The organism is Sorangium sp. So ce295 (assembly GCF_051527405.1).
In the GTDB taxonomy this organism is placed as follows: Bacteria; Myxococcota_A; Polyangia; order Polyangiales; family Polyangiaceae; genus Sorangium; species Sorangium cellulosum_B.
Genome location: NZ_CP150324.1, coordinates 2,473,859 through 2,531,529, shown reverse-complemented (window position 1 = coordinate 2,531,529; position 57,671 = coordinate 2,473,859). Strand labels below are relative to the sequence as shown.

Genomic DNA, 57,671 nt, shown 5'->3' with positions numbered 1-57,671 from the left:
GAGCTCGCGCGAGATGAGCAGCCCCGGGTGTACCCGGTGCAGCGGCGGCGGCGGCTCGCGCCCGTGCTTCTCTGCGATGGCCGGGTACGGGCCTTGAAAGGGGACACGGCCCGCGAGCATCTCGTAGAGCACGATGCCCAGGGAGTAGACGTCGGCGGCGGACGCCGCCGGCGCGCCCTGCGCCTGCTCGGGCGCCATGTACTCCGGCGTCCCCACGACCCGGGGGAGCAGCGCGCCTTCGGCGCCCTGGCCCTGGATGAACGAGAAGCCGAAGTCGAGCAGCTTGACGATCTCGCGCCCGTCGGCCGCGTGCACGAGGAACACGTTCTCCGGCTTCACGTCGCGGTGGATCACCCCGGCGCGGTGGGCGGCGTCGACGCCCGAGGCGAGGTCGGCGGCGATCCGGACCGCGCGAGACGGGACGAGCGCTCGGGTGAACGTCAGCGTGTCGGCGAGATCGAGCCCGACGAGCAGCTCCATCGCGAAGCACGGCGCGTCGCCGGCGCGCTCGAGCGCTTCGACGCAGAGGACGTTGGGATGACGAACGCGCGACGCCGCGCCGGCCTCTCGCTCGAACCGCGCGACGAGCAGCGGATCGTCGCGAAGCTCTGCCCGGAGGACCTTGACCGCGACGCGCGACGTCGCGGCCTCACGCGGCCTGCCAACGCGATCCGCGAGGTAGACGTGCCCGACCCCGCCGCTGCCGAGCAGCTGCACGACGCGGTACTTGTCGCAGAGGAGCTTGCCCACGAGCGCTTCAGCGGCGACGCGAGCGGGAGGCATGGGATCGATCGTAGCGCAGTCGCGCCTGCCGAAGGGCACGGAGGGCACACGGACGCGACGGCGGCGCAGAAGAGCGCGCTGGCCAGCTGCGCGCAGCCAGGAGAAGTTCGCGCCCGTACCATCAGGCGGCCACATCGCGCGCCCCCGCTGCAGCGCAGCGCTCCGGCCGCGACCGTTTCCACCGACCGGGCCAACGCCACAGGAGAACCGTGGCGCAGCGAGATGACGCGCAAAGTCATCGGTGTGCGCGCAGACCTTGTCGAGCCTGCAGCGGACGTGGTCGAGGGTCCCGGGGCCAGACGAGCAGCACACCGCCACCGCAGGGTCGCGCGCCGCCCAGCAGCGCGGCGTGCGCTTCCAGAGCGCGGCTCGCTGCCCGCCCTGAACGCAGGCGCGCGTGGATCGCTTGAGCCGCGACGAGGAGGCGGCCACGCTAGGCGCCGCATGACCGACGACCGTCGATCCTCCACCCCGAGCACGCTCGACCTCGACGCCGAGCTGGCGCCTGCGGCGACGAGCTCCGCAGAGCCGAGCGCAGCAGCCGCTTCACACCCGCCCCCGCTGCGATGGCAGAAGAACCTCGCGCTCTTCTGCCTGACGGTCGTCTCGGTGTTCGTCGCCGGCACCCTCTGGACCCCGATCACGCCGGACGACGACAGCGCGCTCTCGTTCGTGAAGGCGCTGCCGCAGACGTGGCCGTTCGCAGTGCCGTTCCTGTCGATCCTGCTGGCGCACGAGTTCGGGCACTACTTCGCGGCGCGCGCGCATGGAGTGGAGGCGTCGCTCCCCTACTTCATCCCGCTCCCTGTGGTCAGCCCGCTCGGCACGATGGGCGCGGTGATCTCGATGAAGGGCAGGATCAAGTCGCGGAACGCGCTGCTCGACATCGGCGCCTCCGGCCCGCTGGCCGGCCTCGCGGTGGCGCTCCCCGTCCTCTTCGTGGGCCTCATGCACTCGGACGTGCACGCGAGCTCCGGACCTGCGCTGCAGGAGGGGCGCAGCCTCCTGTATCTCCTGCTGAGGCGGCTCGCGGTCGGCCCGATCCCCGAGACCCATGACGTCTTCCTCGGCCCCACGGCGATGGCGGGGTGGGCCGGGCTGCTCATCACGGCGTTCAACCTCTTCCCCGTCGGCCAGCTCGACGGAGGGCACGTCGCGTACGCGTTGTTCGGCAAAGATCAGGACCGCTACAGCCGCGCCGCGCACTGGCTGATGCTCGCGCTCTTCGTAGGCAACGTCGCCTATTTCACGCGGCACTTCATCGCGGAGGGGCTGTCCGACGCGCTCCTCTCCGCGGTCGCGAACGGGATGCCGTGGCTCACGTGGTTCGGCCTGGTCCACCTGATGTTGCACGTGGGTGGGCGGGAGCACCCTCCCACGGAGGCCGGCGAGCTGTCGCCGGCGCGCAAGGTGATCGCGGTGGTGACGCTGCTCCTGTTCGTGCTGCTGCTAATGCCGACCCCGTTCGGCACCTACTGAGCGCGCGGGCGCTCAGGGTTTCGCGGCGCCGAACTTCGCCCGGAGCGCGTCGCAGACGGCGGCGGGCGCGTAGTGGCTGACATCGCCGCCGTGGCTCGCGATCTCGCGCACGAGCGACGCGGAGACGAAGCCGTAGTGGGTGCGCGTCGGCAAGAAGACGGTATCGACGCCGGGGAGCATGTCCGCGTTCGCGTGGGCGATCTGCAGCTCGTACTCGAAGTCGGTCGCCGCGCGCAGGCCGCGGACGATCACCCGCGCGCCGACGCGCTGGCAGTACTGGATCAGGAGCCCCTCGAACGAGTCGATCCGCGCGTTCGTCACCTCGCTCGTGGTCTGGCGCAGCAGCTCCAGCCGCTCCGAGTACGTGAACAGCGGGTGCTTCGTCGGATGCCGGCCGACGGCGATGATCACCTCACCGAACAGCTTGGACGCCCGCTGGATCAGGTCGAGATGACCGAACGTGATCGGATCGAAGCTCCCCGCGTAAACTGCCAACAGATCCTTGGACATCACGCTCACTGGTCCGGCGTCCGCTTGGGAGCGCCCGCGGGCGGCGCCGACTTCGGAGCGGCCGCAGGCGGAGCCGACTTCGGAGCGGCCGCGGGGGGGGTCAGCGGCGGCTGGAGTGCGGGCCCCTGGGGCGCAGGTGAGCCGGGCGCGCCTGCTGGACCGGCGCCCTCTGCTGGCGGCGCGGCGGGAGCCTGCCCTTCGTTGACGGGCGCCGGCGCGCTGCCCCGGAGCACCTTGTTCACCGCGGTGTCGTCCTCGATCCACATGAGCCGACCGCCGTCGCCGAAGGTGACACGGAAGTAGGCGAGCAGCCCCGCCCCGATCACGCCGTCCAGATCGAGCTGGAGCTGCTTCTCGACCGCGTGGAGCGGCGCCCCGTACACGCCCGGGACCTTGGGGATCTCCAGCGCGCCCAGCCGCAGCATCGGCACGACGCCCTGCTTCAGCTTCTGCTCCGGATCCTGCTCGACCCGCTTCAGCCCATCGGCCTCGAAGCCGGCCTTCTTCCAGCCTTCCTTGTCGAGCGCGATCGGGAACGTCATCGACGTGTCGATGAGCAGCGGCCCCTGCACCGACTTGTCGGGGCCGAGGCTGCTCCGCAGCACCATGCCGCCGCCCTTGATGAAGGCGACGTCGACGCGCGTCGCGTCGGGCGGCGCCGGCGGGGAGAAGCTGCGCACGACGAACTGCCAGCCGCTGTAGTCGATGGTCGCGTTGAGGCGGCGGAGCAGGTTCACCCCGAGCAGCGCCTTGACCGGCGCGCCGATCTGCTTCGAGACGCCCGACAGGTCCTGCGTGAGGGCGGGCACGTCGTTGATCTCGAGCTTCTTGCCGAAGCGGAGGGACACCCAGCTCGGCTCCTTGCGCGTGCTGCTGTCGAGGACCACCTCGCCCGTGCCGGTCGACACCATCGCGAGCGCCGACTCGCCGTCGATCTCGAGCGGGACGACGAAGAACGGGGCCGCGGGGCTGACGTGCTGCATCTCGATCGCCGCGAGGAGCGCGCCCGAGACAGTGAACGGCGCGCGCCCCGCGCCGCGCCGCGCCAGCTTGGCGATCGACTTCGCCCACTCGTCGACGACATCGGGATCGTCGAGCATCGCCTCGAGCTCGTCGGCGGCGGCGTCGAGATCGCCCTTGTACCAGAGCGCGCGCCCGCGGAGCCCCGCGGCCTCGGAGCCGGCGACGCCCTTGAGGAGGCGCAGCGACTCGGCGTAATCGAGCCGGGCCAGCGCGATGCGCCCCGCGAGCAGCCGGGCCTCGGTGTCGGTCGGGACGATCGTCAGCGCCCTCGAGACCGCATCGCGCGCGTTCTCGACGTCCGCGGACTGGAACTCCTGTCGAGCGCGGGCGAGCCATTTCTCGGCCGCCGGCGGGCGGGCGGACTCCGGGCCGATCATGCTCGAGCACGAGGCGAGGAAGGTCGCGGTCAGGAGGCCGCCGAGGCGGACGGCGAGGGAGCTTCTCGTCGGCGAGGTTCGGTTCGAGTGGATTCGCACGTGGATCTCAGGCCCTTTGCGGCACACCGTCCGGCCCGAGCTCTCCCGGCGAAATCGGCTCGATCGCCAGGATGCGATCGGCCCGTAGCTCGCGACGGCTGCGCGACGGGAGCAGATAGCCGAGAACCCGGGGTGGGTCGAGGTCCGTTCGCACCCCCGTTACGCACACGACGAGCTCCTCCGGCCCCCGGCGCGCCGGACGGTACCTCACGCGCACGATGGCGGCATGCTCGGCCGCGCGCACCGCCGCTGCCACCAGCGCCGGGCGGGCGTGGCGCTCGCCGATCCGGACGTGCCACAGGTCGCGCGGCGTCCGCGGCGCGAGGACCTCCACGATCTTGCGGAACACGGCGCGCAGGGCATGGACGTCGTCTTCGGCGCGGTGAGCGCGCTCGCGGTGCACGCCGAGCTCCCTGCAGAGGGAGGCGAGGCTGTGGCTCGGCAGGGCGAAGGCCCGGCGGGAGAGGACGAGCGTGTCGAGGTAGTACGGGAGGCGCCTCGCCCTGCCCGCCCGCGCAAACTCGGCCTCGAGGAACGCCACGTCCCATGCGGCCGCGTGCGCGACGAGCACCGCGCCCTCCGTGACCTGGTCGATGCGATCGCAGAGCTCGGCGAACGTGGGCGCGCCCGCGAGCTCCCGCGGATCGATGCCGTGCACGTGCGCGTTGCCGAACACGCCCGGCTCGGGCCGCACGAGCGACGTGATCGCGTCCTCGCACGCATCCCCCCGCGTCCGCTCGGCGCAGACCTCGATCACGCGATCGCTCTCGGGGCGGAGGCCCGTCATCTCGAGATCGAGGAACACGAGCGGCGCGCTCTCGATCGGATCATCCCAGGGCGAGCCGGCAAGGGGCTCCGCGCCGGTCGCCCGCTCGGGCCCCACCCCTTCGCGCTGCTCCGTCATCCGACCTGCTTCCCCACCACGGCGGCTCGACCCAGGAGACGACCGTCCCTCGACATGGACGCGTCTTAGCGAATACGGCGCCCGATCGAAAGCGCTCCGCGCGGAGCGTCGAGCGCGGCGCGCCCGGCCCGTGACGTCCGGGCTCCGGCGCGCAGCCCGAGCTTCGACAGGGCGGGCGCGGGGGGTCCGAGGCGATGCCCTGACGGCGCAGGGCGCGGCGTCGCGCCGGATCCGCCGCACGGCAATGGCAGAGATCCAGCAGAAACGCCGCCGTGCAGCGCCGGATGTTCACCGGAGCTTTCGTTGCTACACTGCCCAGCGTGCCGGACGGGGTAGCTACAGTCCCGGGGGGCTCTCCTCACGAAGAGCTCGATCTCGGCGACGGTTTCTCGGGGTTCCGCTGCGAGCGTAGGACCGAGCCGCTCGATCTCCCGGTCCTCGTGGTGAACCGCTTCTTCCAACCTGTGCAGATCACGACCGCGCGTCGCGCTTTCCTGCTGCTCTTCGGCGGGGCCGCCCTCGCCGTCGACGAGGTCGGCGATCTCCACGATTTCTCGGCGTGGCGGAGCTTGCCGGTGCGCGAGAAGGACGACGGCCTCCCCGTGGTCGGCGGCTCGCTCCGCGTGCCGCGCGTCCTCCACCTCCGCCGGTACGACCGCATGCGGCGCCCGACGATCCGGCTGACGCGGAAGAACGTGATGCTCCGCGACACGCACCAGTGCCAATATTGTGCCCGCCGCCCGCCCGTCCGTGATCTCAACATCGACCACGTGCTCCCCCGGTCGCGCGGCGGCGAGGACACCTGGGAGAACCTCGTGACCGCGTGCCGCACGTGCAACCTCCGCAAGGGCTGGCGCACGCCGGACGAGGCCAGCATGCGGCTCATCCGCCAGCCTCTGCCGCCGCGGTGGTCCGCGACGATGCAGATCCTGATCGGCTTGCCGCATTCGTTCGACGAGTGGAGCCCCTTCCTCAGGGCCGGCTGACGGGCTCCCCGTAGGTCTCTCCTCGGCGCCGAAGGCAGGCGCCGGCGAGCCGATCGTTCACGGCGCCACGGTCACTCGCCCTTGGTCGTCGCAGTAGGCGATCGCTCTCCACCCCTCCTCGGTGCAGAGGAAGAAGTCGATGCAGCCGGTCCAGCACGCGGTATCCACGCAGGTCTCCGCGGCATCCGCCGGGCAGTCCGGCTGCTGCAGGGCGGGCGAGCAGCCCGCGGCCTCGCCGCTGCGATCGAGCGTCACGACCTCGCACGCGTCGGGGCCGCCACCCGCGCCCGCATCCCTGTCCCCGGCAGGCTCACCGGCGGAATCGCAGCGCGTGGCCTCCGTCCAGACCCCCTCGAGGCAGTCGTAGAGCGCACGACACGCGGCATCGTCGCAGGTGCCCCCCCGGCCGACCGGGCACCCTCCCTGGGGGATCTGGCCGCACAGCTGCGGCTCCGCGATGGGATCGCAGCCTGCCGGCGCGAGGGCGGCGACGGCGGCGGCCGCGATGAGGCACAGCGGGATCTTCAAGACGGCCGTCTGAGGAGAGCTCGGATTGCCGGTGCGAGGGGAGAAAAACGCAAGGCGCCTCGCCTCCGCTCAGCCGAACCGTTTAGTATGCGCGCCATGCGTCCCTGCGCCACCGCCAGCGCCGTGTTCACCGGAGTCCTCCTCGCCGCGGCCCTGTTCGCGGCCTGCTCGAGCGGCGCCGCGCCGCCGCCTTCGCCGCCTGACAGCGCGCCGCTGCCTTCGCTGCCGCCTTCACCGCCGCCTGCCTCGCAGCCGACGTCCCCTGGCGTCGCGGACCCGGGCGCCACGGCCGCTGGTGCCGCGGACCCGGGCGCCGCCGCGCCCGCGCAGCCGGACCGGCCAGCGAGCCGCAAGAAGGCCCCCGAGACCGTCGAGGACTGCAAGGTCATCGCCTCCGAGATCACGAACGATCCGCCGGACGGCGGGGTCGTGATGAACAACGCGACGACCTCCGCCGACGCCGGATCGAGCGATCGCCTGCAGCCGCTCGTCGACGCGATCAAGGCGAGGCGCGACGGCTTCCGCTGCTGCTTCGATCTCTACGCCCGCAAGCACCCGGGCGCGCAGGGCAGGATCACGTGGCAGCTCAAGCTGAAGCCCGACGGGACGTTCGAGGAGGCGAGCATCGTGCGCGACAAGAGCGACGTAACGGCGCCGCAGGTCGAGTCCTGCATGGAGGAGCTCGCGAGGTCGATCACCTGGGCGCGCTCGCCGAGCGGCAAGGAGACCGTGCTGACCTACCCCTTCGACTTCAAGCGACGCAACTACTAGCAGCGCGCCGCCTGCGAGGAGCACGTCAGTGTCGAGCGACGCTTCGGGGATCCTGCGCGGCTCGGGCCACCCCGGCCGCAACGCCTACGCCGAGCTGCTCCGCGACACGCGCGGCCTGAGGCGGGAGCAGCAGCAAGCGCGCGAGGCGTGGTTCGCGCGCCTCGCGGCCGACAAGAAGGACGAGACGCTCTTCGAGCTCGAGATCCTCCTGAAGGGCGTCGCCTGCTTCGCGAACCCGCGGAACCACCCGGGCGCCGGGCGGCGCCAAACGATCGTCAGCCACGATTTCCGCGAGCACCTCCAGCACGCCCGCGACGGCATGGCGCGCGTGGTCCAGCTGACGCGCACCATGCTCGGCGATCGTGATCGCGCCTTCGTCTTCCAGCGCTACCTGGAGACGGTGCTCCCGGAGGACACGGCGCGCACGCGCCTCCTCCACGCGACGATGGCGCAGGAGTCGCCGGAGTCGAGCCTCTTCGTGCTTCGGCACGGCTTCACGAACCTCATCGAGGTCGCGGGCGGGCTGCTCCGGCTGCCGAGGGTCAGCTTCAGGCTCTTCTACGCCCACCTCGCGACGGCGATGCGCGAGATCGCCCAGAGCACGTTCTTCAACCCGCTCCACGCGCTCGAGTTTCGCCCGGAGTTCGATCGCATCCCGTCGACGCAGGTGCTCGAGCTCATCCACCGCGTGCCCGGCGAGCAGGCGCACCGGCTCGTGGCGCTCACGTTCCTCGCGCTGTTCAGGATGCTCAGGTACCTCCGCCTGCTCGACGCCATCGCGCTCGATCACTCGGATCACCGCGTGGCGGGGCGCGGGTACCTCGTGCTCGCGGTCCTGCGCAGCGACGCTCGCGCGCTCTCGAACTACCTCCGGCGCCGGGCGGGCGCGCTGCTCGCGGACAGCTTCGAGCGCGATCTGCTGCGCGTGCCCGCGAGCGACATCGTCGCGCGCCACGACGAGCTCGCCGCCGAGGGGCACCGCCTCCTCTCCACGAAGGCCGCGCTGACCGGGCTCGCCGCGAACCTGCGGCTCGAGATGCGCCGCGCCTTCGAGCACGACCTCCCGCCCGCCGACGCGCTGGTGAGCGAGTCCGAGTATCGGGTCCGCCTCCGCGCCGTCTCGCACGGCCTCCGCCCCGCGCTGCAGAACGCGATCCTGTTCCTCGGCAGGTCGCTCGGCGCGAAGCTCGAGGAGGGCCGCGTCTTCGACGATCAGGCTGCGCGGCGCGCGACGAGCGATCGCCTCCGACGCGACGTGTGGATGTTCGCCCAGATCGCGCGGGCGTTCGCGAGCAAGGCGCGCCACACCGGCCCGGCGCCCGATCGATGGACCGGCATCGCGAGCTTCGCGTTCGTGCGCGAGTTTCTCTCGTATTTCCGGGCGATGGGCTACCCGCTGCTCCGGGTGGGCGACTACCCCCACGTCGACGCGTTCGTCTCCGCGATGACGGCGCTCGAGGAGAGCGACCTCCTCGATCCGCAGCGGCTCGACGCCGCCATCCGCGAGTGCGAGGCGTTCTTCGAGTTCCTGATGAAGTTGTTCGAGCAGATCTCGAAGCGCGAGGACCTCGCTGGCGTCCCGTTCGATCGCAAGGGCGCCGCGCGCGCTCTCCGGCTCTACCTCGGCGAGCGCACCTGAGCGCCCCTCGCGGGCCGCGCCGCCGCATCCTCAGAGCGCGCCGGGGGCACGAGCGCCACTCGCAGATCCTGGAAGCCCCCCTCCCAGTCCGCCGTCGCTGAGCGGGGCGCACGCGCCCCACCCGCCGCTCAGGCACCCCGGTAAACGGGCGCAGAGCGCCGCACGTCGATGCCGGCCACCTCGGCCGCAGGCGACGGCACCGCCGCGGGGACATCGTCCACCCGCACGCGCCTCCGGCCTGGACCCACGCGTCCGGATCCGCGGCGTCCTCACCCCCCGATGGTCTTGTAAGGCGGATTATCTGGTCGCAACCGGCGGGTCGGCTCGCTGCGCCTCGTTCTGTTGGAAGAACCGAGGCGCTCCCGTGTCGCCTTATTCCGACTCGTCGGACGGGCCGGTGCTCGCAGGAGCAGGAGCCGGCGTGCTCTTGCGCGCGCCGCGGGTGCTCGCGCCCTTGGCCGGCGCGCGCTTGGCGGCGGCGCGTCCTCGAGGAGCGGCCGCCTTCTTCGGCGCAGCCGCCCGCTTGCCGGCGGCCTTCGCCTTGCGCTTCGGAGCGGCCTTCTTCGCGGCCGGCTTCTTGGCGGCGGCGCGCTTCGGGGTCTTCTTGGCGGCGGCGCGCTTCGGGGCGGCCTTCTTCGCTGCCTTCCGCGCCGGCTTCTTCGCGACCTTACCGGCCTTCGCGGCGGCCGGCTTCTTGGCCGACTTCGTCACCTTCTTCGCAGGCTTCTTCGCGGTCTTCTTAGCAGCCATTGGAAATCCTCCTGCATTCGCCCCGGCACGGCACGGCGGACATCGCAGAACGTCCTCTCCGCTACAGTTTCCTTACCGAGGCAACAGATGTTGCACGACGTATATTGCCACGCATGGTGATGGTCAAGGAAAATCTTGCGGGCCCTAAACTGATGTATCCCGTGTGTTCCAGGCAAACTGGTCCGCAAGCGTTGCGAGGGTAAACGTCGGAGCAGGCCGTGGTGAAAGCAACCAGACCGAACCGTACGACTGATTTTTCTTGACAGCTGGCAGAATGTCTGTCTTGGCCCTTTGCGCTCCTTCCTGGCGATCGCGCGCCTGCACGGCGCCGCAAACGGCGCCGGAGCGCTCATGGTCGCACGGAGCTCCAGCGTTGCGCAGGCTCTAGAGAGCCTTGTGCGGCGCCATTCGCCTCGCTACGGTCGCGCCGCCTGCGCGGCGCCCCTCATGGCCGAGCGCCGCGCTGCTCTAGGCTGCTCTAGGAGGAAAGGTATGTTGGTTCGTCGCTCGACGTCGTGGTTGTTGCTTGGCGCAACGCTCCTTGCGGGCTCGGGGGCGCTCGGGTGCGGCTACTCGGAGGAGGAGATGCAGGCGAAGATCCGCGAGATCGAGGGCCTGAAGACCCAGCTGAGCGCCGAGCAGGCGCAGAACAAGAAGGCCAAGAGCGAGCTCGACGAGGCGGCGGCCCGAATCGAGCAGCTCAAGTCCCAGCTCAAGGCAGCAGGCGTGGACATCTCCAACCTGAACGCGAACCTCGAGCAGCAGGCGCGCGCGCTCGAGGACTTCCGCCGCCGTGCCCAGCAGCTCGAGGACATCAAGAAGCGCTTCGAGGTCCTGCGGGACAAGCTCCAGGCCCTCACCAAGCTCGGGCTCAGCGTGACCGTCCGCAACAACCGGATGGTCATCCAGCTGCCCGGCGACGTCCTCTTCGACTCGGGACGGGAGACGCTCAAGAAGGAGGGTCAGGAGATCCTGCTCAAGGTGGCCGAGGTCATCCGCAACGACTCCGGCCTGTCGGCGCGCTCCTTCCAGGTCGCCGGGCATACGGACAACGCGCCGCTCGCCGGCGGCCGCTTCAAGGACAACTGGGGGCTCAGCGTGATGCGCGCCCGCGAGGTGCTGGCGTTCCTGCTCCAGCCCGAGGACAAGGCCGGCGGCGGCCTCAAGCCCGAGCGGTGGAGCGCCTCCGGCTACGGTGACACCGACCCGGTGAAGCCCAACGACACCCCGGAGAACAAGCAGGCCAACCGGCGCTGCGAGCTCGTGGTGCTGCCGAACGTCGAGGAGATGCTCGACCTGAAGACGCTCACCCAGTAAGGCTCGGGGCATGAGCGTCGCGGCCATCGACATCGGCACGAACTCGGTCCTCCTGCTCGTCGCCGAGCGCCGCGGGGGTGAGCTCGTCGCGCTCGTCGAGCGCGCGACCATCACCCGGCTCGGCCAGGGGGTCGACGCGGCGCGCGCGCTCGCGCCCGAGGCCGTGGAGCGCACGCTCGCCTGCCTCGCCAGCTACGGGGAGGAGCTCCGGTCCCGGGGGGTCGAGCGTGTGGACGCCGTCGGCACCAGCGCGATGCGCGACGCCGCCGGCGGCGAGGCGTTCATCGCCCGCGCCCGCGAGCTCATCGGCGTCGCGCCGCGCGTGATCTCCGGGCCGGAGGAGGCGGAGCTCACGTACGCCGGCGCGCTGACGGGGCTCGACCTGCCGGCCCGCGGTCCCACGATCGTGGTCGACGTGGGCGGCGGCAGCACGGAAATCATCGTCGGCAGCGCCGGCGGCGCGGTGGAGCAGGCGGTGAGCCTCGACGTGGGGAGCGTCCGCCTGACCGAGCGTCACGTGCGCACGGATCCGCCGGCCGCCGCGGACCTCGAGGCTGTCCGCGCCGACGTCCGGGCGGCGCTGGCGACGCTTCCAGCCGTGCCCCAGCTCGCGGCGCCCACCCTGGTCGGCGTCGCGGGCACGGTGACGACCCTCGCCGCGCTCGTGCGCGACGTGTCCCCCTACGACGGCGCCCGCGTGCATGGCGCGCGGGTATCCGGGGCAGAGATCGTGGACGTCACGTCCCGCCTCGCTTCCCTGCCGCTCGCCGCGCGCAGGCAGCTGCGCGCGCTGGATCCAGCGCGCGCGGACGTCATCGTGGCGGGCAGCGTGCTCATCGAGGAGATCCTCGCGTGGGCCTCGCGGCTCGCCGGAGCTCCTGTCGATCTCGTCGCTTCGGATCGCGGCGTCCGCTGGGGGCTCGCCGAACGCCTCAGCGCCGCCTGAGCACCCCGGCTCGTTTGAAGGCCGGACGGACGCAATGCCCGAGGTCCGTCGCGTCCGTCACATTTTCGAGTCATCTCACCCACGTCAGGTCCGCCACCTCTCCCGGAGAGGCCCGCTCTGCCCTAAACTAGGCGGGTGAGCTGGCGCGCCCCCACGCCGATGCATCCATCGGCATACACTGTCACCCCGCCCGACCCCAAGGAAAAACCAGAGTGATCACGCCACGATGGCGCACCCACGGGGATTTTCGTTGACCTATCTCGGCCGGCTCACTAGAGTGCGCGCGCCTGGCGCAAACCGGCCCTTTTTCAAGAGGGCCGTTCCCCCAACCTCAATCCCTTCCGCCCGCAACCGTCCGCTTCCACCGCCGCTTGTCAAGATTCCGCCGTGCACGCCAGAGCACCGACCTCTCGCGGGTCATGGAGGGTGCTCGCGTTCCTGCTTCTCGCACAGCGGTCTCGAGCGGCGGCTCATGGCTCTTTTCTCGGAATTTTTCTCGGAATGCGCGACGGTGTGTGTCGGTTCTGCGGGTCCAGGTTCAACCGCATGTGCAGCGTACGCCCCTCGAAGGGATTTCGGGAGGCAGACGAAAAACTAAAAGGACGGCGGGGTGGAAGGCAAAGGAGACGATATGCAGGCTCGTTCGGAGATCCAGTTCAAGGTGGGCGACAAAGCCGTCTACCCGGCCCAAGGCGTGGCCGAGGTGGTCAACATCGAGGAGAAGGACATCGCTGGCAACCGTCAGCGATTCTATGTTCTCCGCATCTTGGACACGGATCGAAAGATCATGGTTCCAGTCAGCAACGCGAGCGCGGTCGGCCTTCGCCAGGTCATCTCTGAACAGGAAATTCGGGAAATTTTCGACATCCTCCGCGAGCGTACCATCGCGTTCGACAACCAGACCTGGAACCGTCGGTACCGCGGCTTCATGGACAAGATCAAGACGGGTTCTATTTACGATGTCGCCGAGGTGCTACGCGACCTCTATCGCTTGAAGACGGACAAGCAGCTCTCGTTCGGTGAGCGCCGCATGCTCGACACCGCCCGGACGCTGATCGTGAAGGAGATCGCGATCGCCCGAGGTCAGACGGAAGAGCAGGTGAAGACCGAGATCGAGGCGATCTTTCTCGCCAACTAAGGCGTTACCTGATGGTTAGCGGCCTTGCGGCCGCTGCCGATGGAGGCCGGCACTGCCGGCCTCCGGGCTTTTGTGGGCCGGAAATTCCGTGCGCCATCGGTCCGGGCGCGTTCAGAGATCGCTGCCCGGTCGCTTCTGCACGGGCGGGAGCGGGGGCAGCGCCACATCGACGCGCCACCCCGCGTCCTCGTAGACGCAGGGCACCTGGACGCGCTCTCCCGGGAGCAGGCCGGCGATGTCCACGAGGGCGTGGGCGCCGGCGATCTGGGCGGTGTAGCGCTGCGGCTCGAAGCGCAAGAGGAAGCGGGACGGCGTGATCATCGCCTCGGGCGCGATCGCCTTTCCGGTCGCGGCGCTGTAGCGCTGCGCGCGCGACGCGAGGTTGTCTCGAGCGCGGCGCGACAGGAGCTCGAAGGCGGCCTTGGCGTCAGCCGGGTCGCCGTGCAGCTGGCGCAGGCGAGCGACCAGCTCCCGGACGGCGCCGTCGGGCGTGCCGCTCGGAGGCCGCCTGCTGCATCCGGCGGAGGCGAGCGCCACGACCGAGAGCGCGACCGCCACGCCGGCCCCGACGAGGCGCGCGGCCGGCCGTCGGGCGCCCTGTCGTGCGGGTTGCCGGTGCATGACCATGCGGCCCTCTCTTTAGAACGACGCGTCGCCGACGTCCACGGCGCGCGGCCGCCGGCCCCTGGGTGACGCCGCGGCGGAGCGCGCTCTTGCCGGAGGTTGCGCGCGCCTACGCGCACGCGCCGTCACCCCGGAGCGGCGCTGGCGAGCGCGCCCACTTGGCGGAGCGCCTCGTACAGGACGATGGAGACCGCGTTGGCGAGGTTGAGGGAGCGCACGGGACCCAGCGTGGGAATGCCGAAGACGTCGTCCGGCATCCGTGCGAGGAGCTCGGGGTCGAGGCCCACGCTCTCCTTGCCGAACACCAGCGCGTCGCCTGGCCGGAAGTCCGCGTCGAGGTAGCTCCGCGGAGCCACCGCGCTGAAGAGGCGGAGCCGAGCGTTCGGGTGATGGTGGCGAAAGTGGGCGATGTCGAGCTGCTGCTCGAGCGTGACCAGGTGCCAGTAGTCAAGCCCCGCGCGGCGGACACTCCGCTCGTCGATGCGGAACCCCAGCCTCCCGAGCAGATGCAAGGGGCTCTGCGTCGCAGCGGCGAGCCGCGCGATGTTGCCTGTGTTCTGCGGGATCTCCGGCTCCACCAGCACGATCCGGAACGGCGGATCGAGCGGCGCCGCACGGAGCCGGGGGCGACCATCGTTGAGCACGCCCTCTCTTTCCGCGACGCGACCGCGCGCCGCAACCCCCGAGCGGGGGATCGCGCGCGCGGCCTGCCTGGCTCGCCAGCGCCGCCTCGACAGATAGCCGGCCCACGCGGTCGCGCGGAAAACGCGAACCGAACGGACGGAGGCCCCTCTGTTCGCTTGACGGCTGTACGAGCGGACACGTAGCCTCCCGCCTCGGAGACACGGAATGCGCGCATCGTGCTGGATCGCTTCGGCTATTGCCCTCGCAGGAGTGGCGTCGTCCTCGCTCGCGGCCGCCGACGCCATGGATCCGGCGCTCGCGCGGCTCGTGCGCGACCCGGAGCCGAGCCTCGGCGGCGCCGCCGTGCCCTGCCGCATCACAGGGCCGGAGGGTGGCCTCTACTACAACCCCGCTTCCCGTTATCAACGCTGCCTGACCGACGACGCTGCGTTCGCCAAGCTCATCGCGCAGTACGGCTTCGCGGTGGCGCCCTCGGCGATGCACTCGGCGCGGACCACGGGCTACGGCGGGTTCGAGATCGGCCTCGAGGCCAACTACACGAAGATTGACAGCGACGCCGATTATTGGAAGCAGGGCACGCAGGGGCCGCAGGATCCGACCAGCAAGAACTTCTCCATCGAGAACCGGAGCCCGGACTCCTTCCTGCAGCACTACTCCCTCAAGGTCCGCAAGGGTTTTCCGTTCGGGTTCGAGCTCACCGGCGCCGTCGGGTTCCTCGCCAACACAAGCCTCGTCAGCGCGGGCGCCGACGTGCGCTGGTCGCTGTTCGAGGGGTTCCGCCGAGGGCTCCCCGCGATCCTCCCGGAGCTCGCCGTCGGCGGCAGCGTCCGGAGCGTCACCGGGACCGAGGAGTTCCAGCTGACCGTGGCCGGCGCCGACGCAGTGATCTCGAAGCCCCTGCCGATCGCCGGCACGGTCGTGATCACCCCCTACGCCGGCTACCAGTGGCTCCGGATCTTCGGAGACTCGGGGCTCATCGATCTCACCCCGAACACCGACGCCGTGAACTTCTGCAACTTCCGAGGAGCGAACTCGCCTGTCAACCCGGTGCAGGGTCAGGACGGCAACCCGCTCCCCCACGACGGCCAGCCGGTGTGCGAGGGCGGCTCCCAGGCCGACTTCAACAACACCGTGGTGTTCGACGCCGTGCGCATGAACCGCCACCGGCTCCATTTCGGCGCGCAGCTGCGGTTCCAGATGGTCAAGCTCGGCGCGCACTTCATCACCGACATCGTGAGCCCCGAGGACGCGAACCAGGGCGCGGCGAACGAGATCGACGGCGAGAACAAGTTCGCCGGGCTCGGGTCGCAGTGGACCCTCGGGATCGATCTCGGCGCGATGTTCTGAGACCCGCTTCGCCGGGGACGCTCGCCGCGGGCTCCCGGCGCAGACCCGCTTCGAGCGGACGCGGCTCGCTGCGCTCCTCAGCGCTTCGAGCTCAGATCGGGCAGCGCGTAGCCGAGCTCGGCGAGGAGCGCACGGAATGCGCGGTCCTCGTTCCGCGCCACGGTGAGGTGCTCCATGAACTTCTTGAAGTTGCCCTGAGCCGCCGCGTCGGCAGCGCGCTCGCTGTTCTCGAGCACGAGTAGGAGGTGCGGGTGCGCCTTGGAGACGGAGCTAGGGCACTCCATCTTGCGCGCCACCAGGGCGCGCGCTTCCGCGAGCGCATGCACCACCATGACGAGCTCCTTGTCATGGGTCCGCGGCAGGAGCATGTCGCCCTCCCTGCGCGCCTCGTCGAGCAGCAGGCTCGCCCTGTCCAGGTAGCTCCCGGCCCAGGCCGGCAGCGCGACGAAGAGCGAGCAGAGCGCGAAGGTGAAAGCAAGCATCAGGTGACGGATCATCGACTGGGTCCTCGGTCGTTCACGGTTCGCTCGGAGGACGCCTCGCCGGATGGCGGGCCCCCCCTGCCCTCGGGCGCACCTTGCAGGGCCTCGGCGGCTGCCCGTCCATCGGATGCGGCGGCCGCGGGCTCCGGCGCGGCGCAGGAGAGGAGCGCGGCGCGCGCGGCCGCCTGCTCCGCAAGCTTCTTCGACCGGCCCCGGCCGGTACCGATGACCTGGCCGTCGACCTCGACGGCGACGAGGAACGCGCGGTCGTGGTCGGGCCCCTCCGTGCCCATCAGGCGGTAGCGCGGCGACGCAGCGCCGCGCGCCTGCACGCGCTCCTGCAGCTCGCTCTTCGCGTCACGCCCGAGCAGGCTGCCGCTCGCGAGCTGCGCGAGCGGGCTCGCGGCGATCTTCCGGCTCAGCGCCCGCGCGCTCTCGAAGCCGCGATCGAGGTACAGGGCCGCGACGAGCGCCTCGGTGGCATCGGCGAGCACGTTCGTCTGGTCGCGCTCCCCAGCGACCTCCGCGCCGCGCCCGACCCGGAGCGCAGCGCCGAGCTCGATCCCTCGCGCCCACGCCGCCAGCGCGTCCGTGTTGACCAGGGCCGAGCGCATCATCGAGAGCTCCCCCTCCCTCGCGCCTGGAAAGCGCTCCATGAGGAGCTCCGTCACGCACAGGCCGAGCACGGCGTCCCCCAGGAACTCGAGGCGCTGGTTGTCCACGCGCCGGCCTCCTCGCTGCTCGTTCGAGAAGCTCGGATGCGTCAGCGCCTCCTCGAGGTGCGGCAGGTCCCCCTCCAGCCCCAGATCCAGACGTTGCAGCAGCTCGCTCGGGAGCATCCCCAGCACCTTGCCCACGCGCAGCGTCAGCCCGCGCTCAAGCGGTCGGTCAGCTCGGCCAGCTCCAGGTCGAGCGCGGTCAGACCGCCAGCGTCATGCGTGGACCACGCGACCCGCACCTTGCCCCACGACAGCGCGATCTCCGGGTGATGATCGCGCCGCTCGGCCAGGAGGGCGATCTGCATCACGAAGCCCACGCCGGTCCCGTAATCCGGAAACGAGTAGCTCCGCTCGATCTGCTCGCCCGCTCGCACCCAACCCGGGTGAGCAGCGACGAACCCGGCGATCTCATCGTCCGAGAGCCGATCACGCTTGCCCATGGGACGCAACTATGGGCTAAGCCCCGCCCTGGTGGAACCCCGGAATGCAGCCCCCGCCCCGCGCAGCGTCCGCCGCGCGCGCCGTTCGCCGTGCGCTATCCTCCCGCCTCGATGACCGGGCTTCACGCCTGCCCCTTCTGCCGGGAGATGTTCGAGGCGAAAGAGGCGTCCACTTGCCCCGCCTGCGGCCTCCGGCTGGAGGCGCTCGCGAAGCTTCCCCCCTCGTACGACGCGCTCCAAGAAGAGCCTGACGAGCCGCTCCCGCCGCACATGGAACCGCTCCCGTGGACCTACGCCGGGCGCGGCCGGGGCGCCCTGCTCGCGCTCGCGCTCCTCGGGCTCGCGGCGTTCTTCGCGCCGTGGATCCACGAGACGGCCCCCGAGCTCCGCGACCTCAGCGGCTTCGGGCTCGCGCGACGGCTCGGCTGGATGTGGGCCCCGGCGGTCGCGTTCTTCGTGATGATCCCGCTCGCGCTGACCCGGAGGTCGATCCACAAGATGCGCGGCGCCCGCGTGGCCGTCGCTTTCCTCGCCGCGATCGCCCTCGTCACCGTCGCGATGCGCCTGATGTTCACGCCGGGCAGCACGCTGCTCCGTCCCGTCCGCTTCACGTGGGGCTACGGGCTCTACGCGACCGGGGCGATCGCGCTGCTCGCGCTGTTCACCGCCGCGTTCTTCGGAGGAAGGATCGACGACCTCCCCACGGGGCAGCGGCGGCGGGGCAACGAGGTGCTGCACTGAGGCGCTGAGGAGCGCGTGGCCGGTGGCATCTCGGGTCGACAGGCTCGCCCGTGCGACGTAACCTTGATGGGAGTGGCCTTTGTCCGCTGCTCGAAGGTGCGCAATGGCCAAGCGATCTGCCAGCGTACGCCGTGAGCTCTCGCGGGACGACGAGACGTTCGATGTCCCCGCGGCGGTGCTCTGCGCGTGCTGCGGACAGCCCGACTGCGCCGGGTGCTCCGCGGCGAGCGACGAGGGCTCGGGGGTCGTCGCGATCGTCCCGTGGGAGCGCCCGATCGGCGGGGTCTGGTCGCGGCTCTGGGCCACCTCGAGGGCGACCACGCTGGGCGCCGAGACGTTCTTCGCGACGATCCCCGACGGCGCGCTCCCCGCGGCCATGCGCTTCGCCCTGCTGGCGGAGACGCTCGCGATCCTGTCGATGATCGCCGCGCTCCTGCCCCTCGTCGCGCTGGCGCTGCCGGGCCTTACGCTGGAGCTGGCGCGCAACCCGGCCGCACGCGCGAGCGCCCTCCAGTGGCTCGCGATCGGCGTTCCGGCGGTCACCGTGTGGATGGTGCTCGCGCACACCTTGCACGGCGCCGCGCTCGACCTCGGGGCACGGCGCCAGGGCGCGCGGCCAGAGCGCCGGCGCGCGCTCCGCTTCGGGCTCTACGCGTGCGGCTGGGATCTCATGGCCGGCCCGCTCGGCGCGCTGGCCATGCTCATCACGGGCGGCACCAAGGGAGCCGAGCAGGTCCTCTCCGCCTCGCTCCGGGTACCGGGCAAGGCGTCCATGGCGCTGCTCCTGGGCGTCTACGCGCTCCACCCCGACGCGGCGGAGCGCGCTCGACGCGCCGGAAGCATCGCCGCGCTCGCGCTCACCATCGCCTCCGGCTTCGCCGCCATCGCGCTCGCCGTCGCCTTCAGCTGACACGCCGTTCAGCGCCCTCGGGGGTGTCGCCCTCGGCGGCGCTGCCCCCGCGGCTGTCGAGCGCCCATCCGTGCGCGGCAGCAGCCTCAGCGCATGTCGTGACGCGGCACGGGCGAGGGCGGAGGCGCGCCAGGACGCCGACCGCTCGCGAGGGTGCCCGGGCGCCTCTTCGGCTGCAGATCGCCCGTCGAGGTGATGTCGATGAGGTCCACGAGCTCGGGGGCGTGACCGGAGACGTCCTGCGCTCGCAGGCGCTCGAGGAGCTGCTTCACCTGCGCCTCCGCCTTGCCGTGCGCGAGGATCTGACGGATGGACGGCGCCTCCTGCTCGATCGAGCGGCTCACGGGCTTCCTGCTCTGGCGCCGCCACAGCACAGCGAAGCCATCGCCCTCGGGCACTGGCTCGGGCACGAGCTCCGCGTCTTTCACCCCGGCGGCAGCCGAGAGGAGCCCCGGGTCGACCTTCAGGCCCGGCTCGGACGTGGCGCCATCGGGCGCCACGAAGCCGAGATCGCCGCCGCGCATGCTCGTCGCCTTGTCGAGCGATTTCTCGCGCGCGATCTCCTTGAAACGCTGGGGTGACGGGTCCTTCTTCAGCTCGGCCAGGATCGCCTCGGCCTCCGCGCGCGTCGCGACGAGGATGCGCCAGAGCGCCACCATCGCCGGGGAGCTGAACCTGTCACGGTGGGCTTCGTAGTAGGCGCGGACCTCCTCGTCCGTCACCGGGGAGCTCGCCGCCGCCTCCGCCTGGATCCGCTGCAGCAGCGCGGAGCGCAGGACGCCGCGCACGCGATCCTGCACGTCGGCGCGCTCCGTGAGCTTCTGCGCGGCGGCCCCCTGGGCGAGGAGCAGCTCACGCACGAGGACCTGGTTGACGAAGTTCTTCCGGATCTCTTCCGGGGTACGCCCGAAGGTCTGGAGCTGAAACGGCGGGACCTGCGCGAGCCTGCGCTCGACCTCCGACGCCGTGATCGCCGCGTCGCCGACGCGCGCCACCGGGGCATCAGCGGCGGCCGCTGGCTGGGCTTCAGCGCGAAGCGACAGGCCGGTCGACGCAGCGCACACGACCGCCATGGCGGCCGCGCCGAGGGGGAGCTTCAGCGTTCTCGCGCGCATCGGAGCGGGTTATCCCCGCGCCGGCAGGCAAGGTCAAGCTGCCCCGCGGCGCGCTGCCTCGGTGGACACGCCGCGCTCGTCCCCGCGTTCACCTCCGCGCTCGCCGCCCCGCAGCACCCCGGCCTTCCGCAGCGCGTGCGCGTCGAGCCCGACGAACCGGTACACGTCCGCACAGAAACCGTAGGCGCGATGGAGGTGCCTCAGGCCCTCCACGAGCTCGGCGGTCACCTCGACCGGGGGCGGGGGCGGGTACGCCTTGCGGATCGAGGCGAGCGGCTCGCCCAGCTCAAGGAGCTCCTCGACGCGCGACAGCACGTCGATCGGCTTGAGCGCACGCTTGCCTCGCCGCGCGACGCCCTCGGCCAGCTCGGCGAGCAGGCGCCGGCGCCGGCGCTCTGTACGGCCGTCTCCGGCGCGGCCCCCGCCGCCCAGGAGCAGCTCGTTGAACCGGCGCGCGGCCCGGCGCTTCTCGACTGCATCCGGACTTCCCCGGCGGTTCTGCGCACCGCCACCCCGCTTGGCTGGTCGTGGCGATTTGGTGGATCCGGCCGTGCGGGCCGGCGAGCTCTTCGTCTTCACGATCCTCGGCAAGAGCACAGCGCGCTCGAGGAGCCGGTATTCCCCGGCACATCTTCTTGCTGTCCCGGCAGTATGACAGCTCATCCTCCCGCTTCGAAGAAAGCGGCGGGCGCACGGTCGTGCTCGCCCTGCGAGGCGCTGGACCTCAGCGTCCGCCCGCGCACCACGCGAGGGCCGTTCCGACGGCCGCGATCAGCCAGGCCGGCCACGTCGCGCGCACGAAGCCGGCGACGTCCGACAGGGCGCCGCGCCGGGCGCGCCGCACCGCCTCGGCGTGGCCCACCCGGCGCAGCTCCTCGCGCGCGATCTGCTCGTGCTCCTCGTCGTCGAGCGGATCGCTGCCAGCCAGGTGGTGCAGGTGATGTGTCACCTCGTGGTCGATCGTCTCCTCGATCTCCGCGTCGATGTCGAAGCCGGGATCCTCGCGGGCTTCCGACCGGAACGTCCGATAGAAGATCCGGATCTCCGGAGGATGGGCGATCCCGAGCGCATCCGCGGGTGTCCCGGGCGTGTAGCAGCCGAGCAGCGGCTCGCCTCCGTCGTCGCAGGCGGGCACGCCTGCGTCGATGAAGAGATCGATGTTCCGCACGCCGCGGGCCTCGTAGATGCGCCCGGCCGCGGCGCGGACGCGCGCCTCGAAGCCGTCGAGATCCGGAAAGGCGCTCGAGGCGCTCGCGCGAGCCCTCGTCCCTGCCCTCGTCGAGCGGGGCTCCCCGAGCTCGTCCGCGTCCGCTCCGTCCACTCCAGCAGCGCGCAGCGGGGCGCGCGCGAGCTCCCGCTCGAGCGGCACGTCGAGATCGTTGCGGGCGCCGCAGCCCTGGCAGCGGTAAACGGCGAGGAGCCGCGCGGGGTAGCGCGCCTCGTGGTAGAGGTCGACGATCGCCGCCCACGCCTCGTCGGGAGCGCTGGCGAGCGCGTCGGCGATCACCGGCGCGCGGCGCTCGCGGCCGAGCGCCGCGATCCCCATGGCCACCACCAGCGACGGCGTGACGCGCAGGACGCCGTCGTCGGGCAGGCGGAGGAGCGGCATCGCCTCCTCGACGGTGCGCTCCACGAGCCGCACGGCGCGGCAGACGGCGCGACCCACGCGCAGCGCCGGGATCGGGTGCGACACACGGAAGTCGAACGGGCGATCGAGCTCGGGATCGTGGAGCTCGCCATCGGTGAACGGCCCGATCTCCAGCAGGCCCGACGGAGCGACCTCGAACGGAGCGCTGCAGTTCTCGCAGGTGTAGGCGCCTGGGTCCTCGGGCACGATGCCGGCAGACGCGAGGAGCGCGCGCAGGACATGGGCGTCGGTGAGCGGGAGGCCGAGAGGATCCAGCGGCACGCCGCGCGCGTCGGCCAGGACCGACGGGCCCGCGAGGACCTGCACGTCGAGCGCGCACCTGCCGATGGATGCGCGCTCGCCGCCGCCGCGGCCTGCGGGAGCGCCGAAGACGGACGAAGCGCGAGCGCGCGCGGCGGCGTCCGACAGGCGCGCCACGCCGCCGGAGGGGAGGTGGACCTGAGCGGGGAGCAGGCGTCGCGCGGGCGCAGGCATCGCGGCGGCCTATATAGCGGGTCGCTCGCCTCAGGGGTCCTCGGGACGCGGCGGACCGCCGACGGTGCCCTCGTCGGTCGGAGCGAGCGATCCCCACGGTTTGCGATCCCTGTCGGTCTCGGACGGCTCGCTCGCCGCGCGGCCGATGTCGAGGCCGGCGGCGCTGGCGAGCTCGGCGGCCACCGCCGCGGAGAGCGAGCCTCCGCTGAGCGGTGACGCGCCGGCGACGGTCGAGATGGGCGACGGCTCCGAGGATGGGCGATCTCGGCGGCGACCGCGGGCGAGCACCGGCGCGCGCTCCCCGTCGCCGGCCGGATCGGGCGCGGCCGCGCCCACGCGATGGACGGTCGCGCGCAGCTGCACGCGCCCGAGCGACAGGCTCGCCGCGCTGGCGGGCGGCACGCTCGACGAGAGCTCCGCGCCCACGGGCACGCCTGTCCCGAAATCGAGGTAGCGGGTGATCGCCAGGGCGTAGATGAGCTTGCGCACGGTCGGCTCCGGCGCGACCCCGGACCGGAGGAGCGCGGCGAGCGTGGGCGTGGAGCTCTCCAGCGCCTCGATCACCGCGAGCTCGCCCTCGCGGAAGCCGAAGCGGCCGGGCTCGATGGCGGGGTGCAGGCGGAGGGGCACGGCCCCGATCCGCTCCAGGGTCCGCTGGAGGCGCGTCGAGCGCTCGCCGTGCTCGCGCAGCCCCGCCCAGAGGAGCGCGAGGGGATCGACCTTCGCGGGATCTCCCCCCCACTCGGCCAGCGCGTCGAGGCCGTCGAAGTAGCGGTACTTCGTCGCCGGAGGCAGATCGAACAGGCGCATCATCCGCCGCACGAACTGGACCTGGGCGAGCCAGTCGATGGTCGCGGCGTCGACGCACCCCGACAGCAGCAGCACGTCCCCCAGGAGGCCCCTTGTCGCGAGCGCCTCCGCCAGGATCTCGGCGGTGATCACCCCCTCCTCGAGCAGGATCTCCCCGAACCGTGCGTACCCGTCGCTCGGACGGATCTTCACGGGGTTCCCCCGGACGATCCGCAGCGTGTGCTCGGCGCCCGTGGGCTCCACCAGGATGAGCGCGCCGGTCAGCCGATGCTCGACGGCATAGACGAAAAGATGAGCGAACGGCGTCCGCTCCAGATCTCCTTCCGCCGTCGCGAGACCGTCGGGAGACATCCTGGGCCAAGCTACCATAGCGCGCGCAAGCCGGATCCCCCTTTCTCCACGCGCGGCGGCGCGGAACCTGGTCTGGTGGCGCTGGCGTCGCTGGTCCCGGAGCGCGCGGTGCACACGCCGCCTCGCGCGTCGGGTCGCGGCCATGGATTCTTGCCGCCGCCGACGCACGCTCGACGCACTCCACGGCCGTTCCACGCACGTTCCACGCACGTTCACGCTCGTTCACGCACGGCTTCCGGCGGAGTGCGCCTGCGCTCCGGCCGGGTGCGCCGCGCTCCAGCGTCGGCGCGCAGCCGGCGGGCATCGGCCGCGGCGGTTCCGCGCTACGGTGGCAGACATGCCGCGCGGACATGTGCTGGTGCTCGACGACGAGCGGGCGATCTTGACGACCCTCCAGAAGGCCCTGTCGCTCGAGGGCTACACGGTCGACGTCGCCGGCGGCGTCGGGGTTGCAGAGGAGAAGCTCGCGAAGCGGAGCTACGACATCGCGCTCTTCGACGTCTCGCTGCCCGACGGAGACGGCGTGGAGCTGCTCCAGCGGATACGCGTTGCCGGCTCGGAGCTGCCTGTCGTGATGATGAGCGGCCACGCGACGGTCGACGCCGCCGTCCGCGCGACGCGGCTCGGGGCGATCGACTTCCTGGAGAAGCCGCTCTCGACCGATCGGCTGCTGCTCGTGCTCGAGAACACCCTGCGCCTCGTCCGCGCCGAGGCCGAGGCGAAGGCGCTGCGGACCCAGACCGGCCAGGTCGGCGAGCTCATCGGAGAGAGCCGGGCGATGCTCGACCTGCGCGAGCAGATCGCACGCGCGGCGAAGGCGACAGCGACGGTCTTCGTGACGGGCGAGCGCGGCACCGGCAAGGAGCTCGTCGCGCGCGCGATCCACGGCGCGTCGAAGCGGGCGCGCGGGCCGCTCGAGAAGATGAACTGCGCCGCGGTCCCGAGCGAGCTCATCGAGAGCGAGATGTTCGGGCATGAGGCCGGCGCGTTCACGGGCGCCACGAAGCAGCGGCGAGGAAAGTTCGAGCGCGCGAGCGGCGGGACGCTGTTCCTCGACGAGGTCGGGGACATGCCGCTCGCGATGCAGGCGAAGCTGCTCAGGGTGCTCCAGGAGCGGGAGATCGAGCGCGTGGGCGGGCACGAGACGATCAAGGTCGACGTGCGCGTGGTGGCGGCGACGAACCGCGACATCGAGGCGGCGTGCCGGGAGGGGCAGTTCCGGCCGGATCTCTATGATCGGCTGAACGTGCTGCCGCTGTCGCTGCCGCCGCTCCGCGCGCGGCGCGAGGACGTGCCGCTGCTCGCGCGGCATTTCCTCGCGCTCGCGACGCAGGCGAACGATCGGCCCGGGATGGCGTTCACGGACGGCGGGATGAGCATGCTGGTCGCCTACAGCTTTCCGGGAAACGTGCGGGAGCTGCGCAACATCATCGAGCGGCTGGTGATCCTGACGCCCGACGAGACGATCGACGAGGGCGACGTGAAGGTCTGCCTCGGAGGGCAGCAGGCCGCGATGAAGGGCGGGCTCTTCCGGCCGGGGGTGCCGTTCCGGGTGCTCGCGGAGGAGGCGGAGAGGGCGATCCTGGAGGAGGCGCTCGGCCATCATGGAGGGCAGATGGCCGCAACGGCTAGGGGGCTCGGGCTCGAGCGGAGCCACCTGTACAAGAAGTTCAAGGCGCTCGGGCTGCGGGGGGACAAGGGGGAGGCGGAGGACGAGTAGGCAGCGAAGGGAGGCGGCCCTCCCGGGGGGCCGCGCCGAGGGGAGGGGCTGCGCGGCGGCCGGGGGTGGGCGCTCGGCCATCCGCCGAGGCGGGAACGAGGAGCTTGCGCATCGACCACCACCCGGCATGTCTCCCTTCGGGCCTTGCCACCTGGGACGTTTCGTCGCGCGCCACAAGGCGCGCCTGAGACGTGGAGCCCTCCGGGACCTTATGGCACCTCGGTCGGTGCTCGCCGCGCCCACCCGCGGCCGCCGCGCAGACCCTCCCCTCGGCGCTACGGGAGTGGAGACGCGGGACGGGACGGACGACGCATGGCCTGGACCGCGACGGGTGTGGTACGCGGAACCAAGATGCTGCGATCGCTGCACTTGGAAGGCGTGGGGCCGGCCGACCAGCTCGACTTGGGGCTCGGCGAGCGGCTGAACGTGCTCACAGGAGACAACGGACTCGGCAAGAGCTTCGTGCTGGAGGTCGCCTGGTGGGCGCTCACCGGAACGTGGACGGAGCGGCCCGTGCTGCCACAGCCGGGTAAGGAGGCGAGCGCACGCATCTCCGGGGAAGCCAAGCCGGGCACCGAGTTCGAGCAGTTCGAAAGCAAGTACGATCGTGTTGCTCAGCAGTGGCGCGACAGGTTCGGTCGCGACATGGGCCGCAGCTGGACCAATACTCCTTCCGGGGTGGTCATATCTTCGTGGGTGCGCGGCCTGGTCCCGGTACTCCACGTCCGTACGAATGGCGCGTGCTCCGTCTGGGATCCCTGTCGAAATATTCCCTCGATGGGCAGCGCTCTGTACCGGCTCTCGTCGTCGCCTTCGCCCGATCCGCAGCCCTATCTCTTCGAGGAAAGACAGCTCTGGGACGGGCTCGTTCACGAGGGAAAACCCGTCTGCAACGGGCTCGTCCAGGACTGGGTGACGTGGCAGCTCGAGGCGGCGGACAACGACGGGGCTCACCCGTTCGAGCTCCTCTGCCGCGTGCTCGATCAGCTTTCTCATCCCGAGGAGACGATGAAGCCCGGCAAGCCGGTGCGGCTCTACCTTGACGACGTGCGCAAGTTCCCGACCGTCGAGCTGCCGTACGGCACGATCCCCATCATCCACGCGTCGGCCGGGATGAAGCGGATCCTCGCGCTCTCCTACCTCATCGCGTGGTCCTGGTCGGAGCACGTGCAGGCGTCACGCCTGATCGGCTGGCAGCGCTCGGAGCGCATCGTCGTGCTGATAGAGGAGCCCGAGACGCACCTGCACCCCAGGTGGCAACGCCAGATCGTCCCTGCGCTCCTCGGTGCCCTGAGCGGGCTCTCCCCTGGGCGAAGCGCGGCGACGCGATCGGGTGGCTCACGTCCCCGGTGTTCGGCCTGGAGCAGGCGCGCTCGATCGAGGCGGAGCGGGCCATTGAGGCTGCAGAGGCGCTCATGCGCAGCGAGACCAGCGCTCTGCCGGACGGGCTCAGGACCGAGGAGGAGATCCATCGGGAGCTCATGCACCTCTTGCCGGATCAGGATCGCTTCTGGCCGCGCTGGATCGTGCGCCGGGAGCGGGCGGGCGCATGATCCCGTTCGAGCGCACGCCTGAGCCCGCGGACTTCGATGTCAGAGTGCGACAGCCCGGCCAGCGGTGGCTCGCCGAGTGCGGCGCCAAGAGGATGCCGGACTACTGGCGGCGCGCTGCGCGCGACCTCCGGGCAGCTTTCAAGGGCTTGTGCGGCTACACCGCGATGTGGCTCTCGACCCCGGGGACCGTTGACCACTTCATCTCGCGCGATGAAGATCCCAGCCTCGCGTACGAATGAGCCAACTTCCGCTACGCGGCGGCGTGGATCAACAGCAGCAAGAGCGCGCTCCGCTCCGACCAGGTGCTGGATTCATTCGAGGTCGGAGACGGCTGGTTCGAGGTGATCCTCCCCTCGTGCCAGATGGTGCTGACCGATCGCTGTCCGCCCGAGCTCCGTGATCGCGCGCAGACCATGCTGAAGCGGCTCAAGCTCGGCCATGGCGAGGAGATCGTCTCCGTCCGGCAGGAGTGGTACCGGATGTACTGCGAGGGAGAGCTCAGCCTGGAGGGCCTCGCGCGCTGGGCGCCCCTCATCGCGCGCGCGGTGCGGAAGCAGCGGGAGCAAGCAACCGCCGAGCCGGCGGCAAGCGACGGTGCCCCGCGCTCCGCGCAAGAGGAAGCGTCGAGCGCATGACTGCTTGCCGCGCGGTGAGAATCGGCCGTGGAGAATTGTTCGACCAGCAGCGTCCGCCCCGGAGCGGCGGACGACACACCAGAGCCTGTCGCATAAATCGCCAGCCAGGCTTCAGAAGGCGCTGTGCCATCAAGTAAGGCGGTACTGGCGACCGTTTCCGGTTCGCGAGGGCTCCCAGCTGCCTCCCCGTAACCGTTTCCGGTCCGCCTGCGGGGCCGGACGCCGCGCATCTTCACCCAGCGCGCGGCGATCTGCTCTGGCACCACGTGAGCGCCGGAGGGGGTCTCCGCGCGGCAGGGTGCGGGTGGGCGCGGCGAGCACCGACCGAGGTGCCATAAGGACGGCTTCGCGGTAGCGAACCGGTGCGATCCGTTGGATCCGCCGGGATTTCGGGTGGGCGTGGCGGCTGATCGCAGCCCCTTGGAGGGCATGGCCCCAACCGGGGCCCAACCGGCGAGCACCGCGCTTGGCCAGCTCACGCCGGCCGACCTGCCGCCTCGGGCGGCCGTCGTCGCCTCGCTCTCGAGCACCCTGACCCGCGCCGTCGCCCTCGGGGACGAGGAGGCGGCCCGGGTCGTCCACGAGGCGATCGGGCGGCTGCTAGGGCTGCCGGCGGTACCGGAGGGACGAACAAGGTGAGGTCGATGATCTAGTCCTTCGCTCGCCTGGAGTCGCCGCCCGAGCCCTGCAGCTTGTCGGCGCTGGCGGCTCTCGGAGCGCGGCGGTCTCTCTTGGCTCACGCGCTGCTTCTCGCCTCCGCTAGTCGGCAGCCGGCACCGCCAGCCTGCCGAGCGGCGCCCACCGCACCCCAACGCGCCGAACCGCAGCGCGATCTTGCTGTGGGCTGCGATCGAGGAGCACGCGATCCGGGTCGACGACCACGGCGGCCGGAGGGCGCTCGGACGTGAACGTCACGCGATCGGCGCCGGGGCTGCGCACCGCGAGCACGCGGGAGAGCTCGTTGCCTGCATCGTCGAGCAGCGCGAGCGTGAGGGGAGCCTGCGCAGAGGCCGAGGCGGCGGAAGGGCGCCACGCATGCCCCTCGAACGTGTACGGCGTGAACGCGAGATCCAGGGTGATGTCCCAGCGCCCGTCCCCGCCGGGCGCGCCCTCGGCCGAGAGCGCGCGGACAGCCCAGGATTCCACGGTCCGCAAGCCCTGTGCGGCCGAGCCGGCGCCGGGCAGCGCCTCCCAGGTCGAGGCAAGGGACGCGAGGCTCGCGCCCAGCGCTCCCCGGCCGCCTTGCGCGCCGAGGTGCTGCCGGAGCGCGCCGTCGAAGGCGTCCGGCCCGAGCTCGTCGCGAAGCCGCTGCAGCGCGAGGCCCGCGTAGAGAGGCACGTAGGCGCCCGCGTCCGCCGCCAGCAGTGGGACGACCGGCTCGCGCGCCTCCGCGATCGAGCGCAGCACCTTCTCCCCGATCCGGTCCGAGATCGCCCTGCGGGTCTCCCGGCCGAGCACGGCATCGACGGTGACGAGGCCGCTCAGGACGGGCAATCCCTCTCCGAGCGTGGCGTAACCGGCGACGTGAGCGGGGTGCAGCCGATCAATCCACCAGCGCTTCGACAGGTGCCGCGCCGTGGCGAAGAGGACGCCCGGGTTCTCGGGGGTGTCGTCCCAGCCATCCTCGTCGGAGAGGAGCAGGATGTCGCCGAACAGCCCTGTCGCCTTGATCTCCCTCGGGACCTCGACGATGCGCACGCGTGGACGTCCATAGTCGCCGTAGCGCGCCGACAAGGCGCCGAGCGACCGGACGGCAGCGTCACGGAAGGCGCGCGCTGCCGCGACCCGCTCGGCGTGGTGGTAGACGTCGACGGACACCTCGCCCTCTGCACCCCCGAAGGTGCCGCTCGTGCGTGCGTAGCGGCCAGCGACGATGGCGAGCCGCTCGGACCCGGACACGCGCCCTTCAACCTGCCCGTGCCCCTCGGCCGCGCCGGAGACCAGCAGGACGAGCGCGTCCGGGGCCCGCACAGCGACGGTCAAGGGGAACGCCGTGCTCTCCAGGCCGTACGCCTGCCGGGAAGATGACGTGTCGGGGGCGATCGGGAGGGGGCGCCGCGCCGGCAATCCATGCTCGCGACGGTACCCCGCGGCGCGGAGCTCTCGCCGCCGGTCGTACCCGAGCCTGGGGAGCAGATCCTGGTCCTGCAGCCAGGCCCCCTCGGAGGACATGGGGTGCGGCTTGCCCTCGTTCGCAAACGACGGCCATGACGCCACGCCGCGCCAGGTGACGTGGACCGTCGCCCCAGGTTCGAGGGACCGCCCGAACGTGAGCCGGTGATGCCGCAGGCGATCGTCGCGGTCCCATGAGGCGACCATCCGATCTCCCGCCTCGATCGCGGCGAGGGAGAGCTTCTCCGGGACGTCGAAGTCCAGCGCCTCGATGGGCCGCGCGCCATCGTTCTCCAGCGTGAGCTCGTAGACGAGGCGGGCCTCGCGCTCCGCCGGGCGGAGCTCGATCTCGAGCCGCCCTTCCACAACATGCGGCCTCGGGGCATCGGCGACCCCGGCGTACGTCGCCTCGTACGAGGCCGCCTCGGCGCGCTCCTCTTTCGGAGAGCGGTACCTGTTCTCGACGTTGACAGCCCTGTACACCCGGAGCCCGCAGAGGGCGCCGACAGCCACGATCGCGCCGAGCATCAGTATCTGGCCCGACGAGCGCTCGCGCAGCGCGCGCTGAAGGCGCGCCCGGAGGGCGAGCTCCGTGCCGCGCGGCCACCAGACGACCGCTGCGAACACGATCGCTGCGGCCACCGACAAGAGCCAGCCATTCACCCAGATCGCCTGTGTGATCCACGGCGCGAGGCCCGTGAGGGGTGAATAGAAGACGTGGATCGGCATCGCGTACTGGAGCGCCGTCTGCGAGACCACGTTGAGCGAGTGGTTCATGACGCAGAGAAAAACCGCGCTGAACGCCAGGAAATGGGCCAGCGCGCGGCGCGAGACCACGCTGTAGAAGAAGAGCGCCAGCGCAGCGACCTGGAGGTTCGCGGGCCAGATGACGGCGAACGCGAAGAACAGGCTTTCGCGCGGGGCAAACGTTGTGCGGTCGATCGCGAGCTCCACGAGAAGCAGGCTCAACGTCGGAGCCAGCGCGAGCGCGAGTGCGAGACCCGCGAGGGCGAGCGCGCGCGGGAGCGCGATCACCCACGTCGGCGCCGGCAGCGCGTCCTGGATCTGCGACAAGCCGGCGTCCCGCTCGCGCGTGACCCAGTTGCCAGCGGAGGAGCAGAGAAAGATCGCCGCCGGCATGTAGAAGAACTCCACGAGCCGCAGCCCCACGAGGCCGGCCCAGGGCAGCTGCGGGCCGTCCGCCCCGCCGTCGAGCTGGAACATGGCGCTTGCCACCATGAGGGTCAGCCCCAGGAGAAGCACCATCCGGGTGCCGCGCGAGCGGAGGCTCTCGGCGACGAGCTGCCAGGTGACGAGCGCGACCGTGCGGATATGTGCTCGAATATCGAAGCGCGCTTGGGCCTTGGCCACCGAAGGAATGGGCACCGCGCTCGACGGAAGCGCGCTGGTCGGACGCTCGGGATTCGGGGTCGCCTGACGGCGCCCGCCACCCAAGACCCCCCGTGGTCCACGGACATCGGCTCGCTGGTATCCGAAGAGAAGCCGCTCCGCGCTGGGCCGCGCGAAGGCGGCGACGAGCCCAAGCGCACCAAGCCCGATCACACCTAGCCGGTTCGTCAGGAACGGCCCCGTCAGCTTCATCGCGCCGTGGATGCGCTCCTCAGCCGTCCAATACGAGAGCTGCGCCGCGACGGAGTTAAAACCGATCGGGTCGAGCCACTCCCCTGCCTCGCGGTCCACGGCCCCTCGCCACAGGACGAGGATGCCGACCATCCAGACGGCCATGACGAGAAAGGACAGCGCGTACGCCGGTGCCGAGCGCCCGCTCCACACGGCCGCGGCGAAGTACAGGGTGCCGAAGCCGAAGACGCTCGGCACAAGGAACAGCGCGTAGGCGTGCGCGACCTCGGTCCAGGGCGTGGGCATGAACAGGTCGGCACGCCCGGCGAGGTGACGCATCGCCATGGGCACCAGCACCCAGGAGATCGACACGGACGCGGCGACCGCGAGCCCGGCAGCGAGCGCACCCAGGTACTTGCCGAAAAGATAGGTCCGCGGCCCGCAAGGGAACGCGTAGGCGACCTCGGCGAAGCGGTGCTTCAGATCGTCGACGACCGCGCTCGTCATGATGTGCGCGAGGAAGAAGATCAGCCAGAAGCCGTTGTCGCTCGTGAAGTAATAAATGACGTACGACGAATTTCGCGGGACATCGCTGGCGCCAATCTGCGCCATGGATTCGGAGTTCAGGGCGTAAATGCACGTCTGAACAACGAGCGACGCCATCAGGATGAGGTTCACGGAGTCGAAGAGCTGGCGCCGGAGCTCGCCGCGAGCCACCGCGCTCACCCAGGCAAGCCAGAGCCTCGCCGCACCGCCCCGCCAGGTGGACACCCGGGGCTCCAGGTCGCCTTGCGGCGCCCGCCGGCCCAAACCCTGGTTCGACGCTCGAGGCTCCGGGTCGCCTTGCACCCTTCGCCCCGAATCCCACGTCGCGGGGGTCGTCACGCGGACGCCTCGCGCAGGCTGTGGTGGTAGAGGTCCTCGAGCTCCGGCGTCTTCGGGCGGAACGCGTCGCCGGGCGGCGTCGCGCTCACCACCGTCACCACGACGTCGCCGCTCCTCGGAGACACCTGTAGAGGCCGTAGGTCTCGGGTGACCTCGGCCTGCCGCGCGCGTGCCAGACGCGCCTGCCAGAGCTTGCCCTCGAGCTCCGCGCACGCGGCTGCGGGCGGCCCGCGACGGACAATGCGGCCGCCCGAGAGGATCGCCATATCCGCGCAGAGGCTGGCGACATCGTCCACGAGGTGCGTGGAGAGGATGACGATCGCCTCAGCGCCGATCTCCGAGAGGAGTTGGTGAAGCCGGTTGCGCTCGGCCGGATCGAGCCCCGCGGTCGGCTCATCGACGATCACGAGCCGCGGAGAGCCGAGGAGCGCCTGCGCGATGCCGACGCGCTGCCGCATCCCGCCCGAGAACTCCGCGACCGGGCGGTCGGCCGTACCCGTGAGGTTGACGCGCTCGAGCAGCTCATGAACCGCGCGCGAGCGTTCGCGGCCGTCCACAAGGCCCTTCATCAACGCGATGTGATCGAGCAGCCCCCGCGCCGTCACGCCGGGATGCACGCCGAAGTCCTGGGGCAGGTAGCCGAGCCGGCGCCGGAGCGCCGCCGGGTCCGCGAGCACGTCGGTTTCGCCGAGGTGGATCGAGCCTGCATCCGGTCGCTGGAGCGTGGCGAGCGTCCGCATCAAGCTGCTCTTGCCGGCGCCGTTCGGCCCGAGCAGGCCGAAGAGTCCAGGGCCGACGTCGAGATCGATGCCGGACAGGGCGCGGACGCCGCCGGGATACGTCTTGTCCAGCCCGCGAATGCGCAGCTGCACGGAAGGTGTGGTGTCGTTCATCTCGTCGCAGTGGCCTGAAAAATCCTGGGGAACACGGCGGCCATCACGAGCGCGTCGTGCTGCTTGACGAAGAAGTGGTCTCCGGGGAGCTCGACGCGCTCGTAGCCCCGGGTCGAACAGAGGCTCCACTGCGCGGTCGCTTCCCAGGAAACCACGGTGTCGGCCCTCGCGGCACACACGGTGATGGGCACCGGCAGGGCGACGGGCTCGGGGCGGTGCCAGGTCTCCGCGACGGCGAGATCGGCGCGCAGCAGCCGACTGACCATCTCGCGGAGCTCGGCGTGCCGGAGAACATCGTCGGGGATCCCGCCTCGCCGCTGCAGCGCCTCGATGAAATCCGGCTCCGGCAGGCGGTGGAGCTGGTGCGGATCGGGCAGGTGCGGGGGACGCGCTCCGGAGACGAAGAGCCGCGCGGGCGTGGCGCCGGCCTCATGGAGGCGCTTCGCCAGCTCGAACGCAATGAGCCCCCCGAGGCTGTGTCCGAATATCACCGTCGGCGGCCCATCGCCGAGCTCGCGCTCGATGGCCTCGACGACCGCCGTCATCGAGAGCAACGGCGGCTCGCGCGCGCGCTCTTCCCGACCGGGCAGCTGGACGCGAACGACCTCGACCCCCTCGGGCGCGCGCTCCGGCCAGAGGCGGAAGAGCGACGCACCCGCGCCCGCATGGGGCAAGCACAGAAGCCGCGCGCGGGGCTTCGCGCTCGGTGCGCTCCTGATGAGCCAGCGCCCTCGATCGCTCATTGCGCAGCCTCCTCCGACGTGAGTCGAGGATCGGCGTGCAGCGTCCCCTTCGACATGGGTCGGGGATCGGCGTTCGCAGTCCCCGCCAGCACGCGCGCGACGATCGCAGCGACGCGCGACGCAATGGGATCGAGCGAGAAGTCGTAGTGCCCGCAGTCGAGCGTCTCGATCTCGAAGCGCCCCGCGAGGATCGGCGTCCACCCACGATCCGGCGGGAGATCGGGCGATGGGCCGCTGGACGCCTGCGCCGAGATGAGGAGCGCGTCCCCGGCGTAAGCTCGCGGCTCGTACCGCCCGAGGGCGCGGAGCTTGGCCGACAGGTGCAGGGAGATGCTCCTCCATGTCGCGGCATCGTCGCCGGGGGGGAGAATGCCGCGATGCACGGGCGTTGCCTGATCCCGCGACGCATCCCACGCCTGGATGAGCGCACCCGCGGGAACCTGGTCGAGCGGCAGGTCGAGCCACCGCTCGACGCCGTCACGAACCACCGAAGGCGCCGCGCTGTCGAGCAGGATGAGCGAAACGAGCGGCGCGCCGGCGTCCCGGAGGCGGCGCGCGACCTCGAGCGCGATCACGCCGCCGAATGACCAGCCCACGAGCACACAGGGGACTCGGTTTCTGCCGAGCGGATGCAACACCGCAGCGCAGTCGTCGGCAAGCGCATCGACGCTGAGATCTTCTCCCTCGCTTGCAGCACGTTCGACGGCGATCACGGTCGCCCGGCCGTCGAGCGCTCGGGCGAGCGCATCGTGCCTCCACATGCCGTCTCCCGGCGCCTCGATGCAGAAAATCTGCGCCGTATCCACCGCCCGGTTCAACCGGACTGCCTGGATGCCGCGCCGTGATCCATCGGAGTCCTCCGGCGCACACGCGAGCTCCGTCACGGTCGAGTGCGGAAACAGAACGTCATGTGGCACCGCGCGTCCGAGCTCCTCGCCCGTCGCCGGGGTTTCCAAGGAGGCGGCCTGGATCCGGGCGACGAGGCGCTCGAGCACCGGCTCGGTGAACAGCGCGCGGATCGGCACCTTGAGCCCGTACCGCCGCTCGATCTCCAGGACGAAGCGGGTGGCGGCGAGCGAATCGCCGCCGAGTTCGAAGAAGCTCGATCGCAGAGAGACGCGAGGCGCTCCGAGGATCTCCTGCCACAGCGCGGCGACATGGCGCTCGAGATCGGTGCGAGGAGCGATGTACTCGCCGACTTGCTCGGCTGCGTCGATCCTCGGCAATGCGCTGCGGTCGACCTTGCCATTGGCCGAGAGCGGCAGCGCGTCGATCGCTCGGACGTGCCGCGGCACCATGTGCTCCGGCAGCCGTTCGCGCAGGTGCTGCAGGAGCTCGGCCTCGCTCGCCTGGGCGCCGTCGCGCAGCACGACATACCCGCCGAGCTGCTTGCGGCTGTCCCTGGGGTCGCCGTGCGCGACGACCGCTGCCGCCTTGACGGAAGGGTGAGCAGCGAAGGCCGCCTCGATCTCGCCGAGCTCGACGCGATGGCCACCGACCTTGACCTGTTGATCATCGCGACCGAGCAGCTCGATGAGCCCGTCTCTCCACCGGCCGAGATCACCTGTTTTGTACAGCCGTTCTCCGATGAGCGCTTGAGGGCCCAGCTCGGCTTGTCCGAGCGAGGCCCCGCTCATTGAAGCGCCGGCCCAGGAGATGAAGCGCTCGGCCGTCTTCGTGGCGTCCCCCCAGTAACCGCGGGCGAGGCCGAGACCGCCGATATAGAGCTCTCCTGTCACGTGGTCCGGGCACTCCTCCATCCGATCGTTGAGCACGTACCAGCGCTGGTTCCGCAGCGGCCGACCGTAGGGCACGCTCGTCCAGCCCGGCAACGCTCGCTCGATCGGGTGAACGATCGACCAGATCGACGCTTCGGTCGCGCCTCCGAGGCTGATGCACCGGGTTCCCGGCGAGAGCCTGCGCAGCCGCTCTGGCAGTTCCAGCGGAATCCAGTCGCCGCTGAGCAGCGCGAGCCGCAGGTCGAGCGTCGCCGCGCTCCCCTCGGCGTAGTCGACGAGCATCTGCAGGAGCGCCGGCACGCTGTTCCAGAGCGTCACTCGTTCGCGCCGCAGCAGCGACAGCCAGTGCGCTGGGTCCTTCTCGGCCCCCCGCTCTGGCATCACCAGGCAGGCGCCTGCGGCGAGCGTTCCAAAGACGTCGTAGACCGACAGATCGAAGCTCAGCGACGAGATGCCGAAGACGCGATCCTCCGGTCCCACGCCAAACCGATCGTTGATGTCCTCCACGGTGTTGGCCGCGCTCCGGTGCTCGATCATCACGCCCTTGGGGACCCCCGTGGAGCCCGACGTGTAGATGATGTAGGCGAGATCGTGAGGACCCTGCCGCGGCTCACCCCATGACGGCGCGCGATGACCGGCGTCATCGACCGTCTCGATCTCGATGCCTCGAGGGAGGGTGATGCGCCCCTTCACCGCGGTTTGCGTCAACACGAGCTTCGCGCCCGTGGTCTCGAGCAAGGCGTGGATGCGCTTTTCGGGCAGGGTCGCGTCGATGGGCACGTAAGCGCCGCCCGCCTCGAGCACGGCCAGAACGGCCACCACCTGCTCCCAGCCGCGCTCCATCACGACCGCCACGAGCTCGCCGGAGGCCACGCCGCGCGCGAGGATCCTGTCGGAGACCCACGCGGCGCGCCCGGCGAGCTCGCCGTACGAGAGGCGTCGTTCGTCGCAGACGAGCGCCTCGCGCTCGGGATGCGCCTGCGCGTTGCGGCGGAAGGCGCTGTGCAGAAGATCACCGCTCTCCGGCGCTCCGGCGGCGTTCTGCCGCCGGCGCAGCGCGGCCTGGTCAGCGGGCAAGCCGACCGGGCTCGCCTCCTGCCATGCCGGAGAGCCCTCCTCGCCGAGCCGCTCCAGAAGCCCCGTGTACGCCGCGAACATCGCCTCCAGCGCGCCCGGCGCGAACGCCTCCTCGACCGCGTCCCAGTAGACACCGAGGCGCCCCTCGCTCTCGTGGACGTGGTGATCGAGCAGGACCTGCGGCGTCTGGCTGATGCTGAACACCATCTCGCCGAGCCTCGCCGTCTGCGCGGCGTCGTCCGCCTGCTGCGTGTCGGCCTGACGGTCGAGGCCGAAGAGGCTCGTGAAGACCACCGGCGTGATGAGCTCCGGCCGGTCCTCATGCATCCTCCGGAGCTCGCGCAGCACGCGCACGCCGCCCACATGACGGTGCTCGAGATCGTCGAGGAGCTGCCGCTGGACGGCCATCGCGCGCTCGACGAACGTCGCTCCCTGCCGGCGATCGACGACGAGCGGCGTCAGCGTCGTGAACTCACCGACGACCTCCTGCACCTGTGGGTCGATCGGCAATCGGTTGAACGTCGGCAGGCTCAGCGTGAACCGCTGGCGGCGCGTGAAGGCGCCGAGCACCTCCGCGTAGACGGCGAGCAGCACCCCTGAGGGCGTGAGCCCGAAGCTCGCCGCCCGCGACTTCAGCCGCGACCACGCCTCGCGCGGGAGCCGGTGCCCCCGGCGCTCGAAGCGCGGCTTCTGGATGCGCGCCGGATCCTTGGCGAGGGGCAGCGCCGGTCCGAGCGGCATGTCCTGGAGGCGCGCCTCCCAGTACCGCCATGAGCGTGCATAGGTCGCGGAGCGCTCGAAGGCGCGCTGAGCCGCGACATAATCGCGGAAGCGGACGCCGAGCGGGGGCAGCTCTCGGTCTTCCACCTCGTAGAGCTCGGCCCACTCGCGCAGCACGATCGCCATGCTGCGGCCGTCGAGAGCGATCATGTCGATGCCGAGGTGGACGCGGGTGGTGCCTTCGTCGATGCGCGTGGCGCGGATATCGAAGAGCGGCCAGCGCTCACACGGGGCAGCCCGGTGCGAGAGCGAGGCGCGGAGCTCAGCAAGCCTGTCCGCCCGCTCGGAGTTGGACGTCCCCGAGAGGTCGAGCAGCTCGATCCGATAGGCGGGGACGGCCTCGAGCACCTGCTGCCGGCCGTCGGGCAAGAGGACGACACGCAGCATGTCGTGACGATCGATGAGGCGCTGCAAGGCGCGCTCGAGGCGCGCGAGATCGAGGGCCTTGCAGTCGAGCTCAGAGTAGCCGTAGCAGGACACATCGCCGAGGATCATGTCGGCGCCGCGGCCGATCCAGTACGCCTGCTGCACCTCGTTCAGGGGGAATGGGTCGTACCGCCCCGCCTCGTCGTTCTGGAAGAAAGCGCGCGGGTCGTCGCCTTGTGCAGGCTCAGCACCCGTGAGCGCTGCGGTGATGTGCTCGGTCAGGGCGCCGGCCGTCGGCACCCCGTTCGCGGCGCGCAGGACCTTGTTCGGCGCGATCCGGACACTGAGCTCCTTCGAGAGCGAGGCAGTGAGGTTCAGGAACATCAACGAATCGAGGCCGAGCTCCATCAGGTTTGCGGTGGGCTCGATTCGCCCCTCGTCGATGCGGAGCATCCGGGCGAGGCGTCGGCGAACGTGTGCCGCCGTCTCGGTAGCGCGTGCGCCTTCGGGCAATGCCTTGAGTCTGCGGCCTGCCGCGTCCTCCTCCACCGGCTCCGCTGGGTCCGCGGGCCGTTCGACCTCGTCGTAGATGGCGGGCACCGCGCTCCGCGGATAGCCACGCAGCAGCTCGGGCCAGCGGGCGTCGAGGATCCCGAGGTGCACCCTCGCCGTCCCGAACGCGCGATCGAGGCACGCCAGGGCGTACTCGGGGGTGAGGCCCAGCAGGCCCCCGCGCTCGACCTGTGCGGCGTGCACCGGATCCGCGACAGCGCCGACGTGCAGCCAGAGGCCCCAGCTGACGCTGAGCGCGGGGAGGCCTCGGGCACGACGGAATGCCGCGAGCGCATCGAGAAACGCGTTCGCCGCACCGTAATGCGGCAAGCCGTACGCCGGAACGAGGCTGACGGAAGAGGAGAACAGGAGAAAGAAGTCGATGGAGAGGTCGCGCGTGACCTCGTGGAGCACCCACGCCCCCTCGACCTTGGGTGCGAGGACGGTCGCGAACTCGTCCCACAGAGGACGCCCTGACGACATGCCCGCGCCGAGGTCGAGCGCGCTGTGGACGACGCCGCCGAGCGCCGCACCGGAACGCTGAATCTCATCGATGAGCGCGCGCATGGCCGCGAGATCAGTCACGTCGCCGCGAGCGAGGTCTACCTTCACGCCACGCGCGCGCAGGTCCTCTGCGAGGGAGAGCGCCCGCTCGCCGGGCTCCGACCGGCCGAGGAGCACGAGGTGCCGCGCGCCCTTGTCGGCCAGCCGCTCGGCGACCTTCATCCCGATCCCGCCGCGGCCGCCCACGATGAGGTACGTGCGATCGGGCGACACCGGGATCTCGGCATCGGCCGCGCCGAAGTCACGCCGCGACATCCGCACGATGCGCGGCGCGAGCACCCTCTCGCCGCGAAGCGCGACGATCTCCTCGTTCGGCCCTATCCGCGTGAGGACATCGAGCACGGGCGCCAGATCCTGCGGCGCCATGGCCGGGTCGACATCGACGAGCCGGAGGTGCAGCTCCGGGTGCCCCACGGCAATGCTGCGCACGAAGCCGAGGAGCGGCGCCTCGGCGACGGCAGGGGCCTCATCGCCGATCGCTTGCGCACCGCGCGTGAAGACCAGGAACCGTTCGAGGTCTTCCCACGAGGTCCCGTCGAGCGCTCCAACGAGGTGCAGCATCCCCTTCAGGTGCCGGCGCTGCGCAGCGCTGATGGCGGTGACGGTATCAGCGCGCTCCGCGTCCAGACCCCAGAAGCACGCAATGGATCGCCGGGCGAGGGCTCGGTCCTGGTCGATCGCTCGCACAGCGCGAGCCAGACCCTCAGGCTGGTCGAGATCGACCACGTGGCAGGTGGCGCCCGCGAACGCTGCCTCGCCTCCGGGCGTGTCCGGCGTGAGCACCACGGAGGCGCGCGCGCCGGCCCTCGCGAGGGCTTCGACGAACGTGCGCGCGAAGCCGCCGCGGTCCGCGCAGACGATCCAGGCGGTCCCACGTAGTGCGTCGGTCGAGTGCGGCGCGGCCGCGAGCTCCGCCGCGGGGCGCCAGTCGATGCCGTAGAACAGGTCTGTCCGGACGGCCTCACCCGGCGCGCGGTCGCGGCGCGCTGCGGCTCTGCCCACGAAGGCCCGCCGCTTCCCCCCGGCCTGCGCGACCAGCACCCGCTCGCCGATGGGCGCCCCTGCCGAGCGCGCGTCCGGGAGCGCCTTGCGCTGGACGAAGCCGCACTCCGCCAGCAGGCGCTCCCACGCGTCTTCCTCCAGGAACATGCGCCCGCGGCGCAGCTCGCCGTCGGTCACGTCGCCGAGGAGCAAGCCCGTCGTCAAATCAGCGGTAAGGCTGTTGCGCGTGACCTCATAGAGGACGAGCACACCGGACGGCGCCAGAAGGCTCCTGGCATTCTGAAGGGCGCGCCGGAGGTCCGGCGCGGCGTGCACGGAGTTCGCGGCGACGATGAGGTCGAAGCTGTGCGGAGCGAACGACTGCTCGAGCAAGCTCCTGCCGATGTCGAGGAGGCGGAGTTCGAGCTTCGGATAGAAGGAGAAGCGCTCTCGCGCGCGCTCCAGGAATACGCGCGATACATCGGTGAACACGTAGGCCGTGTCGCCGTCGAGCAGCGGGAGGATCTGCTCCGTGGTGGCGCCGGTGCCGCCGCCGATCTCCAGGATCCGCGCCGGCCGGAGCTCGCTCTCGACGAGGGCGCGCACGACCTCGCGCACGATCCCGTTGAAGTAGCGCGACGTCGGGAGCTCCGCGTAGACGCGGTAGGCGGCGTCCACGCTGCCATCGCTGAAGATCGCGGCGCGCGGGTCGCGCGCCCCCGTCAGGACCGCGGGCAACGCCCGGCCCATGGCGAGCACGATCTCCCCGAGCGCGGACGTCCTCGCATGGAACGCCGCCGCGGCGCGCTCGGCGCGCGCGCACGCCTCCGGCGAGATCGACGCGAGCTCGCCGTAGCGCCCGCCGTCGCCTCGCCGTAGCTCGCCACGCGCCGCGAGGGTCTCGGCGACGGAGCGCACGACGCGAACGAAGCGGGGAGCGACCCCGGCCGCTGCGCAGGCTTCCTCCGGCGTCGACCACCCGAGGTCCCCCTCCGGGCTCCGGGTCGCCTGACGGAGCCCTCCGCCCCGAGCCTCGCCCCGGAAGAGCCCGAGGTGCCCGAACGCGAGGCGGAAGTAGGACGAGCACAGATCCTCGAGGGACCGTTCCTCCTCGACGTGGGTCGCGAGATCGAGCGCGACGAGCCCTGCTTCCGCCTGCTCGCTCCCGGCGCGCATGAGATCGGGGAAGACGTCGTTGCCGCCTCCCTGCACGGCTCTCTCGGGCGCCTCCGCGGCGGGGCCGCGGAGCTCGACCCGCTCGAACGGCGTCGCGGGGAGGCGCACGCGACGGCCCTGGCCGTCGTGAACGGCCGCCCAGTCGATGTCCACGCCAGCGGCGTAGAGCTGCGCGAGCGCCTCCGAGATCGCGTCGCGATCGTCCTGGCCGCCGGAGAGCGAGGCGATGAAGACCGCATCGCCGCCGGAGAGCACCTCGGCGCCGAGCTTCGTCAGCACGGCCTGAGGTCCGATCTCCAGGAACACGCGGTGGCCCTCGCGCGCGGCGAGCCCGAGGCAGCGCGCGAACTCCACCGGGCAGAGGAGCTGCTCCGGCCAGTATGCGGGGTCGAGCCGCTCTCCGGGCCGGAGCACCCGGCCGCCCACGTTCAGGAACAGGGCCATGCTCGCAGGGTGGTGCGGGACCTCGGCCGCGCGCCGCAGCGGGTCGCGGACAGGCTCCATCAGCGGCGAGTGGAAGGCGTGCGCGACGTGGAGCGGGCGGGTGGTGACGCCCCGGCGCTCGAAGGCCTCGACGTGCTTCCGCACGGCGTCCCGCGCGCCCGAGATGACGACGCGCTCCTCGCCGTTGATCGCCGCAATGGCGACCGGCCCCGATCCGCCCGCGAGCTGGTCCTCGACGAGCCCGCGCGGCGCGAACACGGCCACCATCTCCCCTGGACCGGGCGCGCCGTGCATGAGCTCGCCGCGCACGGCGGTGAGCCGGAGCGCGTCTTCCAGGCTCAGCACGCCGGCCACGGCGGCGGCCGCGAGCTCGCCGACGCTGTGGCCAAGCACGGCGGCCGGCGCGACGCCCCAGGCCTTCCAGAGCTCGGAGAGCGCAAACGCGACGGAGAACAGGCACGGCTGCGCGTAGCGCGTCTCCTTGAGCCTCTCGCCCCCGTCGAGCGAGGTGACCATCCGGACGAGGTCGAACCGGTCGCGCAGGACGGCTGCGCAGCGGTCGAACGCGGCCCGGAACGGCTGGTGCGCCTCGTAGAGCCCCCTCGCCATCCCCGCGTATTGCGCTCCCTGACCGGTGAAGAGGAAGACCGGCTTGATGCCCGAGAGAGAGTGCGCGCCGCTGCTCTGGAAGCGGCGCGCGTTCGGATCGACGCTCGGGGCTCCGGGTCGCCGTTCGGCGCCCTCCGCCCCGGACCCCAGAGCACGCCGCAGCTCGTCGTGGGAGTCCGCGACGATGGCCAGGCGGCGCGTGAAGTGGTGCCTGCCGACGTTGGTGGTGTACGCGACGTCGGCGACCTCGTGGGTCGGCCCGCCGCCGCCGCGGAGGCGATCGCAGTAGGCGCCCGCGAGCGCGAGGAGGCGCTCGTCGCTCATCGCCGACAGCGTCACCACAGGGCGAACGCGGGACGAAGACTCGCGACGCCCGCGCCGGGGCGGCTCCTCCAGGACGGCGTGCGCGTTCGTGCCGCCGAACCCGAACGAGCTGACGCCGACGCGACGAGGCGTGGCGCCGGCGGGCCAGGAGCGCCGTTCCTTGGCGAGATAGAAGGGGGACCGCTCGATCTCCATCTTCGCGTTCGGCCGATCGACGTGGAGGCTCGGGGGGATCTGCCCGTGGTGAGCCACGAGGGCGGCCTTGATCAGGCTCGCGATGCCGGCCGCAGCGTCGAGGTGCCCGATGTTGCTCTTCACCGAGCCGAGGGCGCAGAACGACTGCGCGTCGGTCTCGGCACGGAAGACGCGCGTGAGCGCCTGCACCTCGATCGGATCGCCGAGCGGCGTGCCGGTGCCGTGCCCCTCGAGGTAGCCGACGCTCGCGGCGGAGACATCGGCGACCGCGAGCGCCTCGGCGATGACCCGCGCCTGCCCCTCGGCGCTCGGCGCGGTGTAGCCGATCTTGTCCGCGCCGTCGTTGTTCACGGCCGAGCCGCGCAGCACCGCCCAGATGGGATCGCCGTCGGCGATCGCCTCCGCGAGGCGCTTGAGCAGGACCACGCCCACGCCGTTGCCCCCGACCACGCCCGCCGCTCGCTCGTCGTAGGCGCGGCACCGCCCGTCGGGCGAGAGGATCAACCCCTCCTGGTAGAGGTAGCCGACCTCCTGAGGCAGCGTGATCGTCGCGCCGCCCGCGAGCGCCATCGCGCACTCGCCGCTCAGGATCGACTGAGCGGCGAGGTGCACGGCCACGAGCGAGGTCGAGCACGCCGTCTGGACCGTGAGGCTCGGCCCCTTGAGGTCGAGCTTGTACGAGACGCGCGTGGCCAGGTAGTCCTTGTCGTTCGCCGTGAGCAGGCGGAGGGATCTCGCCGTCGCTCCTTCCCTCGGGTCGAGGAGCGCGGGCGGGAGGTGCGTGCTCGCGCTGCATCCGGCGAAGACGCCGGTCGGGACCGAGACGCCGCGCGGCGCGTAGCCGGCATCCTCGAGGGCCTCCCACGCGCACTGCAGAAAGAGGCGCTGCTGCGGGTCGATGAGCTCGGCCTCGCCCTCCGCGTAGCCGAAGAGCGCCGCGTCGAAGGCGTAGACGTCGTCGAGCACGCCGCCTGCCGGCACGTAGTCGGGGTGCTTCGCGAGCTCCTCCGGGACGCCGGCGGCGCGGAGCTCGTCGATCGAGAACCGCGCGATCGACTCCCTGCCATGCAGGAGGTTGTCCCAGAACTGGTCAACGGTCTTCGCGCCGGGGAACCGGCACGCCATGCCGATGATCGCAACCGCGTTCGTCTCGTCCAAGAGCCTGTCCTCGCTCATCGCTGCTCCTCGCTCTCGCTCTCGTTCTCGGTCGAGCGACCCCGCGCGCGCTGCTGCCGGCGCCGCGCTCCTTGCAGGCGCGCGAGGCTCACGGGGTCCTCGGTCGCTCGCGCGGCGCCCTCGCCAGCTGCAGGACCGACGTCGCGGCAGGCCATATCCAGGCGCGCCGCGAGGGCGGCCACGCTCCCGTGCTCGAACAGGTCGAGCACGGCGATCTCTCGGCCGAGCCGCGCCTCGAGAACCTTGTGGACCTCGACGAGGGCGAGGGAGGTCGCGCCAAGCTCGAGGAAGCGGGCCTTGACGCTCACCTGGGGGAGGCGCAGCACCTCGGCGACGACCCCGGCGAGCGTGCGCTCGAGGTCGGTGCGCGGCGCGATGTACTCGCCCAAGCGGTCGCTCACGTCGACCTTGGGAAGCGCGCGGCGGTCGACCTTGCCGTTGGCCGAGAGCGGCAGCGCGTCGAGCTGCCGGATGTGCCGCGGGATCATGTGCTGCGGCAGCCGCTCGCGCAGGTGCTGCAGCAGCTCCGCCTCGCTGGCCTGCGCCCCCGGACGCAGCGTCGCGTAGCCGACGAGCTGCTTCTGGCTGTCCTGCGCCTCTCCCTGCGCCGCCACGACCGCTTCCCTCACGCTCGGGTGCTCCACGAGCGCCGCCTCGATCTCGCCGAGCTCGATCCGGTGGCCGCCCACCTTCACCTGCTGGTCCTCGCGGCCGAGGATCTCCAGCACGCCGCCTTCGCGGTAGCGACCCAGGTCCCCCGTCCTGTACAGCCGCTCGCCCGTCCCCGCCCACGTCACGAAGCGCTCGGCGGTCCTGGTCGGATCGTCCCAGTAGCCGCGGGCGAGGCCGAGACCGCCGACGTAGAGCTCTCCGGTCACGTGGTCCGGGCACTCCTCCATCCGCTCGTCGAGCACGTACCAGCGCTGATTCCGCAGCGGCCGGCCGTACGGCACGCTCGTCCAGCCCGGCAGCGCGCCCTCGATCGGGTGAACGATCGACCAGATCGACGCCTCCGTCGCGCCCCCGAGGCTCACGGCACGGACGCCGGGCGCAACCTTGCGCAGCCGCTCGGGGAGATCCAGCGGGATCCAGTCGCCGCTCAGGAGCGCGACCCGCAGGCACGCGAGCGAAGCGCCGCGCCCCTGGGCGAAGTCGACCAGCATCTGCAGGAGCGCCGGCACGCTGTTCCAGAGCGTCACCCGTTCGCGCTGCGCGAGCGCGAGCCAGCGCTCGGGATCCTTGTCGTGGCCTCGGCCGGGCATCACCAGGCAGCCGCCCGCCGCGAGCGTGCCGAAGACGTCGTAGACCGACAGGTCGAAGCTCAGCGACGAGACGCCGAAGACGCGATCGGAGGGGCCAACATCGAAGCGCTCGTTGATGTCCTCGATCGTGTTGACGGCGCTCCGGTGCTCGATGACGACGCCCTTCGGCGTGCCGGTCGAGCCGGAGGTGTAGATGACGTAGGCGACGTCCTCGCGCGTCTGCCTCGGCGCGTCCCGCGAGGGCGCGCACCGGCCCGCGTCGTCGACCGTCTCGACGGCGGCGTGGCCGCGCAGCGCGAGGCGCTCCTTGACCCACGACTGCGCGAGCACGACGCGCGCCCGCGTGGCCTCGAGCAAGGCGTGGATGCGCCTCTCGGGCAGCGTCGCGTCGATGGGCACGTAGGCACCGCCCGCCTCGAGCACGGCGAGCACGGCCACCACCTGCTCCCAGCCGCGCTCCATCACGACCGCCACGAGCTCGCCGGGGGCTACTCCGCGCGCGCGCAGGCGCGCCGAGAGCCACGCCGCACGCTCGGCGAGCTCGCCGTACGAGAGGCGCCGATCCTCGCAGACGAGCGCCTCGCGCTCGGGGTGCGCCTGCGCGTTCCGGCGGAAGGCGCTGTGCAGCAGATCGCCGCTCTCCGGCGCGCCCGTGGCGTTCTGGCGCCTGCGCAGCGCGGTCTGCTCGGCGGGCAGACCGACCGGGCGCTTTTCCTGCCACGCCGAGGAGCCGTCCTCGGCGAGCCGCTCGAGCAGCCCCACGTACGCCGCGAACATCGCGTCCAGCACCCCCGGAGCGAACGCGTCCTCCACCGCGTCCCAGGCAAGGATCAGCGCGCCGTGGTCCTCGTGGAGCTGGTGATCGAGGAGCACCTGCGGCGTCTGCGTGACCGAGTACGTGAGCTCACCGAGGTGGCCGGCGGGGGCGGCGGCGCAGCCGGCGGGGCCGATCGCGAGCATGCTTGTGAACACCACCGGCATGAGCGCGGCCCCCGTTCGGCGGTGCACGTGCGCGTAGTGGCGGAGCGCGTGCATGCCGCTCACCCGGCGGTGCTCGAGATCGCGGAGGAAGCTCTCCTGGAGGGCGCGCACGCGCTCGGCGAAGGTCGCGCCGCCATCGCGGACCTCGACCAGGAGCGTGCTGGTGAAGTCGCCGGCGATGCGGTCGACCTCGGGATGGACCGGGTGCCGATCGAAGATCGTCAGGTTGACGGTGAAATCGCGCCGCCTGCCGAAGCGGCGCAGCACCTCGGCGAACGCCGCCAGCACGAGCACGGACGACGTGGCGCCGAGCTCCCGGCTCCGGTCCTTGAGCCGAGACCACACCGCGGGCTCCAGGCGGCGCTGCCGGCGGACGAAGCGCGGGCGCTCGATGTCGGAGGCCCGCACGCGGAGCGGCAGCTCGGGCGCCGGCGGCAGGGTCTCGGCGCGGCGCTTCCAGTAACGCTCGGACTCGCGCCACTCTTCGGTATCCTGCTGCGCGCGCAGGTAGAGCACATAGTCGCGGAAGGAGACCGCGAGCGGCGGGGGATCGAACGCGGGATCCTCGTAAAAGCGGCGGATCTCGCCCTGCAGGAGCGCCGCGCTGTGGCCGTCGAGGAGCAGCGCGTCCGAGCTGATGTGGATGCGCGCGCGATCTTCGTCGAGCCGCGCTACGCGGACCGCGAACATGGGCCAGCGGTGCGGGTCCGGTACCCGATGGGACATCGCGTCGCGCACCTCCCGGAGCGCCAGCTCGCGCTCCTCGGGCGTCCGGCGGCGGAGGTCGACCACGTCGACGCGGAAGCGCGGGATCTCGCGGAGGACGGTCTGCGTCCCGCCGGGGTTCACCACGGCGCGCAGCATGTCGTGCCGCGCGACGGCCCGGTTCCACGCCTCCTCGTAGCGCTCCACATCGAGGCCCTGGACGTCGAGCTCCTGGTAGCCGTGGCACGCGACGTTGCCGAGCTCGAAGTGCCCGCTCCGCCCGAGGAAGTACGCACCCTGCACGTCCGTCAGGGGGAAGGGCTCGTTCCGGCGCTCCAGATCCACGTGGAGCTTCGGGCCGGCGCTCTCGTCGGACGCGATGCCCTGCTGGCCGAGGAGCATCGCGACGAGCTTCTGTTGTTCATCGGACAGATCGAAGCCTGATAGCGACATGATGGTTGCCTCCTGCGCTCAGCGATTCTGGGCAGCGTCGAGCGCGCGCCGGACCTCGTCCGGGCTCATGCGCTTGACCTTCTGGACGGCGGTCGCGATGGCCATCGCCCGCCCCGCTACGGGGTCGATTTCGACGATGGCGTCGGCGAGCCCGGCGATCGTCGATGCGGCGAAGAACCTCGCGATGGGCAGCTTCACGCGGAAGCTCTCCGCGATACGCGCAACGAGCGGCATCGCCGCGAGCGACTCTCCGCCGAGATCGCGGAACGCGTCGTGGATCCCGATGGGCTCAACGCCGAGCGCGTCCTGCCAGATGTCGACGAGGCAGTGCTCGAGGTCGTTCCTCGACGGCGCATAGCTCACGCCCAGCGCAGGCCGCCCCGCAGTCCGGCGCGGCGGGGCAGGGTCCACGAGCCCCTGCGGCGCCTCCCCTCCCCTCGCCGCGGCCGATGTGAGGCGGCGCTGGATCTGCTCCAACCGCGCCGCGAGATCGACGGTCGACACGACGACCTGCCCGGCGGTGCCAAGCGACAGGATGGCTTCCAGCGCCTCGCCGCCCTCCTCCGGCCGGATCGCGGTCGAGGTCGGCGACGCGGCGGAGCGCTGCCAGGCGTCCCAGTCGACCGCGATCCAGGGGGTGTCGCCCTTCCGGCTGCGCTCGACCGCGAACGCGTCCAGGAAGTGGTTGGCAGCCGCATAGGCCGCGAAGCCGATGCCCCCGAGGATCGTCGAGAGCGACGAGCAGAGGAGCACGAAGTCGAGCTCTCGCGAGAGCACCCTGTCGAGCACGCGCGTCCCCTCCACCTTGGCTCGGAAGTGCGCGCGGGCATGCTCGGGCCCGGTCTCCCGTGCGTCCCGGAAGATCTCGGGCCCCACCGTCCCGGCCGCGTGGACGACCCCGTGGAGCGCGCCGAAGCGGCGGTGCGCCTCCGCAACCACGCCCGCCATCCGCTCCTCGTCGGCGACGTCAGCCGGCAGGACGAGGACCTCGGCGCCGAGGCGCTCGAGGCGCTGGACCGCGGCGATCTGCCTGCTCACCCGATCGCTCGGGTCGTGGGAGCGCACCCACGCGTCCCACGCGTCCCGCGGGATCAGGCCCGCGCGGCTGGTCACGATCAGCCGCGCCCGCGCGGCGCGCGCGAGGTGCTCCGAGAGCGCCATGCCGACCGCTCCGAGCCCGCCGACGACGAGGTAGACGCCGCGATCCCGCAGCCGCGACCGTGCAACGGAGGGGAACACGCGGATCGGCTCATAAGCGGCGACCCAGCGGTGGAGGTTCCGGTAGGCGACGAAGGGGACGGCGGACGCCGATCCCCGACCCTCGTCAACGCGGACGGCGGACGCCGATCCCCGACCCTCGTCAACGCGGACGGCGGACGCCGATCCCCGACCCTCGTCAACGCGGACGGCGGACGCCGATCCCCGATCCGCGCGCTCGCCCTCGTCGCCACCCGCTCCGAGTTCGCGGAGGAGGTGCTCCACGAGGCCTGTCCCACAGCCGGTGACGTCGACGACCTGGCACCTCAGCGACGGGATCTCCTGCGGGAGGACACTGCACGCGCTCAGCAGCGTCGCTTTGTCCGCCACGATGCGCTCGTCGCCCAGCACCGAGAAGAGCTGATCCGTCAGCACGACGACGTGAACCGCGTCGCCCGCGCCCCGGGCCGCGATCGCCTGCGAGAGGCGCAGGAGGCCGAAGAAGCCGAGGCGCTGCTGCTCCTCGAACGTCAGCGGCCCCGCGCTGTCTTCGGTCAGGCTCCAGAGGTGGAGCACGCTGGGCGGAGCCGCTCCGCTCGCGGAGACCTCCTCCAGCAGCCGATCGTGGTCGGCGCGCGACGACGGATCGATCTGGAACCGGCCCGTGCCGACCTTGGCGAACGCTGCGCCCGGGCTCACGACGATGACATCGTTCGACCTCTGCTCGAGCGCCTCGATGAGCGCCGCAGCCAGCCGGGAACGATCCGCGAAGACGAGCCAGCGCCGCGGCTTCGTCGAGCGCTCGCCGATCGGCGGCGAGCGCCTCCACGAGGGCGCGTAGAGCCACTCCGCCACGGGTCGTCGCTCCGTCGTGGCCCCTCGCGCCGGCCCGGGCTCGGACGCCGGCGCATCGATCCAGTGACGCTCTCGCTCGAACGGGTAGGTCGGCAGCGGGACGCGGCCGACCTCCTCCCGTCCCGCCCACTCGCTGCGAAAATCGACCGGCGCGCCCGCGAGCCACGCGCGCCCGAGGCGCTCCTTCGCGGTCGCGCGCGCATCCGCACTGCCCGCCACGGGCGCTTCGCCGGCGGGCGCGTCACCCTCGACGAAGCGCCGGGGGTCCGTCAGCGCGCGCGCCGCGTCCGCGACGTCGTGCGCCACGACGAACCGCCGGTGCTCGAACGTCCTGCGGCCGACCTGCAAGGTGTAAGCGACATCGGCGAACCGCAGCCCCGGCGTCCTTGCGAGGTGGTCCGCGAGCCGCTGGCAAGCCGACTCGAGCGCGGCCCGCGAGCGCGCCGAGACCACAAGGAGCTCCGGAGCGGGCGCCACGGGTCGCGCGCGCTCTGCGGAGGGAGGCTCTTCGAGCACCACGTGCGCGTTCGTGCCGCCGATCCCGAGCGAGCTGACCGCGGCGCGCCGCGCACCGCGCTCAGGCGCGGGGAAGCTCTCCCCCCGCGAGAGCACGGAGAAGCCCAGCTCCTCGAGACGCGCCGCCGGGTTCGGTCGCTTATAGTGGAGCGTCGCCGGCAAGAAGCGGTGCTTCAGGCAGAGCGTCGCCTTGATCAGGCCGACCACCCCCGCGGCGGCGTCGAGGTGTCCGATGTTCGACTTCACGGAGCCAAGGACGCAGCGCGCCCCCGCCGCTCGCCCGTAATACCGGCCCAGCGCCTCCACCTCGATCGGATCGCCGAGCCGCGTGCCCGTCCCGTGCGCCTCGACGTAGGCCACCGTGCTCGGGTCGACGGCCGCGAGCGCGAGCGCCTCGCCGATGACCTTCTGCTGACCCGCGACGCTCGGCGCCGTGTACCCGATCTTGCCCGCTCCGTCGTTGTTGATGGCGAAGCCCCGGATCGTCGCGTGGATCGTGTCGCGATCTGCGAGCGCCTCCGAGAGCCGCTTCAGCACGACGACCGCGACGCCGTTGCCCTCGACGACGCCCGAGCCCTCCGCGTCGAAGGGCCGGCACCTCCCGTCCCCCGAGAGGAGCCCCTCGTCGGGGTCCGTCCAGTACCCCACCTCCTGCTTCGCGCGGACGCCGACCCCGCCGACCACGGCGAGATCGCACTGCTGGTTCAGCAGCGCCTGCGCGGCCAGGGCGACGCCGACGAGCGAGCTCGAGCAGGCGGTCTGCACCGACACGCTCGGGCCGGTGAGGTTGAGTTTGTACGAGACGCGCGTAGCCAGGTAGTCCTTGTCGTTGCCGATCACGACCTCGAGCTGCCTGGCGATGTCCTCGTAAAACGGCGCGCGGCAGACGTTGTACAGGTACGTATTGAAGTTCGCGCCCGCGTACACGCCGATCGTGCCGCGCGCCTCGTCGACGTAGCCGGCGTGCTCGAGCGCCTCCCACGCGCACTCCAGGAAGAGCCGGTGCTGCGGATCGGTCACCGCGGCCTCGCGGGGCGTCATCGCGAAGAACCCGGCATCGAAGCCGGCGATATCGCCGAGGATGTACCCCGCGTCGACGTAGCGCCGCCCGCCTTCTCGACGCTCCGGCCCGTCGTGGAAGCGCGTGAGGACGTCGCGCGCAGCGACGAGGTCGTCCCAGAACGCGTCCACGTTGTCCGCGCCGGGAAACCTGCCGGCCATACCGATGATGGCGACCCCGAGGTCGCACTCGCCGGAGCCATCCTGACGATCAGCGCTGCTGTCCACCGCGTCCCTCCTTGAGCCAGCCATCCCTCACGTCCCCCGGCGCCGGAGGCGCACGGCCGCCGCACGACGGCGCTCAGCCCGCTCCTCCGGAAGCACCTGCACGGGTGGAGCCCCGTTCCCTGGCGGCCCCGCTTCCATCGCCCCGATGCCTTCGCCGCCGCACGGCGCCTCCGCCTTGCGGAGGACGTCCGCGATGGCCCGCACCGTCGGGTGCTCGAAGACGGCGATGACCGGGAGCTCGACCCCGAACCGCTCCTTGATCCGGGCCAGCACATGGATCGCGGAGACCGAATCGCCGCCGATGTCGAAGAAGTTCCGAGTGACGTCGATCGACGCCTCCGGCCGCCGTAGCACCTCGCCCCAGATGCTGCGGATGACCGCCTCGATCTCGCCCTCGGGCTGCGCCTCCGGCAGCGCAGCGTCCGACGCATCGCACAGACGCGCGAGCGCAGCCCGATCGACCTTGCCGTTCGGCGTGAGCGGCAGCTCGCTCACCACGCGCAGAGACGACGGCACCATGTACTCCGGCAGGTGGCGCGCGAGGTGAGCTCGCAGATCGCCCGTTCCCACGGCCTCCTCCGCGAGCACGACCCCGGCGACCAGCCGCCGTCCGCGCGCTGCCTCGGGGGCCGCGACCGCGCAGGCGCGCACGCCGGGGCAGCGCTGGAGCACGGCCTCGATCTCGCCGAGCTCGACGCGGTAGCCGTTGATCTTGACCTGCTGGTCCTGGCGCCCGAGGAACTCGATCTCGCCGCTCGGGAGCGAGCGGCCGAGGTCTCCTGTGCGGTAGAGGCGCTCGCCGGTCGCGGGGTGGACGATGAACGATGCCGCTGTGCGCTCCGGGTCGTTCAGGTAGCCCTGCGCCACGCCGACTCCCCCGATGAACAGCTCGCCGACAGCCCACGTAGGGCGCCTCCGGAGCTGCGCGTCCAGCACCTCGACGCTCTGGCGCGCGAGCGCCCGACCGTAAGGGATGCTGCGCCACGACGGGTCGACCTCCCCGATGACGTGGTGAATCGACCAGATCGACGCCTCGGTGGCGCCGCCAAGGCTGACGATCTGGACGCGCGGATTCAGGCGGCGGATTCGCGCCGGCAGATCGACCGGGATCCAGTCGCCGCTCATCAGGATGAGCCGCAGGGAGCCGAGCGCGCGCGCCGCCGAGGCGTCGCCGGCCGTCTCCACGAGCAGGCCCGCGAGCGACGGGACGGAGTTCCAGATGGTGACCCCGTGCTCCGAGAGGCAGTGGCGAAAGTGGCCCGGATCCTTGAGCTTCTCCTCGTCCGGAAGCACGACGGCGCCGCCGCGGCTGAGCGGGCCGAAGACGTCGTAGACCGACAGATCAAAGCCGAGCGACGAGATGCCGAAGACGCGATCGTCCGGCCCCACGCCGAAGCGATCGTTGATGTCCTCGACGGTGTTGACCGCGCTCCGGTGCTCGATCACGACGCCCTTGGGCACCCCCGTCGAGCCGGACGTGTAGATGACGTATGCAGGGGAGGTCGGGCTACGGCGCGGCGGGAGATCGCCGGCTTGCCGCGACAGCTCGCGCTCGTCGATCTCGATGCAGCGCGTCCCAGCGGGCCAGGAGAGCTCGCGCGAGAAACGAGGGAGCGTCAGCACGGTACGAATGCCCGCCTGACGCATGAGCGCGAATCGCCGCTCTGCCGGAAGCGAGGCATCGAGGGGGACGTAGGCGCGGCCCGCTATCGAGGCGCCGAGCGCCGCGACGACTTGCTCCAATCCTTTCGGTAGGACGACGCCGACGAACTCGCCATCGCCGCGCTCTCCGAGGATCGCCGCCGCGACCCCCCGGGCCAGCCCGAGCAGCTCGCCGTAGCGCAGCGAGCGCTCGCCCGTGACCACCGCGACGCGCTCCGGCGCCCTCGCCGCCCAGGCCACGAAGCCATCGTGGAGCAGGGCATCGGGCCCGCGAGGCCCGACGACCTCCGGCAGGGCCGTGGGCGGAGCGCCTGGCACCCAGGCCCGCTGTCTCCAGGCGTCGTCGCTCCGCGCGAGCCGCCCGACCGCGCCGCGGAGCGCCTCGAACATCGCGTCCAGGACGCCCGGCGGGAACAGCTCTTCGACGGCGTCCCAGCACGCGATGAGCGCGCCGCCGCGGTCCACGACCTGCAGGTCGATCCACACCTGCGGCGTCTGGGTGATCGCGTCGACCTCCCGGCCGAACCGCTCGATCGCCCCAGCGTCTCGCCCGAGCGCCTCGAACCCGAGCTCGCTCGTGAACACGACCGGCGCGGCGACCTGCCGGCGGCCCTGGGCCATCCGATCGCGCAGCACCTCGACGCCGCTGTAGAGCCGGTGGTCGAGGTCCGCCCAGAGCCGCTGTTGAAGGGCCCGGGCGCGCTCCAGGAAGCTCTCGCCCGCGCGGTGGTCGACCTCGAGCAGCGTGATCGACGTGAAGTCGCCGACGAGCTGATCGCTGTCGTCGCACAGGGGAAGGCGGTTGAACAGCGTCAGGTTGAGGCAGAAATGCGGCGACTTGCTCCAGGCCGACAGCACCTCCGCGTACACGCTCAGGAGGACCGCGGCCTCGGTGAGCCCCGCGGCGTGCGCCTTCTGGCGAAAGGACCGAAAGGCGTCCTGATCGAGCTCGAAGCGCCGGCGCCCGAACCTCGGCCGCTGCAACGTCCAGGGGTCCTTCGCGAGCGGCAGCTCGGGGCCCGGAGGCAGCGAGGGGGCGCGCTTTCTCCAGTACGCGGCGGATGCGGCGTAGGCCTCCGTGCGCTTGAGCGCCTCGAGCGCCATGACATAGTCCCGGAAGGACGTGGCGCTCGGCAGGAGGAGCCGGCCTGGATCCTCGTAGAGGCGGCGCCACTCCTCGACGACGCGAAACAGACTCTGCGCGTCCAGGATGAGGGCGTCGAAGCTCAGGTGAAGGCGCTGCGCTCCGCCGGGCAGCCGCGTGGCCCGGATGTCGAACAGCGGCCACCGTTCGGCGGGGAGCACCTGATGGGAGAGCTCGTCGCGGAGCCGCTCCACGTGGGCGCCTGCCTCCGCGGCGCTCGCGCCGCCGAGATCGTAGGTCGCGATCTCGTAGGGTGGCACGTGCTCCAGCACCTGCTGACGACCGTCCGAGCGGATGACCGCGCGGAGCATCGGATGGTGCTCCACGACCCTGCGCCATGCCTGCTCGAGCCGCGCCACATCGAACGTTCCCTCCAGCTCGACATAGATGTGCGTGGCGACGCCGCCGAGCTCGAAGATCTCGTGGCGTCCGAGCCAGTAAGCGTGCTGCACGCCGGTGAGCTCGAAGGGCTCGTGCGCCTCGGCCGGCCGCGCGAGGGCGCGCGGGAGGGAGCGCACGCCGAGCGCGTTCGTCTGAAGATACCGCTCCTCGAGCCGCCGGCAAAACGACGCGAGCGTGGGCGCCTCGATGAGATCGGAGAGGCTCGCGCGGACCGCAAAGGCGCGGTCGACCTCCGCGAGGACCGAGAGCGCCGCGATGGAGTGCCCCCCGAGGGCGAAGAAGCTGTCTTCCTCACCGACCGACTCGACGCCGAGCGCCCTCGCCCACAGGAGCGCCATGCTGCCGGCGAACGAGGCGCCGTCCGCCGCCACCCCCGTCCTGCCGGCGTCCGGGGAAGGCAACCGGCCTCGATCGATCTTGCCGTTCAGCGTGAGAGGCAGCTCGCGCAGCAGGATCAGCTGGCTCGGCACCATGTACGCCGGCAGCCGCTCCGCCGCGAACGCCAGTACCTCCTCCGCGGCCGGAGCGCCCTCGGCGCTCACCGGAACCGCATAGGCGACGATCCTCTCGCCCGCGGACGAGGCATGGAGCATGGCGAAGGCCGTCTTCAGGCCGGGATGGGCGGCGAGGTTGACCTCGATGTCGCCAAGCTCGATCCGATGCCCGCGCAGCTTGACCTGGTGATCGATGCGCCCGAGGAAGTCGATGTTCCCGTCGGGCCGGAGGCGCGCGAGATCGCCGGTGCGGTAGAGGCGCCCCTCCTTCGGCGTCTCCGGCGGGCGGCCGTCGCACGCCGAGCCAGTGTCGAAGGGGTCTCGAATGAACCGGGACCGGGTGAGCTCAGGCCGGTTGTGGTAGCCCCGCGCGACCCCTGCTCCACCGATGTAGAGCTCCCCCACGGCTCCAGGGGGCACCGGCTGGAGTGCCTCATCGAGGAGGCGGACATGCACGTTGGCGATCGGCTTTCCGACGTGCGGAGGACGCTGGTCGCCGTCCGGTGCCTCCGCCACCCTGCCCCAGGTCGCGACGATCGTCGCCTCCGTGGGCCCGTACAGGTTATGGAGCTCGAAGGGCACGCCCCGGGGCGCATAGGCACGCAGGCGATCGCCCCCCACGAGCATCTTCTTCAGCGACAGCCTCGGCGGCGCGGGCTCTCGAAGCAGCGTCTCGGCGAGCGGCGTCGGCAAGCTGCAGCAGGTGATCGCCTCCTCCGCCAGCCAGCGATAGAGCGCGCCAGGCCTGCCGTAGTCGGCCCGATCAGCGAAATGCAGGCTCGCCCCGCTCACGAGCGCGGGCCAGATCTCCCACACGCTCCCATCGAACGACGGCGCGAACACCTGACTCACGCGGTCGTGAGGACCGAGCCCGAAGGTCTCGATATCCCAGAGGACGAAATTGACGATCGCACGGTGCTCGATCATCACCCCCTTGGGCTCTCCGGTCGATCCCGACGTATAGATGAGATAGGCCAGGTCGTCCGCGGCCGGCGGTCGCCATGGGTCTCGCGCTTTCGGCGCCGCCTCCTCCACCACCCCGCTCCCTTCCCCGTCGGGCCGGTCGATCCGCAAGACGACGTCGGCCTCGATCCCTCCGCGGTCCGCGAGCAGGATCTCGGCGCCTGAGTCCTCGAGCATGAACGACAGCCGCTGCTGCGGACACCGCGGATCCAGAGGGAGGTACGCGCCGCCCGCGAGCAGGACGGCGAGCTGGGCGATCACCATCTCCGGGCTCGGCGTACAGCAGACGGCCACGAAGCTCCCTGGCCGCACACCGCGGGCGCGCAGCGTCCGCGCGAGCCCGGAGGCCCGCGCCATGAGCTCGCGGTACGAGTAGGCCTTGCGGCGATCGGCGAGGGCCAGCTTGTCCGCGTGGCGGCGAGCGCTCTCTTCGACGAGCGCATGGAGTAGCCCGGTGCCTCCCGCGGCACGGGCGGCAAGTGGACGTGACGAGCCTGTGATCATGAGATCACCCGCTTTCCCTTCCTGATAGGCGTCGCCGCAGCTCAGCGCGCGCGCACGAGTCCTGTCACAAGCCCATTGATCAGGATCCCTTTCACGGGATCCGCTTCGACGCTCATGTCTTGTAACGTCGTCTCGCTGTAATCCGCGTTCGTGTCGGAGGCGAAAACACGGCTGTCCGCGCTCAAGTACTTCACGACCCCCGAGCCAGGCGGCACGCCCTCCACGACTGTCGCGGTCGTGAGCGATTCAAGGTCGATCTTCCACCACTTCCACGAGGCGGCAGCGTAGAGCGACAGCGCATCGGTCGTCGGGGAGATGGGGAACAAGCTCTCGTCGTACGCGCGCAGGTACGCCGTGCTGCCCGCGCCGGGCACGATCCCGCCGCCGGGGAAGCCCCCCGTGAGGTCCGAGACGTTGACGAAGAAGTCCGGGTCGAAGGCATCCTCGCCCGCGCGCATGCGGATCAGGCACCCTGTCTTGCTGGCCTCGTCCCCGCCGATGACGTTCAGCGCGGCGTTGTAGGGGTCGCTCCCCAGGTAGAGATCGCCCGAGGGCGCGATCATCGAGTTCGAGACGCCGCCGCAGCGCTCGTCGTGCACGTAGGTCACCTCGTCCGTCTCGACGTCGATGAGGGCCGCCGAGGTCTCGGGGAGGATCTTGCTGAAGTTCTGGTCGTAGTAGAGCGCGATGACGACGAGCTCCTTGCCCCTGCGCTTGGGGATATAGTCGAAGTACGGGATCCACCCCTCGCGCTTCAACCCGCCAAGGTCGATGGCCTTCTGGATCGCCATCTCCTTGGGGTTCCAGGCGATGGCCTGGAGCGAGCTGTCATCGAGCAGGTAAGCCTTCGTCTCGGAGACGAAGTGCAACGATCGCGTCGATGCGCCCCCGGCGACGCCGTGACGATCGAAGCGGAGTTCCTGCGCCTCGCCGAGCCTGCCCGACGGATCGAGATCGTACCGCGTGAGCTGCGGGGTCTGCAGCAGCAGCGCATAGACCTTCTTCTCTCCGTCGATCCCGAAGAGGTGCGCCTGGTCAGGGATCTCGACGGCCTGCGCGTAGTCGACGGACTGCCCCTCATCGAGGGAGGGCGTCACGAAGAGCAGCGACGTCGCGTCCTGGCCCACCTGGAGGATCGTCGTCACCGCATAGAGCGGACCGCTCGGGTACGCGCCGGCGCCCACCTGCTGCTCGTCGTCGGTCCCGCAACCGGCGACGCTTGCGGCGAGCGAGAGCGCCACAAGCGTCGCCTTGGTACAGCTTGTTCTGGGTGAGTCGTTCATCGGCGTGTCCTCTTCGTCATCCAACGCATGGTCTCCTGCGATCCACGCGTCAAAGCTCGATCATTCCCTTGAAGTAAAATGCGCGCCCGGGCTTCTGAACACCGTAGAAATCGTGCGCCTTCGCGTCCGTCAGGTTCTGCACCTCCAGCGTCGAGCTGACCGTCGTCGCGCCGTGGACCACGTACGTCAGGTCAGCCGTGTGGAGGAGCTGCTCCTCGATCACCGGTTTGTCCTCGCGACGCGCGATGCTCTCCCAGAACCGAAAGAACTCGTGCGTGTAGCGGGTAGTCCAGCCCAAGGCG

General features: G+C 71.3%; 38 protein-coding genes and 3 pseudogenes (2 of these 41 running past the window's edge). 15 read left to right on the top strand and 26 right to left on the bottom strand.

All coding sequences use genetic code 11. From position 1 onward, the window contains the following. Positions 1-783 carry the 5' portion of a serine/threonine-protein kinase gene (locus tag WMF11_RS09660; protein ID WP_437977253.1) on the bottom strand. 180 nt of this gene lie to the left of the window's left edge, so 783 of the gene's 963 nt are visible here — the first part of the coding sequence; its start codon is at positions 781-783; its stop codon lies beyond the left edge, outside the window. Positions 784-1,227: 444 nt separating this feature from the next. Here WMF11_RS09660 and WMF11_RS09655 point away from each other — a divergent pair, with 444 nt between their 5' ends. Continuing rightward, positions 1,228-2,262, top strand: a complete 1,035-nt coding sequence (locus WMF11_RS09655; RefSeq protein ID WP_437977252.1) for a site-2 protease family protein — start codon at positions 1,228-1,230, stop codon at positions 2,260-2,262. A gap of 12 nt (positions 2,263-2,274) precedes the next feature. Here the strand turns inward: WMF11_RS09655 and coaD are convergent, their stop codons facing one another. From coaD to WMF11_RS09640, 3 genes are read right to left on the bottom strand one after another with little or no spacing between them, the layout of a single operon-like run. Next, positions 2,275-2,772 carry a pantetheine-phosphate adenylyltransferase gene (gene coaD / locus WMF11_RS09650; RefSeq protein ID WP_012234349.1) on the bottom strand — a complete coding sequence of 166 codons (498 nt, stop codon included), beginning with the start codon at positions 2,770-2,772 and terminating at the stop codon, positions 2,275-2,277. A gap of 5 nt (positions 2,773-2,777) precedes the next feature. Continuing rightward, positions 2,778-4,271, bottom strand: a complete 1,494-nt coding sequence (locus WMF11_RS09645) for a tetratricopeptide repeat protein (protein ID WP_437977251.1) — start codon at positions 4,269-4,271, stop codon at positions 2,778-2,780. Positions 4,272-4,278: 7 nt separating this feature from the next. Further along, the gene (locus WMF11_RS09640) at positions 4,279-5,175 is read right to left on the bottom strand and encodes a 3'-5' exonuclease (protein WP_437551203.1); all 897 of its coding nucleotides are present in this window, start codon (positions 5,173-5,175) and stop codon (positions 4,279-4,281) included. 284 nt (positions 5,176-5,459) lie between these two features. Here WMF11_RS09640 and WMF11_RS09635 point away from each other — a divergent pair, with 284 nt between their 5' ends. After that, entirely contained in the window at positions 5,460-6,161 is a 702-nt protein-coding gene (locus WMF11_RS09635) for an HNH endonuclease (RefSeq protein WP_437977250.1), read from the top strand. Between the two features lie 57 nt (positions 6,162-6,218). Here WMF11_RS09635 and WMF11_RS09630 read toward each other — a convergent pair whose 3' ends face one another. Then, positions 6,219-6,689, bottom strand: coding sequence for a hypothetical protein (locus WMF11_RS09630; RefSeq protein WP_437977249.1), 471 nt, complete (start codon positions 6,687-6,689; stop codon positions 6,219-6,221). Positions 6,690-6,785: 96 nt separating this feature from the next. On the opposite strand from WMF11_RS09630, the gene WMF11_RS09625 reads away from it, so the two are divergent. Further along, complete coding sequence (locus WMF11_RS09625; protein ID WP_437977248.1) at positions 6,786-7,460, top strand: AgmX/PglI C-terminal domain-containing protein; 675 nt, start codon at positions 6,786-6,788, stop codon at positions 7,458-7,460. Between the two features lie 28 nt (positions 7,461-7,488). Next, positions 7,489-9,099, top strand: coding sequence for a hypothetical protein (locus WMF11_RS09620; protein WP_437551195.1), 1,611 nt, complete (start codon positions 7,489-7,491; stop codon positions 9,097-9,099). A gap of 372 nt (positions 9,100-9,471) precedes the next feature. Here the strand turns inward: WMF11_RS09620 and WMF11_RS09615 are convergent, their stop codons facing one another. Next, entirely contained in the window at positions 9,472-9,849 is a 378-nt protein-coding gene (locus WMF11_RS09615) for a hypothetical protein (protein WP_012234342.1), read from the bottom strand. A 492-nt stretch (positions 9,850-10,341) separates the two neighbouring features. Between WMF11_RS09615 and WMF11_RS09610 the strand changes: the two genes are divergently transcribed. From WMF11_RS09610 to WMF11_RS09600, 3 genes are all read left to right on the top strand, one after another. Beyond that, positions 10,342-11,166, top strand: coding sequence for an OmpA family protein (locus WMF11_RS09610; protein WP_437298758.1), 825 nt, complete (start codon positions 10,342-10,344; stop codon positions 11,164-11,166). Between the two features lie 10 nt (positions 11,167-11,176). Continuing rightward, on the top strand, positions 11,177-12,112 hold the full coding sequence (locus tag WMF11_RS09605; RefSeq protein WP_437977247.1) for a Ppx/GppA phosphatase family protein: 936 nt from the start codon (positions 11,177-11,179) through the stop codon (positions 12,110-12,112). A gap of 631 nt (positions 12,113-12,743) precedes the next feature. After that, positions 12,744-13,250, top strand: a complete 507-nt coding sequence (locus WMF11_RS09600; RefSeq protein ID WP_012234339.1) for a CarD family transcriptional regulator — start codon at positions 12,744-12,746, stop codon at positions 13,248-13,250. A 111-nt stretch (positions 13,251-13,361) separates the two neighbouring features. Here the strand turns inward: WMF11_RS09600 and WMF11_RS09595 are convergent, their stop codons facing one another. Next, the gene (locus WMF11_RS09595; protein ID WP_437977246.1) at positions 13,362-13,877 is read right to left on the bottom strand and encodes a hypothetical protein; all 516 of its coding nucleotides are present in this window, start codon (positions 13,875-13,877) and stop codon (positions 13,362-13,364) included. A 122-nt stretch (positions 13,878-13,999) separates the two neighbouring features. Continuing rightward, positions 14,000-14,518: a tRNA (cytidine(34)-2'-O)-methyltransferase gene (locus WMF11_RS09590; RefSeq protein ID WP_044968101.1), complete on the bottom strand. Its 519-nt coding sequence runs from the start codon at positions 14,516-14,518 to the stop codon at positions 14,000-14,002. A gap of 250 nt (positions 14,519-14,768) precedes the next feature. Between WMF11_RS09590 and WMF11_RS09585 the strand changes: the two genes are divergently transcribed. Further along, the gene (locus WMF11_RS09585; RefSeq protein WP_437908117.1) at positions 14,769-15,866 is read left to right on the top strand and encodes a hypothetical protein; all 1,098 of its coding nucleotides are present in this window, start codon (positions 14,769-14,771) and stop codon (positions 15,864-15,866) included. Positions 15,867-15,943: 77 nt separating this feature from the next. On the opposite strand, the gene WMF11_RS09580 is transcribed toward WMF11_RS09585, so the two are convergent. The 3 genes from WMF11_RS09580 to WMF11_RS09570 are packed head-to-tail and all read right to left on the bottom strand — an operon-like array spanning position 15,944 to position 17,507. After that, positions 15,944-16,363, bottom strand: a complete 420-nt coding sequence (locus tag WMF11_RS09580) for a hypothetical protein (RefSeq protein WP_012234335.1) — start codon at positions 16,361-16,363, stop codon at positions 15,944-15,946. Beyond that, entirely contained in the window at positions 16,360-17,187 is an 828-nt protein-coding gene (gene rnc / locus WMF11_RS09575; protein ID WP_437908116.1) for a ribonuclease III, read from the bottom strand. The genes WMF11_RS09580 and rnc overlap by 4 nt, the downstream gene beginning before the upstream one ends. A gap of 26 nt (positions 17,188-17,213) precedes the next feature. Next, on the bottom strand, positions 17,214-17,507 hold the full coding sequence (locus tag WMF11_RS09570; RefSeq protein WP_437298751.1) for a 4a-hydroxytetrahydrobiopterin dehydratase: 294 nt from the start codon (positions 17,505-17,507) through the stop codon (positions 17,214-17,216). Positions 17,508-17,618: 111 nt separating this feature from the next. Here WMF11_RS09570 and WMF11_RS09565 point away from each other — a divergent pair, with 111 nt between their 5' ends. Together WMF11_RS09565 and WMF11_RS09560 are read left to right on the top strand one after the other, a co-directional pair. Further along, positions 17,619-18,248 (top strand): hypothetical protein, encoded by a 630-nt coding sequence (locus WMF11_RS09565; protein WP_437551186.1) that lies wholly within the window; start codon positions 17,619-17,621, stop codon positions 18,246-18,248. Positions 18,249-18,351: 103 nt separating this feature from the next. Then, entirely contained in the window at positions 18,352-19,158 is an 807-nt protein-coding gene (locus WMF11_RS09560; RefSeq protein WP_437908115.1) for a hypothetical protein, read from the top strand. An 86-nt stretch (positions 19,159-19,244) separates the two neighbouring features. Here WMF11_RS09560 and WMF11_RS09555 read toward each other — a convergent pair whose 3' ends face one another. The 4 genes from WMF11_RS09555 to WMF11_RS09540 all read right to left on the bottom strand — a co-directional run bounded on the left by WMF11_RS09555 (position 19,245) and on the right by WMF11_RS09540 (position 23,556). Next, positions 19,245-20,273: a peptidylprolyl isomerase gene (locus tag WMF11_RS09555; RefSeq protein ID WP_437908114.1), complete on the bottom strand. Its 1,029-nt coding sequence runs from the start codon at positions 20,271-20,273 to the stop codon at positions 19,245-19,247. A 33-nt stretch (positions 20,274-20,306) separates the two neighbouring features. After that, entirely contained in the window at positions 20,307-20,852 is a 546-nt protein-coding gene (locus WMF11_RS09550) for a hypothetical protein (RefSeq protein ID WP_437908113.1), read from the bottom strand. Between the two features lie 145 nt (positions 20,853-20,997). Beyond that, the gene (locus WMF11_RS09545) at positions 20,998-22,395 is read right to left on the bottom strand and encodes a metallopeptidase family protein (RefSeq protein WP_437908112.1); all 1,398 of its coding nucleotides are present in this window, start codon (positions 22,393-22,395) and stop codon (positions 20,998-21,000) included. 30 nt (positions 22,396-22,425) lie between these two features. Next, the gene (locus tag WMF11_RS09540; RefSeq protein WP_437977245.1) at positions 22,426-23,556 is read right to left on the bottom strand and encodes a hypothetical protein; all 1,131 of its coding nucleotides are present in this window, start codon (positions 23,554-23,556) and stop codon (positions 22,426-22,428) included. Between the two features lie 337 nt (positions 23,557-23,893). On the opposite strand from WMF11_RS09540, the gene WMF11_RS09535 reads away from it, so the two are divergent. The 5 genes from WMF11_RS09535 to WMF11_RS09515 all read left to right on the top strand — a co-directional run bounded on the left by WMF11_RS09535 (position 23,894) and on the right by WMF11_RS09515 (position 28,103). Then, a complete protein-coding gene (locus tag WMF11_RS09535; RefSeq protein WP_437716600.1) occupies positions 23,894-25,276 on the top strand; it encodes a sigma-54-dependent transcriptional regulator in 1,383 nt (460 codons plus the stop codon). Between the two features lie 351 nt (positions 25,277-25,627). Continuing rightward, on the top strand, positions 25,628-26,851 hold the full coding sequence (locus WMF11_RS09530; RefSeq protein WP_437977244.1) for an AAA family ATPase: 1,224 nt from the start codon (positions 25,628-25,630) through the stop codon (positions 26,849-26,851). Continuing rightward, complete coding sequence (locus WMF11_RS09525) at positions 26,826-27,068, top strand: hypothetical protein (RefSeq protein WP_437908109.1); 243 nt, start codon at positions 26,826-26,828, stop codon at positions 27,066-27,068. The genes WMF11_RS09530 and WMF11_RS09525 overlap by 26 nt, the downstream gene beginning before the upstream one ends. A 63-nt stretch (positions 27,069-27,131) precedes the next feature. Continuing rightward, positions 27,132-27,464: a hypothetical protein gene (locus WMF11_RS09520; RefSeq protein WP_437977243.1), complete on the top strand. Its 333-nt coding sequence runs from the start codon at positions 27,132-27,134 to the stop codon at positions 27,462-27,464. Between the two features lie 429 nt (positions 27,465-27,893). Next, on the top strand, positions 27,894-28,103 hold the full coding sequence (locus WMF11_RS09515) for a hypothetical protein (protein WP_437977242.1): 210 nt from the start codon (positions 27,894-27,896) through the stop codon (positions 28,101-28,103). 120 nt (positions 28,104-28,223) lie between these two features. Here WMF11_RS09515 and WMF11_RS09510 read toward each other — a convergent pair whose 3' ends face one another. From WMF11_RS09510 to WMF11_RS09460, 11 genes and pseudogenes are all read right to left on the bottom strand, one after another. After that, positions 28,224-31,928, bottom strand: coding sequence for a hypothetical protein (locus WMF11_RS09510; protein WP_437977241.1), 3,705 nt, complete (start codon positions 31,926-31,928; stop codon positions 28,224-28,226). Positions 31,929-32,038: 110 nt separating this feature from the next. After that, on the bottom strand, positions 32,039-32,935 hold the full coding sequence (locus tag WMF11_RS09505; protein ID WP_437977240.1) for an ABC transporter ATP-binding protein: 897 nt from the start codon (positions 32,933-32,935) through the stop codon (positions 32,039-32,041). Beyond that, positions 32,932-33,678 carry a thioesterase II family protein gene (locus tag WMF11_RS09500; protein WP_437977239.1) on the bottom strand — a complete coding sequence of 249 codons (747 nt, stop codon included), beginning with the start codon at positions 33,676-33,678 and terminating at the stop codon, positions 32,932-32,934. Before WMF11_RS09500 ends, WMF11_RS09505 begins: the two co-directional genes overlap by 4 nt. Continuing rightward, positions 33,675-34,823 (bottom strand): annotated as a pseudogene (locus tag WMF11_RS09495) (alpha/beta fold hydrolase); the annotation flags it as partial. The pseudogene WMF11_RS09495 and the gene WMF11_RS09500, both read right to left, overlap by 4 nt. 108 nt (positions 34,824-34,931) lie before the next feature. Beyond that, positions 34,932-36,401, bottom strand: a pseudogene (locus WMF11_RS09490) (amino acid adenylation domain-containing protein); the annotation flags it as partial. A 144-nt stretch (positions 36,402-36,545) separates the two neighbouring features. After that, a pseudogene (locus WMF11_RS09485) lies at positions 36,546-43,661 on the bottom strand (SDR family NAD(P)-dependent oxidoreductase); the annotation flags it as partial. Next, positions 43,658-47,062 carry a non-ribosomal peptide synthetase gene (locus WMF11_RS09480; protein WP_437977238.1) on the bottom strand — a complete coding sequence of 1,135 codons (3,405 nt, stop codon included), beginning with the start codon at positions 47,060-47,062 and terminating at the stop codon, positions 43,658-43,660. The gene WMF11_RS09480 and the pseudogene WMF11_RS09485, both read right to left, overlap by 4 nt. Before the next feature lie 18 nt (positions 47,063-47,080). Then, positions 47,081-50,917 carry an SDR family oxidoreductase gene (locus WMF11_RS09475; RefSeq protein ID WP_437977237.1) on the bottom strand — a complete coding sequence of 1,279 codons (3,837 nt, stop codon included), beginning with the start codon at positions 50,915-50,917 and terminating at the stop codon, positions 47,081-47,083. 27 nt (positions 50,918-50,944) lie between these two features. Continuing rightward, positions 50,945-56,086 (bottom strand): amino acid adenylation domain-containing protein, encoded by a 5,142-nt coding sequence (locus WMF11_RS09470; protein WP_437977236.1) that lies wholly within the window; start codon positions 56,084-56,086, stop codon positions 50,945-50,947. 41 nt (positions 56,087-56,127) lie between these two features. After that, positions 56,128-57,369 carry a hypothetical protein gene (locus tag WMF11_RS09465; RefSeq protein ID WP_437977235.1) on the bottom strand — a complete coding sequence of 414 codons (1,242 nt, stop codon included), beginning with the start codon at positions 57,367-57,369 and terminating at the stop codon, positions 56,128-56,130. A gap of 49 nt (positions 57,370-57,418) precedes the next feature. Continuing rightward, positions 57,419-57,671, bottom strand: partial view of a TonB-dependent receptor domain-containing protein gene (locus WMF11_RS09460; RefSeq protein ID WP_437977234.1) — the end only. 1,778 nt of this gene lie beyond the right edge of the window; the window shows 253 of its 2,031 coding nt (coding positions 1,779-2,031); its start codon lies off the right edge, out of view; it ends in the stop codon at positions 57,419-57,421.

Coding starts and splice junctions, on each gene's coding strand:
- rnc (WP_437908116.1), bottom strand. CDS start 17,187: ATGCTCCCGAGCGAGCTGCTGCAACGTCTGGATCTGGGGCTGGAGGGG.
- WMF11_RS09570 (WP_437298751.1), bottom strand. CDS start 17,507: ATGGGCAAGCGTGATCGGCTCTCGGACGATGAGATCGCCGGGTTCGTC.
- WMF11_RS09545 (WP_437908112.1), bottom strand. CDS start 22,395: ATGCCTGCGCCCGCGCGACGCCTGCTCCCCGCTCAGGTCCACCTCCCC.
- WMF11_RS09555 (WP_437908114.1), bottom strand. CDS start 20,273: ATGCGCGCGAGAACGCTGAAGCTCCCCCTCGGCGCGGCCGCCATGGCG.
- WMF11_RS09515 (WP_437977242.1), top strand. CDS start 27,894: ATGGCCCCAACCGGGGCCCAACCGGCGAGCACCGCGCTTGGCCAGCTC.
- WMF11_RS09640 (WP_437551203.1), bottom strand. CDS start 5,175: ATGACGGAGCAGCGCGAAGGGGTGGGGCCCGAGCGGGCGACCGGCGCG.
- WMF11_RS09535 (WP_437716600.1), top strand. CDS start 23,894: ATGCCGCGCGGACATGTGCTGGTGCTCGACGACGAGCGGGCGATCTTG.
- WMF11_RS09540 (WP_437977245.1), bottom strand. CDS start 23,556: ATGTCTCCCGACGGTCTCGCGACGGCGGAAGGAGATCTGGAGCGGACG.
- WMF11_RS09615 (WP_012234342.1), bottom strand. CDS start 9,849: ATGGCTGCTAAGAAGACCGCGAAGAAGCCTGCGAAGAAGGTGACGAAG.
- WMF11_RS09480 (WP_437977238.1), bottom strand. CDS start 47,062: ATGTCGCTATCAGGCTTCGATCTGTCCGATGAACAACAGAAGCTCGTC.
- WMF11_RS09610 (WP_437298758.1), top strand. CDS start 10,342: ATGTTGGTTCGTCGCTCGACGTCGTGGTTGTTGCTTGGCGCAACGCTC.
- WMF11_RS09605 (WP_437977247.1), top strand. CDS start 11,177: ATGAGCGTCGCGGCCATCGACATCGGCACGAACTCGGTCCTCCTGCTC.
- WMF11_RS09465 (WP_437977235.1), bottom strand. CDS start 57,369: ATGAACGACTCACCCAGAACAAGCTGTACCAAGGCGACGCTTGTGGCG.
- WMF11_RS09500 (WP_437977239.1), bottom strand. CDS start 33,678: ATGAGCGATCGAGGGCGCTGGCTCATCAGGAGCGCACCGAGCGCGAAG.
- coaD (WP_012234349.1), bottom strand. CDS start 2,772: ATGTCCAAGGATCTGTTGGCAGTTTACGCGGGGAGCTTCGATCCGATC.
- WMF11_RS09470 (WP_437977236.1), bottom strand. CDS start 56,086: ATGATCACAGGCTCGTCACGTCCACTTGCCGCCCGTGCCGCGGGAGGC.
- WMF11_RS09635 (WP_437977250.1), top strand. CDS start 5,460: ATGTTCACCGGAGCTTTCGTTGCTACACTGCCCAGCGTGCCGGACGGG.
- WMF11_RS09565 (WP_437551186.1), top strand. CDS start 17,619: ATGACCGGGCTTCACGCCTGCCCCTTCTGCCGGGAGATGTTCGAGGCG.
- WMF11_RS09525 (WP_437908109.1), top strand. CDS start 26,826: ATGATCCCGTTCGAGCGCACGCCTGAGCCCGCGGACTTCGATGTCAGA.
- WMF11_RS09600 (WP_012234339.1), top strand. CDS start 12,744: ATGCAGGCTCGTTCGGAGATCCAGTTCAAGGTGGGCGACAAAGCCGTC.
- WMF11_RS09655 (WP_437977252.1), top strand. CDS start 1,228: ATGACCGACGACCGTCGATCCTCCACCCCGAGCACGCTCGACCTCGAC.
- WMF11_RS09625 (WP_437977248.1), top strand. CDS start 6,786: ATGCGTCCCTGCGCCACCGCCAGCGCCGTGTTCACCGGAGTCCTCCTC.
- WMF11_RS09595 (WP_437977246.1), bottom strand. CDS start 13,877: ATGGTCATGCACCGGCAACCCGCACGACAGGGCGCCCGACGGCCGGCC.
- WMF11_RS09505 (WP_437977240.1), bottom strand. CDS start 32,935: ATGAACGACACCACACCTTCCGTGCAGCTGCGCATTCGCGGGCTGGAC.
- WMF11_RS09560 (WP_437908115.1), top strand. CDS start 18,352: ATGGCCAAGCGATCTGCCAGCGTACGCCGTGAGCTCTCGCGGGACGAC.
- WMF11_RS09530 (WP_437977244.1), top strand. CDS start 25,628: ATGCTGCGATCGCTGCACTTGGAAGGCGTGGGGCCGGCCGACCAGCTC.
- WMF11_RS09580 (WP_012234335.1), bottom strand. CDS start 16,363: ATGATCCGTCACCTGATGCTTGCTTTCACCTTCGCGCTCTGCTCGCTC.